Here is a 44333-nt window from a genome sequence, read left to right as displayed (position 1 = left end):
CCAAAAGTCCGGTTTTGAACCTTAAATAGTCCGGTTTTCAACTTTCCCTAACAGATTTTTTTGCCCCCTCGCATTGCCCGAAGAGAATGCTCCTGAGGTGGGCCCCTACTCTCTCTATATCGTGTCCGTCAGCATTTCTCTTGAGTGTTTTTAGATTCACCCCTCCCTTCATGTTTTCCTCTTTCCATTCCTTGACGAAACTGCCAGATTCTATTTCTTCGAGCATTTTTCTCATCGTCTTCTTTACGGAACCGTCGATCAGTCTCGGTCCCCTTGTCAGGTCTCCATAAAGAGCCACATTGCTTGTCTTGTTCCTCATCCCGGCGATTCCTTCCCGGTGAATGAGGTCAACTGTGAGTTTCAACTGATGGAGACATTCGATATAAGCAGCTTCCGGGGAATACCCGCTTTCCACAAGTGTCTCAAATGCCGTTGTTATGAGGGCTGAAACTCCTCCGCACACAACCGCCTGCTCGCCAAACAGGTCAATCGTCGTTTCTTCCTCAAAGGTCGTCTCTAAGAGGCATGCCCTTCCGCACCCTATTCCCTTCCCGTATGCCAGCGCAAGTTCCTTCGCTCCGCCTGTTGCATTCCTGTGGACTGCAAAGAGAGCCGGTACTCCTTTCCCATGAACAAAATTCTCTCTCAAAATAGTCCCGGGTGCACTTGGGGCAACAAGGAAAACGTCAACCCCGTCCGGAGGAACGACATCTTTTGAGGTCACACTCATGCCATGAGCGAATCCGAGCGCCTTGCCCGGCTTCAGGACCGGGGCAATCTCACTCTCGAAGATTTGACCGTGAAATTCGTCGGGGAGAAGGAGCATCCAGATGTCCGACTCAAGAAGACAGTACCGGATCTCCTTGACCTCGAGCCCATCCTCTGCGGCAGTTCTTCTCGAGGCGCTTCCTTTTCTCAAGCCGACGACAACGGCAATCCCGCTGTCCCTGAGATTCTGAGCTTGAGCCCGTCCCTGATTTCCGTATCCGATGATTCCGACGGTCCTCTTACGCAGCGGTTCGAGGGAAATGTCATTGCCAAGATAGATGGATGAAACTGGAGACATGTACCTGCCAGCCAACTTCGACTCAAATCACTGCGCAGTCCGGCATCCGCAGAAGGTGACTCCTGAAAACACACCAATCAGTGAGTGACGGCGCCCTTGTCAGTATGAAGGGCGAAAAAAGCAAGAAAGCTCTATTGCCACACCAGAGGTGCAAAACTGGTCGAGACCCCCGGTCTTCCGGCAAGAAACGGCTGGGCCGTACCTTTGGTCCAGTAGAACCACACTTCCACTTTCACTGAAGTTTGTGGGTCAACATATCCATAGATCTCTTCGGGAACGCCATACTTCTTTGCCGCGTCCAATATCGACGATCCCTTGGGGTAGTCATTTTTCAATCTTTTGATCCTTTCCTGCACATCTGGAATCATCTGACCCTCGGTCAATGCCGTTGCAATCACAAAATGCATTGCCCCCAGGTCCTTGTCGCCCTTCACTATATAAGCACTCGCCAGATACCTATGGCTTTTGGTGTCACGCGGATCAACATTAAGGAGTCTCTTCAGCACCACAATCGATGAATCGATTTCTCCGCATTCCCGTGTTCCCCTTCCCAGGATGCTGAGAGCTTCTTTGCTCTTGGGGGTCAATTCTGCGAGCTTGCGTAAGTAAGGGAGGCTTCTTCCGCAATCCTTCATCTGCAAAAAAGATACACCTGCGTTGAAGAGGGCTGAAGTGTCTGCAGGGAACATCTCAAGTATGCCGGCGTACGTCTCCCCGGCGCGGTCGTAGTAGTCATTCCGCACATCCGGATCCGTTTCCGCCGTCGCCTTGCTGAAATAACTCGACCCTGCCAGGTCAAGGGCCTGGTTTTTCAGGTTCGGAGTCGGATTCAGTTTGACGGCTTCTTCAGCGTACACTATCGCATCATCGTAGTTTTTCCCGTCAAGCTGCCTCCTTGAGAGATCGATATAGGCAGCAACCAGGTTTCCTTTTGTCTTCTCGTCGTTTGGCGCAAGCTTAAATGCGTTCTTGAACGACTTGATCGCATCGTCCATGCGATTCAGCTTGGAAAGGACAACGCCGCGATTGACATATGCGGCCGGCTCCATCGGGTCGATGTCGAGCGCCTTCTGGAATTCGGCAGCAGATTCATCAAATCTGTCATCCTGCTGCAACTCAAGACCTTTGTTGAAGTGCTCAGCCCAGTAGTGCCTCTGGTTGTCTTTGCAGTCTTTGTAGCCCTTCGATCCCCTCACCATGAGTTTCAGCGCGATGGCGAATTCTTTACCGGAATCAGCAGTTCTCCCAACCTCGGCGTATGACATCGCGAGATTCATGTGAACATCGGCGTTCTTGGGCAATTGCTGAGCGGCAAGCTCGAGTTCCCGTATTGCCTTCTCATAGTTCTTCTGGGCGAAGTACAGCCGTCCTCCGCTCAGGTGAGGATTGCCGCATCCGGACAGAAGAAAGACCATGAGAGATATAAGACAACCCGCAAAGGCAAACCGAGCGATCTTCATTGGGACCCCCCATTCTTCGGTACTTTCGCAAATCTTCGGGACCGGCCAAGTACCCTGCCCGGCCCCAAACAGGCATGTTTGTACGTATCGGGATTCTCGTCTGGCCTCAAGCAGCAGTAAGAAATGACGCTCCCGCCTTCACTCTGCCCTCTACATCAATTTATTGCCGTTGATCACAAGCTCAAAAGCGCAGGAGAGAAAAGCCGCAGCTCTGCGCGAAATTATCATCCTGGAAAGGAAGATTTCAAAGTACTCCATGACCTGGGAAATTTCCGTATCGATTGTCACCTCAAGGGAAATCACTTTCTTTTCCGGGATTACCCTGAGGAAGGAGGCCGTGGAAGCATAATTCACCCTGTCGTGTATGTCAAATTTTATCATCGCCGGATTTCGCACTCTAGACCGGTGGACGTCCGACTTGTCGCCAAGGATCACAGCAGCGGCAATGTTGCTTATGGGATCGCCGTCAGTCTCATGATGGTTGCCGATGGCCGCGATTATGTCTGCAACGTCTTCATCCGGAAGCCCCATCCTGGTGAGAATAAAGTGTGAGAGGAGAGCCGCCGACTGAGCATGAAAATCCCTGTTTATGACATTCCCTATGTCATGAAGATAGGCCGCAATGCCGGCAAGCTCTGTCTCTCTCTCGCTTATTTCAAGCCTTTTCAGAAGGTTGATGGCGATATTCGAAACTAGTGTGGCATGCCGCGGGCCATGCTCCGTGTAACCGAGAACTCCAAGGAAGTCATCTGCCTTCTTCATGTACATCTTCACCACAGCGTCAGACTTCACTTTTTCAAGCGTAACCATGTTGGCCTGAGCCATCGTTTTCTTTTCCAATGATGTAGAGTCTGCCGCGCGGATTGTCCGTTTGTCAATGCGGCAACCGGAAGCGCATGAGTGCTGCGTGGACGGCACGACTATGGAGCTGATGCATGCCGGCTGGCAATTTACCGCGGAAGCAGGACTCTTTTCACATTCTCCGTGTATTCAGGAAGCTAACCTATCCCCCGAGTTCTGGCAACAAGAATCTGACAGCGCCTCAATCACACCGGTTCAAACCGCGGCTCTTCGCCCATCAATTCAGAAGATATTCTTTCATGAAAAGCACGCTCGTATAGAGGAGAAAATCCACGTTCTTCTTCCTGACAAAACCGTGTCCCTCGTCTTTTGCCATCAAGTACCAGACCGGCACACCGTTCTTCCTGACCGCGTCCACAATCTGATCCGATTCGGTCACCGGGACGCGGGGATCATTCTTTCCAGCGACGACCATTAGCGGCTTCTTTATCATCTGGAGGTTGTTCATGGGCGCGATGCGCTCCATGAATTTGCGCATCTTGGGGTCCCGCTCGTCACCGTACTCTACGCGGCGCAAGTCTCTTCTATAGCCCTGCGTGTTTTCCAAAAAGGTGACAAGATTGGACATCCCGACCACGTCCAGCGCGCAGCGAATGCGATCGCTATAGAAAGTTGCAATCGCAAGCGTCATGTGGCCGCCGTAGCTTGCACCGGTGACCATGATGCGGCCGGCATCCAGACCCGGATCTGTTTTGATCCAGTCGAGCAGGGCGCTTATGTCCTTGTAGCTATCTTCACGCAGGAATCCATTGTCGAGCTTCAGAAATGTTTTGCCGTAACCTGAGGACCCGCGGATATTGGGCATGAGCACCGCGACGCCCAGGTCGTTAAGCACATAGTTGTCGCCTCTCAAGAACGTTGGGAGAGCTTGTCCTTCCGGGCCGCCGTGCATGTCAATGACAACAGGACGCTTGCCGGCAAACTTTGACGGCGGCCTGTACAGAAACCCCGATATCATTCTTCCGTCAAAGCTTTTCCATCTGATCAACTCCGGCTCGACGAAATTCTCGGTGTTCACTCCGCCTGTTTCGCTGTAAGTCCAGCGGTCTATCTTGCCGGTATCCACATTGACGGAATAGATATCAGGAACGGACCGCGCGGACTGGAAGTTGAACGCCAGATCGCTGCCGTTATTGTGCCACCTGAGTCTGTAAATGACACCAACCGGCAGTTTAGGCGCAGTCTTCTCCTTGCCCATTACAGTATCAAGTAAATGAAGGACACTAATGCCGTCCTCATTCGCAACAAAAGCAATTGTCTTTCCATCATGGGAGAGATCAAACAAGTCAATGTCCCACTTGATATGGGCCGTCAGGTAAATGTGCTGCTTCGATGCGAGATCGATGTAGGTAAGGCGCTGGAACTCCGAATCCCGGTCGGTCGTGACGTAAATCCCCTTCCCGTCTTTGCTGAAAAGCCCGGAACTGTATGCGATCTTGTCCTTCCCCTTGGGAGTGAGCAGGGTCTTGTTCCCTGTCCCTGCATCGACAAGCCACAGATAGCTTTCATTCGCAGAGATCCATTCTGCGGCCAGAAGGGTACGCTCATCAGGCGACCAGTCCAGAACGTCCCAGCCGCCGCCCTCGAGCTGAACCAGCAGATGGTCGGTCTTCGGATCCGACGGAGCCACGACGTACAGGTCAACATCTTTTCCGTTGCGGCGCGTTGAACAGTAGGCCAGAAAGTTACCGACATTTGACCACTCGGCCGACGTGTTCCTTGATTTCCCGTCCGTGAGGAGAGTGACATCACCGGTCGCAAAGTCGTAGCGATAAAACTGGTAGAATTCGTCTCCGTTTGTATCTTTGCCGAAAATGAAACAATCTCCCCCGGTTGGATGATACATCGCGCCTTCAGCGGAATCTTTGAAAAATGTCAACTGCGTCCGCGCGCCGCCGGGGAATTTCACCTGATGCACCTGCCTCGTATCGGCAAAGCGCGTGCCAATCAGCATCTCCCGCTTGGTTGGATTCCAACTCCAGAATGCCGCCGTCCTGAATTCAGTGTAGCGGCCGACTCCTGCGACAATAGAGTCCGGGATACTCTGAATTCCCTGAAGCACCAGATTGTCCGGAGGAAGAAGTGCGAATGCCTGACCCGTGATTGAGATCGGGGTGATAATAAGCAGAAACAATGCAAGGACAATAAGCCTTCGAATCATTGGACCTCCTCCTTGCGGCTTAGCCGCCGTTAGAGCAAAACATACGACAAACCAACCGCATATCCGTTCAAGGACATCTCCAGACCTACATGCCACATAGCACTCCTCACCGACCCTGCGCGAGCGCGCTGAAGGTCACCCTTACTTACCTCTCCCCTGGGGGAGAGGTAAGGGTGAGGGGCCGGTATTCCTCCTCTCCCCTGGGGGGAGAGGGTAGGGTGATGGCCGGCATTCCTCCTCTCCCTTTGGGGAGAGGGTAGGGTGAGGGGAATCAGACAGTTCTCTACCCTACATGTTTCCGCAACCACTCCGCGATCTGTCTCTTGGCCTCTGGATTCTCCACAAAGTTTCTGGTTTTGTAGTTGGTATGGCTTTCCTTTTTCGTCTTTGCGAAAGAATAAGTGTGGTCCGCATCGGCGATCGTTACCAGTGTCACATCATCATTTCCATTCGCTCTGACAATCTCCTGCATTTTTCTGTGGCATTCAAGTTGGGTGATGAAATCTGAGGTTGCATAGACAACCAGGGTTGGTTTTCGTATTTTGCCATATGTCTCAGCCAAGTTCAAGTTCAGTTGCTGCTCCCAGTACTTCGCGGTCCTGTCATCCATGATTCTCCCGCTCTTATTGACGAACCTGGAGAATTCCGGGAATTTTTGAACGATATCCGAAAGAGGAAATCCTTTTGCCAGCAAGCCGGCAAAGCACAGGTAGTCCTTCACGTTTTTTTCCGTCTCCGCGTATGAAGTGCCTTCGAATTCATCCTGCATTCGCAGGGTTTCAGCCATGCGTTCAAAATAGGACCGCCCTATTGAGCACGATATGATTGCTCCGGCGATCTCATCGTTATCGCTTGCCAGGAGGCCTGCAATCATGCCGCCCGTACTGTGACCAAACACGAAGACTATTTCCTTATCAACATCATCCCTCTTGCGAAGATAATCCAAGGCCGCCCTATTGTCTTCAACCTCTGCGTAGAAATCGGTCGTACGATAATCATCCCCCTTTGAATCTCCGGACCCGCGAAGTTCAAATCGCATGACCCTGAAACCCGATTTTGCGACTTCATATGCCAACTCGCGTGTCATCGTGTAGGCAGGAAGTTCGCGCAACCTTGGGCTTCCCAGGGCGCTGACGATGAGCAATGCAGGAAGCTTTTCCCCAGGATTCCCTGAAGGAGAAGCGATCACCGTTCTGAGACGGACATCCTTGCTCAGGAATGATGTGTATTCGATGTCGAGACCCTGATGTTTCTCCTTCGGATATTCCGCAAGCGCAAGTTCGGTCTTCCCCTGTACTCCATTCCGCAGGTATGTGACGTGAATCACATCACCTGCAAAATATTTGTTCAGGAGATTCACCAGAACGGACGTGTCAAGAAGCCCGGTGTCATCGTATTTTTTCAGAATGTCTCCAGCCCGAAGCTTCGCACGAGATGCCGGAGTATTCTCGAACACTCTGACCACGAATACGCCCTTGTCGTCAGGCAACTTCAACGAATCAACATCTTTTTGCGTTACTGCGCGGTAACTGAACCCCGCAAACCCGCGTTCCCGCAGCACGTCCTGCCCGCAGAAGGCGGCAACGGCGAAACCCGCGATCGAAAGCGTGACAAGAGAGATGATTACGTTACTGATTCTCATTATGTGCTCCCTCCTGCTCCATCTGAGTGCTCTGGATGGCGATGAGCCGTGAGCCGGCTTTCGCGGGAGGGATGGGGAACCCATCTCGGCGAGCAAGGTGGGGATACCCAGCCCTTTAGAGGCTGGGAGGGGCAAGGATTCCCCGCCTGGCGAGCCTGTAGATGGGTCATCCCGGAGCGGAGCCGGCGATCGCCCATCGCCATCGGTTGCTCTCACAACGGATCGACATCGATCGTGAGACGGAGCGAGCTGGGGAACTTCTTCTTCTCAATCTTCGCAAGGCCTTTCTGGAGAAGCGCCTTCAGTTTCTCGTGACTGCTGCCTCTCAGCGTGATTCGCCAGCGAAATCTTCCCTTGAGTCTTGAGATTGGGTGCGGAGCGGGGCCCAAAACTTCCACGCCGGTTCCGTGAGCTTCCTCTTTCAGAGCAGCACCCAGCATCTTACTTCTCTCGACAACAAGTTCTTCCTTCTTTCCGCTGAGTTCGACTTCGATCAACTTTGAAAACGGCGGGTAACCAAGTTCTTTTCTTTCTGAAATCTCGGCTTCGAAGAATTCTGCATAGTCTTGCTTCTGGGCAGCGACGAGGCTCGGAGTCTCGGGAAGATAGGTTTGAACTACGACCTTACCGGGCTTGTCTCCCCTCCCAGCCCTTCCGGCAACCTGAGTAAGAAGCTGGAATGTCCTTTCCGACGACCTGAAATCAGGAAGATTGAGCTGGGTGTCGGCGGATATCACTCCGACAAGGGTCACCTCGGGAAAATCAAAGCCCTTCGTCACCATCTGAGTGCCCAGGAGAATGTTTTTCTCGCGGGCTTCGAAAGCCCGAAACAGCTCCCTGTGCGCGCCTCTTTTTCTTGTGGTGTCAAGGTCCATCCTCGCAAGCCTGGCATTCTCAAAAAGCTTTTCTATTTCCTTTTCGACTTTCTGAATTGCTACGCCGCCATACCTGAAGATTGACCCCTTGCAGTTCGAGCAATTCTCGACTATCTTCATCCTGTAGCCGCAGTAGTGGCACTGGAGTGTTAGCGAATCGATGTGATAGGTGAGCGGAACATCGCAGTGAGGGCATTCCACCACGAAGCCACACCCGAGACATTGAACGAATGGCGAAAATCCTCTCCTGTTTATGAAAAGGATGACCTGTTCGTCCCTTGCAAGCGCCTCCTTCACTTCCGTCTCCATGAGCTCCGAAAATATCTTTTGCTTCTTTCGTTCTTTCTCACGCATGTCAACAATTTCAACCGAAGCAAGGCTTCTCGATTCAACTCTTTCGGGGAGCTCAATCAGCGTGTATTTCCCTTTTTTTACATTTGCATATGTCTCAAGACTCGGCGTTGCCGAGCCAAGAAGACACGTAATCCCGAGAAGCTTGGCGCGCATTACAGCCACATCTCTTGCGTTGTACCGCGGGGAATCTCCCTGTTTGTAGGTGGTCTCGTGCTCTTCATCAACAACAATGAGCTTGAGATCCTTAAGCGGAGCAAAAACTGCCGACCTTGCGCCTATGATGACCCTGAGTTTCCCCGTTCGCGCATCGAGCCAGTTCTTCTTACGTTCTGAATCCAATAGATAGCTGTGAAGCACTCCGACTTCGTCACCGAATGAATCCCGAAACACCCTTTCTATCTGGGTGGAAAGCGAAACCTCCGGTAGAAGAATTAGAGCAGAGCCGCCACTATCCAACGCTTTTCTCACTGCCCGTATGTAGATTTCAGTTTTTCCTGAGCCAGTGACGCCGTGTATCAGAAAAACCTTGAAACCTCCGCTTTCGAGCGAGCTTTCTATGAGCTCTAGCCCTTCTCTTTGAGGCTTTGTAAGCTCCATCCTCTCTTTTTGACCCGCGGCAGCTATCCACGACGGGGGCGCCTCCGAAAGAGATGCATCGATTCCTTTTCTCTCCTTCCTGGCAAGACTCCCGGGAACCGCAGCTCTCAGAACTTCGCCAAGCGGCGCCATGTAGTAATCAGAGACCCACTTTGTGAGCTTGAATAGTTGAGCGTCAAAGAGCGAACCTTGGGGAGAAACCGAGATTATTTCTTTTATTCCCTTGAGACCCTCGGGGTAATCAGAAGAGGTTCGAACAACATACCCTTCAAGCTTTCTTCCCCCAAATGGAACCCTCACGGACGAGCCAACGAAGAGATTCTCCTTGAAAGAAGAAGGAACTGAGTAAATGAAAGTCTGTGAAATCGGAAGCGGTAACGCAACCTCTGCAAAAAGGGTTTCCGGCAATCTAGTTTTTCCTCCGTCGCCTAATACTAGAGAACGAAGGAAAACCTAGCAAGAAGAAATGGGCCGGGTGTGAAATAATTCTAACTTCTTTGCAAGAAAACAGCTTGCATCTCAGTCACATTATGCTTAATATGCTTAAGAGGTGAGGTGACGCTCGGCAAACTTGTCGCGCCGTTGTTGTGATGCATTGCAGGTTTGAGTGGCCGAGGGTGCCTTATCCCTATTTACGTGATTGTCGTTGTGCTCGAAGGCTCATGCACCGGAACATGAAACGAAATCTCCCCCTGCTGTGTCTTGCCGTCTTCACGCTTACCACATGCAACCAGCTGGTCCAGCCAGGACCTGATCCTCTTTATGCACCCCGGCTGGATAGCCGCAGGGGCGACGGCATGGTCACTCTAGCATGGTGCTGGGGTGATGAGATGCCGAGGATTGAACCGTCAACACGCTCCGGCCCAAGATCCTTTGAGGTCTATTTCTCCGACAAGGATCAATCTTCGCTTCGATTGCTCAAGACCGTTAGCAATGACAGCGGCCAAACAGCCGTCAGGGAATGCACAGTGAACGGCTTGACGAACGATACCATCTACTACTTTGCAGTCAGGACAATTGGCGAGAAGGGGACATCAAGCGACCTCTCGAATTTAGTTATGGTCATGCCATCAAAAGCAGAAAAGGTGACGCGTATATTTGCGGACAAATACCTCTACCCTTCCTCATGCACCTGGTCCCGGGATGGAAACTCTATCGCTTATGTCACAGCGGAACCTAGAGATGGGCCGTGGTTGTACAGCATTGTTGTGTGCTCTCCGGTAAACGGGGAATCTCACCGTCTGGCTCTCAGTGGCGATGCTTGTTTCCCAACCTTTTCCCCAGACGGTTCGCATATCGCATACAATACCAACGTCTACTCCACTCATGCTAATTCCAATCTTGGAACCGACGTAAGCCATATCTGCACATTCGACGTCGGCTCTCAAACCTCACAACAGCTAACCAAGGACGACAAGATCCAATGGTATCCCAGATGGTCTCCTGATGGCAGCTGGGTCGCATACACATCCGGGACCGTCGGCAGTGCACACCAGATCTGTAAGATTTCTGTCAAAGAGAGAAGTTCAGTTCAACTTACCTGGGACAGTGGTTCCAAGTTTCATCCCGAGTGGTCGCCCGACAGCAAACGCATCATCTACGCGAAATCCGACGGAAACTCAAGGAACATCTATTCTATCTCTGCAGACGGCGGGGAGCCGGTGGCAATTACTCAATCCCAATGGGACAATTTCTTCCCGACATGGTCACCTGACGGATCAAAGATTGCATTCACCAGCACCAGATCCGGCCATAACGAGTTGTGGATCTATGAAATTGCAGGTGGCAGGTTCCGTCAGGTCACTGGGACTTCTGTACATAATGTTGGCTATGGAAAGTGGTCACCCGCGGATAATCGCATGATGATTCAGCTCAGTGCAGCCACGAGACCAAACTGGGACATTCTTGTTTTGAACGTTGACTAGTGTCCCTCCGGAATCGTATCTGAAGCGGAAGCTGCTCTCTCTAGAGCCCAGGCACAATACGAGGCGGGCGTGGTGACAAACCTGGATCTCCTTGATGTCCAGACCGCATTGTCGCAGGCGAAGCTCATCCATTTGAGATCCATATATGATTGCATGGTCAGCATGAATGCCCTCGACAAAGCCACTGGAAAGAAGATGTGGTGATTCGGCTGGGCGTCTGACCTCTCCCCATTGGATAGACCCCCAAGAACCGTAACCCCCAAGACGTCTGTCATGCTATACTTCAAGCTCGATTCTGATTTGCTCTGCGGAGACACGTTGAGCGGGGGCAAACGTTATGACAAGGTGCGGATGGGCCGGGAGCGATCCTCTTTACGTCTTGTACCATGATGTCGAGTGGGGCACACCTGTACATGACGACCGGCGCTTGTTCGAAATGTTGATCCTTGAGGGAGCGCAGGCGGGTCTGAGTTGGTCAACCATCCTCAAGAAGCGACAGAACTACCGTAAGGCATTTCACGGCTTCGATATCAAGAAAATTGCGTCGTACTCCCGAGCTGACGTCAAGCGCCTGCTCTCAGATCCCGGCATCGTGCGCAATCGCCTCAAGATAGAATCTGCAATCAAGAATGCACACGGAGTGCTGGACATCAGGAAAGAGTACGGTTCGTTCGACTCGTTCATCTGGCGTTACGTCAATCACGCGCCCAGGCAGAACGCGTGGAAGTCTCTTTCTGAACTGCCGGCCCGGACGCAACAATCCGATGCGATGAGCAGGGATTTGAAGAAACTAGGGTTCAGTTTCGTCGGCTCGACAATTTGCTACGCATTCATGCAAGCGGTCGGAATGGTGAATGACCACGTAGTCAACTGCTTCCGCCACAGGGAGCTAGTCAAGATAGCTCGACAGGACAAACGTACCGCACACCATAAATCGCGACGTTGAGCGCCAAACGGAGGGGTAATGGACGATAAATTGCAGCTGCTCGAATACCTCATGGACAGTCTGAGAGACCCGTTTGTATTTGTGGACACAAAGCACGTCATACGATACATGAACAAGACCGCCTTCGAGCGCTACAAGGGCAAGCCCGCCGAGATTGGAAGATCAATCTTTGATTGCCACAACGAAAATTCCAACAAGATAATCCTGGATGTATTTGAACATCTCAAGAACGGCGAAGATGAACGGATGATCGTCGATGACAACGAGCATCGCGTTTTCACGAGGGCCGTTCGGGACACTAAAGGAAACCTCCTTGGATATTACGAGAGGTATGAGCCTCCAAAGAAATCCGCTTAGCACGGCGCTGTACCAAGACTCATAGGAAGTCACGATGCACTATCTTCTATTTTATGATGCTGCCCCGGACTATTTGGCGCGGAGAGCTGAATTTCGTAACGAACACTTGACACTGGCGTGGAACGCCCACGCCAAGGGCGAGCTTGTTCTCGGCGGCACATTTGCGGATCCGGTTGACGGCGCAGTGCTCATTTTTCAGGGGGAATCTCCCGAAGTCGCCGAGCGATTCGCAAAGGCAGACCCCTACGTTCGAAACGGTCTGGTGAAGCGCTGGTGGGTGCGAACTTGGACCACGGCCGTGGGCGAAGGTGCCGCATCTCCGGTGAAGCCCGGAGCATAGCGTGCGCGCGGCATCTATTTTCTACTTGGCATTTCAACAGGAAGTCAACGTGGAGAAATGAAGACCCGCCGTTCTTTCAAAGTCATCGTCTTCGTGACCATCTGGCTTTTTGCCACAGCCATAAATCTGAATAAGGCGTATCACATAGACGATGCGGCTTACTTAGAGATGGCAGAATGGATTCTTCAGAATCCGCTGCACCCGATGAGCGGTTTGGTAAACTGGGAGCAGAATGCCGAGCCGATTTCTGTGTTGAACCAACCTCATTTGTACCCCTATTTGCTTGCGGGTTGGAGCAAGTTCCTGGGCTTTGGTGAAGTGTGGATGCACACTCTGCAATCATTCTTCACACTTGCATGCATCATACTCATCTACCTCATTTGTAACGTTGTCATCCCGTCCCGTGCGCTCTTTCTTACGGCTCTCCTGACCCTGAGCCCTGCGTTTGTAGTAGGGCAAAACCTGATGGTCGATATTCCTCTTCTGTCTTTCTGGCTGGCTTTTTACTATGTGCTGATAAGACCTGGGACCAAATCCGAAACACGGCGGTTTGCATTGGCCGGCTTCCTAGCGGGATGCGCGTGCCTGATCAAGTACTCGAGCCTGTGTCTAATCGCAACGATGCTGATCTACATGATCGTCAGAAAACAATTCCGCCTAGTTTGGACGATGGGCATCCCGGTGGGGATTCTGGTTCTGTGGTCCTGTTTCAACTATTGGGATTACGGCTCGATCCATATTCTCGATCGCCCATCCCGGCTTTTCGGAGGCAAGGGATTTACGGACATGGGTCTGGCCTGGTTAGCGTGTCTTGGCGCAATTCTGACTTTTTCCCCAATCTATCTCAGAAATCTCTGGCATACCATGAAGCTCCTGAACGCCGGAGTCAGGACAGCCCTGATTCTTGCACTTATCTCTCTGGCCGTCATGATTGTTGGAGTGTATCTTGGCGCGGCAAACGAATACATAATCAGAAGACTTTTGTGCATGTTGTTTCTTGTAAACGGGATCGGCATCGTTCTGTTGGCATGTGGAAGTTTCCTGCGTAATCTGAAAACGATATTCACTGAAACTCGAGAGATTACTTTGCTTCTTTATCTCTGGTTGGTTTCCGGCGCACTGTTCACCGTTTTTCTCGCTCCTTTCATAGCAACACGGCACGTCCTACTGGTGATTGTGCCTCTCTGCCTGGTGCTGGCTCGCTTCCTGGAAGTGCGTCCATCCTTTTCTTGGAATGCAGGAATGCTTCTTTTGACTATTCTGATTACTTCGGCTTTGGGTCTCTCTGATCGAATTTGGGCCGACTTCTATAAGGAAAAGGCTGCGCTGATTCGCAGTGAGCTGCCCGGCGGAGCTAATATATATTTCAGCGGTCACTGGGGATGGCAATGGTATGCCGGACAGAACGGCATGAAGCAGCTCGAAGCTCTCAATCCACAACTTGAGCAGGGAGATTACCTTGCATACCCGGAAGGCATTCATCAGCAATCGCTGACAAAGATTTCTCAGAATCTTCAGCTAAAGGTAGTGAAGAAGTACACTGAACCTGCGAGTCCGTTTACCGTGTTCTCCACAAGAGATGGTGGAGGATTCTACATCTCTACCTTCTCCAACCCGCCCTGGGCATTGAGCCGGAAACCTATTGCCCCGATTGTACTGTATCGAGCTGAAGCCGCTGTGGAAGAACAGGACTAGTCTGCAGTGCGTATCGGTTCCTTGAGGATGTAGATCCACTTACCGGCTGTGACCGCCATCGAGTCGGCCTGCACAGGACGGTCGAGGAGAATAGATGGCGGACTTGTAAGCACAACCGGTCTCTCTCCTAGGCCATAAGTCTTCTGCCATCCGGCAAGTCTCGTCAGGTGCTCCCTATAGAACGAGTCCAGAGTGAGATCCGGACGGACACCTTCGGCATAATGCAGGTAAAACAGAATCATGATGTCATCCCACGCTCCGGCGACAAGAGCATTCTTGGGAACAATCGACATGACCCGGTTACCGTATTCCCTCGGTTCCCAGTAGTGCCGCAGTCGAGGGATAACGTTGTCGATTGTTGGTTGCCCTTCTTCCCGGACGTACCAATCCAGCGGTCCAAGATATGAATAGTACGTGGACACACGGAGAATGTGGGGAGTCAGCATACCTGCGACCAGGAACAAACTACCGAAGGCTATCGCCAGTGACTTCGGCGCATGAAGATGGCGGCGTGCGGCGGCGACCAAGACGGCGATGCCGTGAGCGAGCACGATCCCGACGACGAATGTGGCAGCCATCAGGAAGACAGGCAGCATGCGGCCATAGGCAAAAGCGATGCCAAGTCCTACGGTGGATAAGGCAATGGCGAGGAGCAGCAAGGCTGCAGTTTTCTTGAATGCCTTGTACTTCACAATCCCCAATATGAATGGAATGAATGCAGGCAGGCCGAACTCGAAGAGAAACTCCACTGCGCCTGCACTAAGGAGATTTCTCGCCAGCATCCTGGGACTAAATAGGAAGACGTTTGGATGCGATTCCTTACCAAACACCAGCCAAGGGATGCGCTCCCAGAAATCATCAAACGCGGCGGTGCTGAGGCCGTATTGCCGGGCATCCAGGTTGATCGTGTAATTCAGGTAATTCATGGGCAGGTGTCTGGCGTCTGCCCAGAAAAGATAGAGGTACGGCGACACACCGATAACAAAGGGAAGAAAGAGCAGCAAGAGATAGCCGATGAAAGACATATGTCCGGGTCTGAGGATGATGAGCGTTGCCGCGATCACGAGCACGGCTGGACAGAACGCAAGGTGACCGGCAAGGGTGAGCCCCAAGGCAAAAGCGGTCATGGCAGCATCCCGCGGATTTCGCGTGCGCAGGTAGGTCAGTGACTTCAACATGGCAATTGCGAAGCACAAAAGGGCAAGCGTGTACACCTCTGTGCGGATGGATGACCACCAGAACGTGTACGTGGTTCCATACCAGGCAGCGCCTAGCAGGCACGACCAGAATGGAAGACCGACCTGGCGAAGAACGAGCACGTAAACTGCAATTGTGAGGGCGCCGAAGAAGGCACACATTGCAGTTATCCGGTGAGCAAGGTCGCCGCTCAAGGTGTGACGAAAGAGATTACCCGCCATGATGAAGAGCGGATAGCCGCTGGGATGGGCGATCCCTCCCACGAGCGCCACAGTTTGCAGCTCTGCGCTGTCCCCTTCCATTACACTGGGCGCGCTTCCCCAGAGGTAAAGAGCGAGGAACGCCGCTGTGAGAATCAGAATCGCCACGCCGGCTTTGGGGGTTAGCGGCGGGAGCTCAACCGACACTCTTCGGCTCCACGGATTCGGGTGCCTTTGACAATCTGTAGGCAGGCATCACATACCGTTGCATGCGGAGCAGTGACCCCAGGCGGAACGAAAGAATCATGAAGATCATTCGCATGCCCAGGATAAATGCCTTAAATGGGTCCCCTGTCACTGAAGACACGCCAACCCGGCGACGGTAGTTCACCGGGATCTGGACGACGCGGCATGAAGCGAGGACTGAGCGAAGCATCATCTCCGGTCCGAAGTCCGAACCTGAGACTCGATAGTGCGGAAGCAGAAAATCCGAAACCTCTCTTCTCAGGACTCTGAAAGTGCAGCCGACGTCCGAGAGTGATCGGCAATTGAACAGGACCTCAATCATCTTTGCAACGACTATGTTGCCGAGCCGAAGGAACCATCCCATGTTCGCACGCTCCCAGATCATCCAGCCCAGCGTCCTGCTCCCATAGACAATATCGAAGTCCTTTGTGTATGCGAGAAGCTTCTCAAGATCATCAGGGACAAAAGTCCCGTCGGGTTCGCAGATCACGACCAGGTCGCCATCGGTCTTCTCCATTCCTTGCCGGATAGCCCATCCATAGCCCTGCCTGGGTTCATGCACGATCCGGGCGTACGTGCGGACAACCTCCTCCACTGTCCCGGGAGCGGCATTGTTGTCCACGACCAGAATGTCGTCCACGTAAGGGAGATGGAAGAATTCCTCAATGCAATCCGCTATGGAGTCCTTCTCGTTGAAGGTTGGAAAGATGATTGATACTCGTTTTCCTGACCACACGACTGAACCTCGCCGGCGGAACAAGCACTAAGAAGGTCTGATCAGCGTCGCCTCTCGCCGGAAGCGACGAGCAATCCCGGACCTCACGCCGCCATTGGACAGCACGACGCAGATGAAGTCAAGAATATTTCCAGGATTTGTGCCGGCCGCAGCCAGGCGCCTCTCATGTTTTCCATCTCTTCTTCATACATTCTATCCACCAGATTTGTCGTTTCGTCGCAATTAAGACACGCTGCCCGAAGGTCTGTCGTACCATTCAAGTGTGAAGCATTTGAATGCGAGTGATTTCAGCTTTCGAAATGGAGGACCGGTATGAGAAAAACACTCCTTATTCATTTCACCGCCGCGGCGCTGCTGTTTTCCGGTTACGCCCATGCAATCACACTCCATGAAGTGCACGGGGAGTACTCCGGACCTGAAGAACAGGTTTTAGCGGACAGTCTTTTGGCAAATGGCATGCGGCATCATGACGTGGCGGCCCGGGGCAGGGCGCCAGACGATATTATTAAGGCCGAACAATGCCTTTCACGAGTACTCGAGATCGAGCCGGATAACGCCATTGCGATGGTCTATTTCGGATCGCTGCACACCATCATAGCGAGAGATCGGGCTCCATTCTGGAAGAAGATGGGCTATATGAAGAAGGGCTTCAAGTACATGGACAAGGCGGTGAGACTGGATCCGGATAATTATCATGTCAGGATGGTGAGAGCCATAAACAGCGCCACTGTCCCCAAGATGTTCAAGAGACGTCGTATCGCCGAACAGGATTTCAAACACATCGATAAGTTAACCAGGAAGGAGGGCTTTGATGCGCCCATCAGTTTCTGGCTCTCCTACCTTTACCACTACGGTCTGCTGCTTGAAGACGCCGGAGATATTTCTGAGGCAAGGCTCAGGTATGCGCGCGTAATAGCAACTGATCCAGGTTCTGACTATGCGGCAAAGGCACGCCTGCGTCTCAAGGGAGGCAAGGCCGACAATGAATATCCGGTCAGCAGTCAGAATCGATAACGTGTGCAAGCAATACTGTCTCGGGACGGTGCGGCTCGAAGCTCTGAAGGATATCAATCTTGAGATCAGCGAAGGTGATTTCGTCGTGTTGGCCGGCCCTTCCGGAAGCGGAAAGACCACACTGCTCAACATAGCAGGCTTGATAGACAAGCCCACAGCCGGGCGGGTCCGGCTTGACGGAGAGGATGTGACAGACAAGAGCCTTAACTCTCTGCACCGGCTGAGAAGGGACAAGATTGGCTACATCTTCCAGAGTTTCAACCTGATCCCCGTGCTCAATGTTTACGAGAATGTCGAATACCCGCTGCTTCTATGCGGCACGACGAGGGCGGAGCGTCACAAGGCAGTTACCAGCATTCTTGAACGCGTCGGTCTCTCCCACAGAATAAAACACAGGCCGGATGAGCTATCCGGCGGAGAGCGCCAGAGGGTTTCCATAGCTCGCGCCGTTGTCAAGGACCCATGGTTAGTGCTCGCAGATGAGCCAACCGGCAATCTCGATTCCGCAACAGGCATCGCAGTCGTTGGCCTTATGCAGGAGCTCAACAAGGAACTCGGTATCACTTTTCTGATTTCTTCTCACGACTCGATGATCATCTCCAGGGGACGGAGAGTGATAAGGCTCAGAGACGGGCGAATCGAAGAGAACGGAGAAAAGTAACATGTACGCCCCGAAGCTCGGCCTCAGGAACATCTTCCGGCAGAAACGGCGCACAGCCACCACGCTTCTGGTCATGACTTTCGGCATCGGATGCCTGCTCATGGCCGAAGGGCATTCCAGATATGTGGAATGGGGCCTGAGAGAGCTTACGACGCACACAGAGACCGGCCACCTGCAGATTTTCAGTGAAGACTATTTCTCCCGGGAAGAAGATACAGTCCTTAAACATGGTTTGGAGAACTACGAGCGCATCCGGGGCGAGCTCAATCGTATTCGCGATGTCGAGGTCGTGGCCGCGCGAATCAGTTTCATGGGGCTCATTTCCAACGGGGACAAGTCGGTTGCCTTCGTTGGCGAAGGTATCGAACCGGAGGCAGAGCAGGAAATGCGAAATCTTTTTGGCGTCGGCGACCCGGCGTACGATTCCTTGATGAAGTATGACGGTAGAGCCGACATCGTGGTCCTTGGGAGCGGTCTCGCGAAGTCCATCAACGCCAGGACAGGTGACTGCTTCACTCTGCTCGCAACAACTGCAAATGGAGCATTGAATGCCATTGACGTTGAGTTCGCCGGATCATTTCAGGCATCTTCGCCGGAATACGACAAGAGAGCGCTCATCGTGCCCCTGCACACCGCACAACTTCTGCTCAACACAAACAAGGTGAAGAATCTGGTTGTTGCTCTTGATGAAACCGAGAAAACCGGGCACCTGCGGGATGAGATCGCAAGCCGTCTCAAGGAGAAGGGCTTCCGGGTAACAGTGAAGAAATGGTCCGACCTGTCAATGTACTATGACAGAGTCCGCTCCTTCTATCACCAGATGGTAGGTTTTCTCTCACTCGTGCTCTTCATAATCGTTTTCTTCAGCACCGCCAACACCGTGATGATGGCAGTAGTGGAACGAACTCGCGAAATAGGTACGATGCTCTCGCTCGGCACGTCCCGATGGCAAACACTGAGAATATTCTTCTTTGAGGGTCTCTTCATCGGAATTATCGGCGGTGCCCTGAGTGCGGTTTTTGCCCTCGCTCTTTCTCGCATCATAAACGACGCGGGTATCATGCTATCTCCACCGCCGGGCCTGACATTCGGGTATCCGTTGAGCATCCGGAACGCGATTGGATTCCACATCCAGACGTTCATCGCCACAGTTGTTGTCGTGACAGTAGCCTCCATACTTCCTGCACTGAAGGTGACCACTATGAAGATTGTGGATGCTCTGGGCCACATTTGAAAGAGGTGGAGCCGCATGTCCAGGTCACTGATGTTGAAATGTGTTCATCCAGGCTGGTGCTTTCTGGGTGCCACTCTAGCACTCGCAGCATGTGCAGGGGCGGAAACCGGTCCTGCGTTTCGGCAGATTCTGAAGAAAGTTGACGCATACCGCGGCCCATCACAACAGTTCACCGTGCACCTCAAGCTCACAAGTGTCGAAGGCGGCACTGTTGTCGAGACGGCTCTCTTTGATGTGTACGTCGGCGGCAAAGACAGAAGTCTTGCGATTGCCAGGAAATACAGAACCCGGGATATGAAGATTCTTTATGTCGGAGAAAACATGTGGGTTCATCTGCCGAACTCGCGGCGGCCGATAAGGATCACGCCGATCCAGCGTCTCATGGGCGAGGCGTCCAATGGGGACGTGCTCGAAGTAAGCTATTCGCAGAACTACATGGTACGGCGTGCTGACAAGGACACCATTTTAGGGATGCCTTGTTTGAAGCTCGACCTTGACGCCAGGAGTACATCGGCATCGTACAAGAGAATTGTGCTTTGGGTACGACAGGATGACTGCCGCCCGGTTTGTGGCGAATTCTATCTCGTCTCAGGAAAGCGATTGAAGACCGTCCGGTTTGAAGAGTTTGCTGAGATCGACGGGAAGCAAATTCTTACCAGGATGACGATTCACGATGAAGTCAAGAAGCAGTCAAGAACGACCTTTGAATACTTGAATGTCACACCCAGATTCCTCCCCGCCAAATATTTCAACAAGGATTACCTGATGCACGTGCGGGGTCTCTAGAGTCGTGTCCCTGAGATGAAACTCCTTGCCTGGGCCCTCCCTGCGATTATCGCTGCTTCCTTCCCGCGGTATGCCCACGGATTTGCGTGGAAGGCAGATGGCCTCTACAGGGCAGTCCGGCCCTGCTACCGCGCCGGACTCTTCAACCCCTGCAATACTACGGTCAATCTCACTGGTCTCACCGAAGATGTGACTCATCGAGTCACACAGTTTCTCGAGATGGAACAGGAAATCCTCACTCTGCATTGGCACAGTGATCTCACGGGCGAAATGCGAGGTGCCAGCAAGTGGCACGGGAAAGTCCACGTGAAGCAGCTCTATTTCGAGCGGGATTTCCTGGCTAGCTGTAATTTGACGGCCGGCAGGCGCATCCTGAGATGGGGAACGGGCTATGCATTCAACCCTACGGATTTCGTCGCACCCGAGAAGGACCTTGCCGATCCAGAGAACAAGGACAGAGAAGTTGACGGCAATGACATGATCAAGGTTGAGTACTTCGGCGAAGACTGGTCAATCGCAGCGTGCCTGTCGACTCGCTTTCATGCGGACATTGAGCCGGATCAAACCGGGGGCGCCTTCCGTCTGAACAGACGTCTTCATAATGTGGATGTTTCGGCGGCCATCCTTTCCAATGAGCATGAAACGCCGGTATGGGGATTCAACTTTGCGACGGCAGCCGGCAAGAGAACCGAAATTCATGGTGAGGCAAGCTTCCAGAAAGGTGACTACGGTTCTTATCACAAGGTGCTCGACAACAATTATCAGCTCTTTTATGAACGCCCCTTTGAGCAGCTTAGAGAAGACAGCGATAAGTGCTTTGCTCAGTATCTTGTCGGAGTTCAGTACACACTGTCCCGCGACAATCTCTGCGTGCTCGAGTACTTCCACCGGGACCAAGGATATTCGAAAGCGGAGTGGCGCCGCGTTACCGGCTACGCCGGGTATCTCAGGGGGTGGCTTCAGACCGGCCAGGCCTCGCTGGCGGCCATCAACCTTGCGTGGAGTCTCGATGTATTTTCTGCACGTGGAGCCATGCATGATTATGTTGTCGCGTATGCCAGGAGTCCGTCCGAAAGGACAGCCGGACTTGAGCTGGCGCTGCTGTTGAACGCAGCCGATATGAGCAGAGTGTGGCTTCCTCAAGTGACAATATCTGCCGGAAAAGGCGTGACACTCTTTGTACGAGGAGCTATCCTCTCCGGTGCTGCGGATTCTGAGTTCGGGAGTGCAATTCAATCCCGGTTAGTGGATGCGGGCATAAGGTTTAGGCCATGATCGAGAATCCATTCAAGAACCTTCCGTACAGAAACCTCGCTATTCTGATTGCTCTAATCACGCTATTCGTAGGGACCCTGATTTCGCTCTTCACCGGGGAATCGACTTATGCCGTTTACATCTACACATTTGTTTACACTACAGCGTGCACTTTTTTCATCAGCATGCTCTTGGGATCATTCTACCGATTCATCTATGCTTTGCCGCGCACCTATTTCTTCACCTCCTTCGTTGTGCTTGTTTTGGCCGGCGCCCTGCTTGGCACCCAGACCGCGAGCCTTGTTCTCTACCGGAGACTGCACGTGGGGAGCAGGATCATCATCTTCAGCTTTGCCGTCTCCCTTGTGACCAGCATAATCATGGTTGCCCACGAACATCTCAAGTCCACCCTGGCAGAGAAGATTACGCGCATCAGGGAAATCGAGTTCGAAAACGAGATGCTCAAGAGACTTGAGCTCGAAGCCCGGCTTATGAGCCTGCAAGCCAAACTCAATCCGCATTTCCTGTTTAACACGCTCAATGCACTGGCCGCCTTGGTCTATGATGACCCGAAGCGTGCAGACAAGAACATAGTTCGCCTGTCCAGCCTTTACCGCAGAGTACTTTTGATGACGGAGAGAGGCATGATTCCCTTGGGTGATGAGATCGCGCTGGTCAGAGATTATCTGGAACTTGAGAAGGAGCTGCTGGACGAGAAACTTTCCTACAGGATCGAATGCCCGGAGAGCGTGATGAAAATGCGGGTGCCGGGACTTTTGATTGAGCCTCTCGTCGAGAACGCAGTCAAACACCGCGGGTCAACAGATGGATTGAATGTCACAGTATCCGCGGCCGACGCTGATGGGAAGGTCATAATCAAGGTCACCGATAACGGGCCCGGCTTCGATGTGGCCACAGCTTCTTACGGATACGGACTCTTTGGCGTGCAGAAGCGGCTTCAGCTTCAGTACCGGGACGAATACAGGTTCGACATAGCTTCCGAGCCAGGTAAGGGCACGACAGTCTCGATTACCATTCCAGCGGAGCGTGCCGAGAGTGGAGTGATACGCCAACCCCAGGTCAGAAATGCAGATAAGAGCAATCATAGTTGATGACGAGAAGCTTGCGCGTTCTCGTCTCAAGCATCTACTCCAACGGCACAAGCAGATAGAGGTCATTGGCGAGGCTGTCAATGGGAAAGAAGGCGTGGATCTGGTCAGGAAAACCTCTCCGGATGTCATTTTCCTGGACATCAAGATGCCGGTCACTTCCGGATTTGAGATGCTCAGGGGATTGGACAAATCGCCTTATGTCATATTCACGACTGCCTATGATGAGTTTGCGCTCCGGGCATTTGAGGAGAATACTATCGACTATCTTCTTAAGCCGGTTTCAGAGGAAGCCATGGACAGAGCTATCTCGAAACTCACCGATTTCCTGAAGCGGGGCAAATCGGTCACAATAGATCTCGAGCGGCTTGCTCGCAGCATGGAGGAGCAAAGAAGAGTTATCAGGCGATTCTCTGTCACCGCCGGCAACAAGATTGTGCTTATCCCGGAGGATGAGATTTACTTTTTCAACGCAGAAGACAAATACACTTTTCTCAACACCCGCGATCACGATTTCATTGTCTCATTCCCGATCAAGGATCTCGAGAACCGCCTTGATCCCGCCAAATTCGTCCGTGTGCACCGATCGTATGTTGTTAATCTGAACTTCATTGAGTCGGTCAACCGGTGGTTCGGAGGCAAACTCCTAGTCAAGATGAAAAACGGCAAGGAGATCACTGTCAGTAGGGGGTACATGGCCTCATTCAAACGCAAAATCAGTCTGTGAGGCTTCTGCTAGTGTCGTGTCCCGGAAATTCCTTGTCTATGTCTTTGTCCCCGGACACGACACTTTCATAGGGGCTTCTCGCCCCTCTGACGCTTCAGGATGCTCCTACTCGTCGCATCCCTCCGCTGTCACCCCTTAAGGGGGTCGGCCGCGACCCCCTCATACCCCCCGGCAGTGTGCCTCATGAAACGCCCTGCATTCCATAAAGTTATTTCTGGGACGGCACACTAGATCAACGCCGGCGGCAAGGAGCCTCGTGAGGGAAAAGCTGAAGCTTTCTTGAGTGAGGCCTATTCCACCCGGCCGACGACCTTCATTGCAGCTTGTCTCAGAGTGGTGTTTATTCTTTCGACCAACTTTTTGGGACTGAAGGGCTTCGTCACATAGTCATCCGCGCCCACTTCGAATCCCATCTTTTGGTCAACACTTCTTCCTTTTGCCGACAGAAGAATTACGGGAATTTCTTTGGTTTCCGGATCGTCCTTCAGTTTTCTGCAGGCCTCGTAGCCGTCCATCTTGGGCATCATGATGTCGAGGACTATCAAGTCGGGCCTTTCCGTCCTTGCCTTCTCAACCGCCTGCTGGCCGTCGAGGGCAGTCACGACTTCGTAGCCTTCCATTCCGAGACTGAAATCTAGTATATGGACTATGTATATCTCGTCATCAACGACAAGAATCTTGCCTTTGGACACTGTTCTCAACCTCCCGCTTGTTTTCCTTACGCCGTCTCTCCTTGAGAACAACGCTTCCAGGAATGCCCTTACCGTGTCTCTTCAGTTCTGTGACGATGTCACTCACCTTCCCGTAGTGATCGATTTCCACTGAAGCGCTCGAAACATAGACCAGGGTTATTGTCATAAGCGGATATCGTTCAAGGCCGTGCTGTCTTGTTTCAACTTCTATGTAACCCTTCCTTCTGTCCTGCGGGTCATAGAACTTCTTGATCCCTTCTTCGAACCTTCTCACGACATCGTGAGCAAGTTCCTCAACTACTGAAGGGTGCGTCACCACTACAAAATCATCCCCGCCTATATGACCAAGGAAACCGTCTTCCCTGTTGATTGACTCCAGTGCATCTATGAAGACGCTGGCAGAGAACTTTATTGCCTCATCGCCCCTTCCGTATCCGTAGTGGTCATTGAAGGCCTTGAAGTTGTCCAGGTCACCGTAGAGGAACGCGAACGTTTCCTTTTCCGCGATTCTCCTGGTTACTTCTCTCTCTATCGCGATGTTCCCGGGCAGCCCGGTGAGAGGACTCGCTTCCCTCTGGCTTCTGCTCCATTCGAGCACGCTCTTCACGCGCACAAGGAGCTCGTCCCTTTCATACGGCTTGGTCAGATAGTCATTTGCTCCACCGCCAAGCCCCATCAGCAAGTCCTTGATGCCGGTTTTAGCAGTGAGTATAACGACCGGGATGTAGCTGGTCCGGTAGTTCTTTTTCAACCGCCTGCAGACTTCGTGGCCGTCCATGTCCGGCATCATGAGATCGAGCAGAATCAAATCCGGGGTCTCCTTCCTGGCTATGTCCAATCCGGAGGGCCCATCGTGTGCTGCGAGGACCTCGTAGCCCGCATCCTCGAGTTGAAGCCTGATCAGTCTCCTTATGCTTGGCTCATCATCGATGATGAGTATCTTGAATGCACTCATGGTTGGATGCCTTTCTGTTGTTGGAGTTTTCCGTGAAATCAGTCGATTTCTCTTCTTTTTCAGTCTTGTGTCCGCAATTCCTGTGCCACCCATCCGCTATCTCGACAGGATGCCGCCCACTTAGCACAAAGGTCGGACAAATCACAAGAAACTGTAATCTGTCAAACGTCCGGCACTTTGGACGGTCACGTGGGAGGTGTTGCAGTTTGCAAGCCACACATTTCCTGCTTGGCAATCTGCACTTCAAGAACCCCGGGATCAGGGAACCGCTTTTCCAACAGTGGATTTCAGGTGGCTGGGCACATCATAGGGTAGGAAGAGCATCAAGAAAGAGGTTTGCACGCTCGCCCCGCTCGAGTCTCAGAGCTCCGGCGATTGCAACCATTACAGCGTTATCCATGCAGAGAGAAGGTGAGGGTATTACAACTTTGATACCTTTTCTTTTTCCCTCGCGAAGAGCTTCTTCTCTCAGTCTTGAATTCGAGGCAACTCCGCCTGCAACGACCACCTCAGTGACATTGAACTTCTCCGCTGCAAGAAACAGTTTTGTTACGAGCACATCAACAATTGCTTCCTGAAAACTTGCCGCAATGTTCTTCTTTTCCTTCTCAATCTTCTCTGCCGGCATCGAAGCAAGCAAGTATCTGAGTGCCGTCTTGAGACCGCTGAAACTAACGTCGAAACTGTCTTTGCCGAGCCATGCTCTGGGGAATGAGTAGCTTTCTCTGTTTCCCTCTCTTGACAGCTTGTCTATCTCCGGTCCCCCTGGATAGCCCAGCGCAAGAAGCTTTGCGGCCTTGTCGAAAGCCTCCCCTGCAGCATCGTCTCTTGTTGAACCGATCGTAATAAGATCATCCAGTGCTTTCACAAAGATGAACTCCGTATGTCCGCCGGAGACCGCCAGTCCAACAAATGGCGGAGAAAGCTCAATTCCTTCAGCAAGCGGTGTAAGAAGGTGAGCTTCGATGTGATTCACGCCGACAATTGGAATCGAGCGGGCGAACGCAATGCCTTTGGCAACCGAGAGACCGACGAGAAGCGATCCAATGAGCCCCGGACCGCTCGTAACTGCTATGGCATCTACATCCGGGAGTTCAAGATCCGCTCTCTTCAATGATTCTTCGAGAACTGGGAGTATGAGGCGGAGATGGGCTCTAGATGCAAGCTCCGGAACAACACCTCCAAACTGCTTGTGGACTTCCTGGGAGGAAACAACCGAGGAAAGGACCTCTCTTCCCCGTACAATAGCGCAGGCAACGTCATCGCATGATGTTTCAATTCCAAGAATTGTCAGGCGCGAAATCCTCCTATTCTCTCACCGCTTCAGCTATTCGTATCCTGTTTAGCGCTCTGGCCATCGATGCTTGTGCTCTTTCCACATCGGTGCCGGGCGACCGCGATGAAAGCCGTTCTCTCGCCCTTTCCAGGGATTTCCTTGCTCTCTCGATATCAATGTCAGATACAGCCTCGATTGAATCTGCAAGCAAAACAGCCCTGTTAAGCGAGACTTCAACGAATCCCCCGCCCACGCTGAAGTGCTGGACTCTGGAATCCACGTCCTTGACTGTTACTTTCCCGGGGACTATTCCCGAGATGAGCGGCGCGTGATGAGCAAGGATGCCGAGATAGCCCTCGGTTCCAGGGACTATGGCTGAGGAGATTTCCTTCTCAAAGACAACCGACTCCGGTGTGAGAATTTGAAACTGGAAAAGAGTGGCCACGATTTCAGGTGAGCTGGGCCTTCATGGCCTCAGCCTTCTCCAACACCTCCTCAATAGGTCCGACCATGTAGAACGCTGCTTCCGGAACATCATCGTGCAGTCCTTCAGCAATCTCTTTGAAACCTTTGACCGTATCTTTTATCTTCACGTATCTTCCGTGTGTACCCGTGAAAGCTTCGGCAACAAAGAAGGGCTGCGACAGAAATTTTTGTATCTTTCTTGCCCTCTGGACAATCGTCTTGTCTTCCTCGGAAAGCTCATCCATACCGAGAATCGCAATTATGTCCTGAAGGTCCTTGTACCTCTGGAGGATCTTCTGGACGCTTCTCGCGACCTGATAGTGCTCCTCGCCAACGACTCTCGGATCCAGAATTCTTGATGTTGAATCCAGCGGATCCACGGCAGGGTAAATCCCGAGCTCGGAGATCTTCCTCGACAGCACTACGGTGGCGTCGAGATGAGAAAAAGTCGTAGCCGGCGCGGGGTCGGTGAGGTCGTCGGCCGGAACATAAATCGCCTGAACGGAAGTGATTGAGCCGGATTTTGTGGACGTAATTCTTTCCTGAAGGGCGCCCATTTCGGTTCCAAGCGTCGGCTGGTACCCGACTGCCGAAGGCATTCTTCCGAGAAGGGCAGAAACTTCCGACCCGGCCTGGACAAATCTGAAGATATTGTCTATGAAGAGAAGAACATCCTGTCTCTCCTCATCCCTGAAGTATTCGGCCATGGTCACGCCGGTAAGTCCGACCCTTAGCCTTGCGCCCGGGGGTTCATTCATCTGCCCGAAAACCATGACGGTGCTCTTCAGCACTCCGGATGTTTTCATCTCAAGCCACAGGTCATTACCTTCTCTCGTCCTCTCGCCAACACCGCTGAAGACCGAGAACCCGCCGTGCTCGGTCGCAATGTTTCTGATGAGCTCAATCAGAATTACCGTCTTACCCAGTCCTGCCCCGCCAAAGAGTCCTATTTTCCCGCCTCTGGCATATGGCGCGAGAAGATCAATGACCTTGATGCCAGTTTCATAGACTGAAGTCTTTGTTTCCTGCTCATCGAAAGGCGGAGCGGGTTTGTGAATCGGCGCACGTTTACAGCCATCACTGACTGGACCGAGTTTATCTATTGGCTCGCCGAGCAGATTGAAGATTCTTCCAAGGGCTTCCTTTCCCACAGGGACCGTAATAGGTCCTCCTGTGTCGATCACATCCATGCCTCTCACAAGTCCATCAGTGGACGACATTGCTACACATCTGACGACGTTGTCCCCAAGGTGCATTGCGACTTCAACCGTGAGGTTTATTCCCCTTTCAGGGGCTTCAATCTTCAAGGCATTGAGGATCGCAGGAAGTTTGTCGCTTTCGAATTCGGCATCAACCGTCGGACCTATTACCTGTACCACCTTTCCGATGGCCGGTTTTCTTTTTTCGTCTTCAGCCACATCTTCTCCTTTCTTACCACGCCTTACCGGACGCCGCTTGTCCTCGCGCTATCTGAGATTTTCTCCTCCGCCAACAATTTCAGAAATCTCTTTGGTTATTGCCGCCTGCCTCAGCCTGTTCATAATAAGTGTGAGGTAATCTATCATCTCTTGCGCATTCTTGGTGGCAGCGCTCATAGCAATCATTCTTGCAGAATTCTCCGATGCAAACGATTCAGCAAGGCCGATGAAGATGCGGGTCATCGCATACCTTGGAAGAAGAGACTCGAATATGGCTTCCGGCGACGGTTCAAGGATGTAGTCCAGAACTTCCCTGGATTCTTCAGATTTTCCCGGCCCCGGCCCAGCCGTCGTAAGATGCGGTTCACGAGGTGACTCTTTGTTTCCATCAATGCTTCTGCCACGTTGCTCACTTCCCACTGGAGAAATCGGCAGGAATTTTTCGAGAGTCACCTTTCTTGAGAGCAAACTGATAAAGCTCGTATAAAGAAGACGGATTTCGTTGACCTCTCCGGAAAGATAGAGATGAAGCAACTCGTCAGTCACCTTCTTTACCGTCCTCAAGTCAAGCCGTCCGCGCATTTCAGTGTGCTTTCCGGCGATTTTCCATCTCCGCTTCCTGAAGTAGTCAAAGCCCTTTCTGCCAATCAGAAACAGCACCGTATTCTCGAGCTCGCATTCTTCGAGGAACTCCTCTGCCTTCTTCAACACATTCGTATTGTATGCGCCGCAGAGCCCCTTATCGGAAGTCACGACAACAAGGCAAGTCTTCCCGCCTTCCCTCGCCTCGAAGAACGGATGGGAAAACTCTCTTGCTGCCAGAGAAACCCTTTCAAGGATTCCTTTCATGCCAGTCGAGTACGGCCTTGCGTTAAGCACCTTCTGCTGAGAGCGCCTGAGCTTGGCAGCAGAGACCAGCTCCATGGCCTTTGTGACCTGCATCGTGTTCTTAACGCTTCTTATTCTTCTTCTGAACTCTCTGGCGGGCGGCATATTCCCCTTACTGTTTTACGAACTGCTCTTTGAATGTCTTGATTCCCTCATTCAGTTTTGCCTCGGTTGCCTTGCTCAAGTCCCTGGTCCTGGCGATATCATGCCCGACATCCGGGTATTCCTTTTCCATGAACTGAAGGAACTCCCCTTCAAACTTCCGGACGGCTTCCACTGCCAGGTCGTCAAGGAATCCGTTAGTCCCCGCGTAAATTATCATCACCTGCTTTTCAACCGGCATTGGCACATATTGATTCTGCTTCAGGATTTCCGTAAGCCTTTCACCTCTTGTGAGCTGAGCAAGTGTTAATTTATCGAGGTCTGAGCCGAACTGCGCAAATGCCGCAAGCTCTCCGTACTGTGCAAGCTCCAGCCTCAACCGTCCCGCAACCTTTCTCATCGCGCTGACCTGAGCCTTCCCTCCTACTCGTGATACGGATATTCCAACATTTATTCCGGGCCTGATTCCCGAGTAGAAAAGGTCAGATTCAAGAAATATCTGTCCGTCAGTTATGGAAATAACATTTGTGGGAATGTAGGCGGAGATGTCGCCTGCCTGTGTTTCGACCAGCGGGATCGCAGTCAATGAACCGCCTCCGAGCTCGTTGTTCAACTTGGCTGACCGCTCAAGAAGCCGCGAGTGGAGATAGAAGATATCACCGGGAAAAGCTTCGCGGCCGGGCGGCCTTCTCAGGAGAAGGGAGAGTTGCCGGTATGACTGAGCGTGCTTCGAAAGGTCATCGTAGAAAACCACTACATGTTTTCCGTTGTAGAGATACTCCTCCCCAATCGCACACCCTGCATAGGGAGCGATATACTGAAGCGGCGCCGGCTCGCTGGCTGTCGCTGACACCACAGTCGTGTACTCCATCGCATTGTGCTCTTCAAGAATCTGAACGACCCTTGCCACTGTGGATTCTTTCTGACCTATCGCAACGTATATGCAGTGAAGGTCAGTCCCCTTCTGATTTAGAATCGTGTCAACCACAATGGCAGTCTTTCCTGTCTGCCTGTCCCCGATTATGAGTTCTCTTTGACCTCTGCCGATTGGAATCATGGAGTCAATTGCCTTGAGGCCAGTCTGGACCGGTTCCTTGACCGGCTGTCTTTCGACCACCCCCGGCGCTCTTCCCTCTATTGGGCGGAACTTATCCGTGGCAATCGGACCCTTCCCGTCCACCGGCATGCCCAGAGCATTCACCACTCTTCCCTTGAGATGCGGTCCGACAGGAACAGAGGCAATCTTCCCTGTTCTGGTCACCATGTCGCCTTCCTTTATCTTCTCGTCAGAACCGAAGAGGACTGCGCCGACATTGTCTTCCTCGAGGTTCAATACCATTCCCATTACGTCGCCTGGAAACTTGAGAAGTTCGCCGGCCATCGCATCTTCAAGTCCCCACACCCTTGCAATGCCGTCTCCAACCTGAAGAACAAGACCGACGCTCTTCATCTCGAGGGTCGTTTCGTACTTCTCGATTTCCTTCCTGATTATTGAACTGACCTCTTCGGGTCTAAGCTTCATTCTCGCACCTCCAAGAGCCGCCTTTTTTCGCTAATGAACCCGTAATTCAATCGGGAAAGCTATGTAGCAATCGCATGTATGCAATCAATCAGCCCCTCACCCTCCCCTCTCCCCAATGGGGAGAGGGGAGAGCCCCTTACCAACCTCTCCCCACCGGGGAGAGGATCGAGGTGAGGGGGCACTAATGAACCCGTGTACTTATCAGGGAATCTCTCAGTTTCTCCAGTTTTGTTCTTACACTGTCATCGATCACTTTGTTGTGAACAATGATTACGGCGCCTCCGATGAGCTCGGGATTGACCTCTTCCTGAAGAACGATTTTCTTGCGAGTCACGGACTCCAAGGCGCTCCCAAGAGAATCTCTCAGGTCATCTCTAAGCTTGAAAGCGGTAATCACTTTGGCCCTCTGCACGCCTCTCGCTTCCAGTGCAAGAGATTCGAAATCGTCACAGATATTCTCAAGCAGGCGCATTCGTTTTTTTCTAAAGAGAAGGAGAAGAAACTCAAGCACGCTCCTCGATACTCTCTGACCGAAGACATCCTTAAGAAGCGTTTCTTTGTGGCTGTCGAGAACATCGGGGGATTCAAGAAAAGTGATGAGAGTTGCATCCCTCTTCAGGAACTCCCTAAGCGCATTCAGATCATTCTCGACGGTTTCAACCTCGCCTTTCTTTCGCGCGAATCCGAAAAGGGCGACCGCATACTTTTTTGAAAGCAAGCCAGTGTTCATTTGAGTGTTTCAAGCCCTTCTATGAAATCCGATATGAGTTTCTTCTGATTTTCCTCGGTGAGAGTCTGCTTTATGATGCGTTCGGTTGCCCGGACAACGGCATCAACAATCTCATCTCTAAGCTCAATCCTTGCTTTTGCTCTCTCCCTGCCGATTTCCATCTTTGCTTTTTCGATGACTTCTTTCGCTTCGTCCCTGGCAGATTCTCTGATCTCCCGTGCAATCTTTTGTCCTTCCGAGATTGCTTCCTGGATCTTTGCTCTTTCGAGTGCCTCAATCCCCTTGAGCGCAGTCGTCAGCTTCAGCTCGATCGCCTTTATCTCACCCTTCAGTTTCTCAATTTCTTCAAACTCGCCCGTAATCTTTCCCCTTCTTTCGTCAAGAATGTGAAGAAGAGGCTTCCAGGCAAGCCGCTTGAGAAGATAGAGCGCCAGGAGAAATCCGATAATCTGTGTTACGACCTGACTCAAGTCAATTAATCCCATTTCGGCTCCTGCACAAGTCCAATCTCATCCAGGTGTCCCACGCCCTCTCCTCTCCCCCTAAAGGGGAGAGGAACAAGGATAAGGGCTAATCCAGAAATTCTTCATCCCGAGGTGCTCAGAAGCGCGGCCGACTTTGTCAGGGCCGCACTCAAGAGGCACAATCGGACTCCCGATCCCGGATTCTTTTCTAGATTTTTCCCGAGAGGAAGAACATGGTCACGAATGCGTAGATCGTAAGAGCCTCGATGAATCCAAATCCAATGATCATCGCAATCTGAATCTTTCCTGCCGCCTCAGGCTGCCGTCCCATGGCTTCCATCGCGGACGAACCCATCTTTCCAAGACCCAGCCCGGAGCCCAACGCTGCAATCGCAAGCGAGACAGGCAAAGCAAAACCTAGCGCTATCTGAAGACTCACCTGTTTCACCTCCTCTCAATGACTCTCCTCGTGAGGAAACATCAGCAAGAAATAAATTGTGCTAAGAAGAGTAAAAATCAGTGCCTGGACTGCACTGGTCAACAAAGCAAGAAAAATGAATGGAAGCTGGAGAGGAATTCCGACGGGAAGATGAAGAAAGCTCAGGATAGTAACACCAAGCCCTACAAAAACTGCTATCAAGACATCCTCACCAAAAATGTTTCCAAAGAGACGGCAAGAGAGACTCACCGGCTTTATGAGCTCTCCGAGGATATGGACCGGAAGCATTATCGGGACCATTGCCCAGCCAATCACGTCACGCGGACTTCCTGCAAGGTGGTGAAAATATCCGAGGAAGCCAAGATTCCTTATTCCACTGTACTGAACATAGAAAAAGACTGTTATGCCGAGGGCTGCCGTCGTGCTCAGGCTCGACGAAGGAGATTTCATCCCGGGGATCAGGCCGAAGAGGTTCATGGAGAAAATATAGATGAACAGAGTGCCCAGGAACGGAACCAATTCTCTTCCTCTCTCGCCAAGGATTCCGACGATGAGATTCTCAATCTGTTCGACGACGAGTTCGACGCCGTTCTGAAATTTCCCGGGCACCATCGCGGGCCTTCTTGATGCAAGATAGCCGAGAATGCTGAGCCCGATGATAATGAGCCAGGAGAAAAAGATGTTCTGGTATCTTTCCAGGAACTCTGCCCAGCCGACATTTCCTATTCCTTCCGCAAGAAGGATGATGATATTGGGAAGCTCGGGTGCTCCGCCTTCTTTCTTTGCTTCGGAAGAAAAAGTCAAAGATGGAAGGGCGTAGAGAAAGAAGGGAACAACGAACGGAACGAGAAAGAGGAGCTTTTTCGGGGCACCCGCAGGAGTATTCTCCTCATTCCTCTCCCCTTTGGGGAGAGGGCAGGGTGAGGGGGTTGGACGAGATGAGCTTGACGTGAGCGCGCTTCCGACCGCTTTCAGGAAGATCACAGCAAACGGAAGCGTGTAGCCCGCAAGAAGGAAGTAGATTGGGAGACGGTCCGATGCCAGGAGAACCCAGCCCAAGCCGTAGAGAACCGGAAACTTGATTGCGACGATAACGACAAGCTTGATTCGACGATGACCTTCAAGCATTCTCTGAAGCTTTTTTCCGGTATTGCGCCAGACAGTGCGGAAAAGAGCGAGGACGCTCGGAATCGGACCCCAACCAGACACGCCGGATTTCGCGCCGCCAAAAGGTTCAGGAACAACGGCCAAATGGCGCTCGCTCAGAAATGAGACAAGGGAGCGAATCAGCTCGAAATTAAGAATGCTCCACAGAGTGCCGGCGAGAAATCCAAGAGCGGCCGAGGGCGAATGGTAGGTTGCGCCAAACAGTGAAGCCAGGATGGAGAGAAAAAGTGTTAGATTTCTTCCTCTTAGGTAGAATTCGAGACCCAATAGCCTATTTCCTTTCTTCCTCTCTTTTCCTTTCCTCTCTCATCGCCAGACTTATTACCTTGTAGACTTCTCTTATTCCTGCAACAAATCCCAGCACGACAAAGACTATGGAGAGGTAAGGTGAAGTCCCCAGTCTCTTGTCGAGAAAACTCCCAACGAAAAAACCAATTACCGGCCCACCGGCAAGGAGAAACGGAATTGTCGATAAGAGTCCTGCTTCCCTTAGGGACGAATATCCATCCTTACGTTTTTTCCCCATGTGAGGACCGCCTTTGCTCACATCTTTGCGACCTGCCCGCCCAACGACAAACGTATGAGAATGCGCGGCGATTCTACCAAAACAGGGATGTTTGATACAGTTAAAAGTGCGGGCTTAGAATCTTATTGATGCCTGCAAGGTATGGTCTTCTGAGGCTCGGCCCGGTCATTATGTTGAACTTTACAAACGGTAGTCCCTTTTGCCAAGTAATACTTTCGTTGTGCCGCCTGAGCTGGTTGACTCTTTCGGCGTTGATTGCGTCCTCTTGAGCGGCCCCTGCCCCGGCAACAGTAATTGAAACTGGTTGCTTCCAGGGAATGGTGGTAGTATTAGTACTAGACGGTCAGGGCCGGTGTGAAGACTGACAGGAGACGAGTATTCATGGAATCCCCGGAATTCATTCAGGTAACAATCGACAAGAGCCACATAACGACCCTAGGAGAGAGACTCTATGCTGAGAGCATCGAGTTTGTGAGGGAACTCGTCAACAACGCTTATGATGCTGATGCCACTCTGGTCAGTGTCCTGGTCTCGGAGAACTCAATAGAGATAAGCGACAATGGAAGCGGCATGGACAGAGAAGGGCTCAAGCAGTATTTCAACATCGGCTCTCAGCAGAAGCTCTATTCTCCAAAATCTCCCGTGTACCGGAGAGACAGGATAGGGCAGTTCGGCATCGGCAAGTTCGCGAGTCTTGGGGCCTGCAAGAGGTTTGAAGTCATTACCAGGAAAGAGGACTTTGTAGCAAGAGTCGTTTTCGACAAGGATCGGTGGGAAAAGGAAGTAGATGAATGGAAGCTTCCGCTTGAGATACTTCCTCCTCACTTCAGAAGAGAAAACGGTACGACCGTCATCTTGTCCGCGTTGGAAAAGGAATTTGAGCCAGCGGACATAGAGGCAAAGATAATAGAAGGAACACCAATCAAGGCCCCTCACTTCCGGGTGAGAATAAACGCCCATACTGTAACTCCAAGGAGCCTTTCGGGACACAGAATTCCTCTTCTTGAGGGAACAGCTTTCGGGCCCATAACGGGAGAGATAATAGTCCTGGCCGAGACTGCGTCTGCTGAGACACAGCCAGGCATCGAGATAAAGGTGAAACAGGTGACGATTCGAAGAGAGCTCCTTGGAATGGAAACATGGGGGAAGGTGATGGCAAGGGTGAGAGGAGAGGTTAATGCCGACTTCCTTCCCATAACCAGCGACAGGACCGGGTTCCTAAAAGACTCAGGCGAGTACAAGAGCTTTCTTGAGGTGATGGAACGAGTAATGGAAAATGTGAGGGAATATCTTCAGAGGCTGACTGCCAAGAAGGAAGGAAGAAGGGTTAGCCATGCGCTCAAGGAAGCCCTGCAAAGAATCTACAGGGCACTTGCCGCGAATCCTGACCTTTCACCGTTTGGAGCTCTTCCCGTAGGCGGTGGGGAAGGGGGCATTGGGCATGCTGCTCCGGTCGCCAAGAAGCGCGAAGGAGCGGATGAGGAGGTGAAGTCCGAAGAAAAGCGTCCTGAACCCCCAAAGAAAAGAAAGAAACGTCCGAAAGTAAAGGCACTCACGCCTAATGCAATCATCAAGAGAATGAAATTCGGCGAAACGGGCGTCTCATGTGTAGTTGACAGTTATGGGGAAGATAGCGCTGAGGTCTTCTCAGAGGAGACGACTATATACATAAACCGTGACCATCCGCTTTACAGGAGAGAAGCCGCGAGAGCCGACACGCACACGTTGAATCTTGCCCGGCTTATCACTCAGGAGATTGCTCTTATGAAGGACCCTAAGAACCCGAGGCAGGCATTCAACCGTCAGAGCAAGCTTCTTAGGGACGCGTTTATTGAGAGGGTCGATTAGCTCTCTGCATGAATAGTTTCTTCACGATCAAACTCAGATGGGCGTTTGGGATCTTCGCAATCGTCGATACAATCTGCGCCGGAGTTGGAATGGGAGTCCCAGTTTTCTGCATTTTTCTCGGTTTTCTGACCGGCTGGTATATCGCCAGGGTTGTCGCTCCCACCACTCACGAGATCAGACAACTTCTGCAGAAGTTCTTCCTCTATGCGGTTGTTACCTCGGCCTTCACTTTCGTTCTGATGGCAATAATTTGGGGAAGATGCATTGTCATGCTGTTCAATCCCAGTACAGACTATGCTAACTTGGGGGTTCCGCTGATCTTATATGATCCGAGGGCAAGCTTCATCGGCTGGTTGGTTCTGATGATTGTGATATCGCCAATTCTGCAATTCCTGACGACGATCGCTGGCTCACATCTGACGCTGATGTTACGGTCACGAGATGGGAGACAGGGCGCTCAGAGCTAACCGGGAAATCTGCATCTTACGCAATCATGGAAAAATGCCGCGTTCTCTGTAGACCGTCTCCAGGCGTTTGAGAGCAACGATATAGGCGGCCGTACGCCAATCAGTCTCGTACTTCTTCGCAGTGCTGCTCACACGTTCATAGCCGCCCAATATCTTCTTCTGGAGTTTACTATCGACCTCTTCAAGTTCCCAGTTCTCGCTGCGTTTATTCTGAAGCCACTCAAAGTAGCTGACGATTACTCCGCCCGAGTTGCAGAGAATATCCGGAATGACCTCTATTCCTTTTTTCCGGAGGATCACATCGCCGTCCGGGTCGGTAGGTCCATTGGCAGCCTCGACGACAAGTTTGACGTCCACAAGATGGGCTGTATCGGCTGTGATTAGGTTTTCCATTGCCGCCGGGATGAAAATGTCAACTTTAGCACTCATGAACGCAACATGGTCAATTGGGGTCGCCTTACGGTAGTCCTTGATTTGCCTGTGCTCTTTCATGTGACTGCACAGTTCGTCGGGGTCGATACCGTCAGGGTTGCTGACGGCTCCGGTAATATCCTCGACTGCGACAAGCCTTGCACCATGTGGCTTCAAGAGACGAGCCGTCCAGGAACCGACGTTCCCGAAACCCTGAAGCTTGTAAGTGGCGCCATTCAGATTGAAGCCGTGATCCTTTGCCCAGCGTTCCATCACGAAGACAACACCTTGCCCTGTCGCCTTGTCGCGTCCCAAACTGCCGCCGGACTCCACCGGCTTTCCGGTCACGATATGAGTGCAGCGATTCCGCTCATCCGGAGGCATCGTGGAAAGGTAAGTGTCCAGAATCCACGCCATGATTTGCGCATTGGTATTCACATCCGGGGCCACGATGTCGTACTCAGGCCCTATGTTGTTGCCCAGGGCAAACGTGAACCGGCGCGTGATGCGCTCCAATTCACCGGGCGTGTACTCTGATGGGTCCAGGTGGATTCCGCCCTTGGCTCCGCCAAACGGGATGCCGGAGATTGCTGTCTTCCATGTCATCCATGTCGCGAGCGCTCGCACTTCATCAATGTCTACCGCGGGGTGATAGCGCAGTCCGCCTTTGAATGGGCCGAGCACGTTGTTGTGCTGGACGCGATAGCCGGATAACATTTCAATCCGGCCATCATCCATCTTCACCGGGAAATGGACAACGATTTCGTTCATCGTCTTTCCCAAGATACTCCGTATGTCCGGATTAAGCTTCATGAGGTCCGCCGCATCGTCGAACTGTTTGGTTACGTTATCATACAGACTCGCTTTTTTTGTGCCTGATCCCGCTGCTCGCTTTGGCTCGTGGGTAATGGCCATAACGATTTCTCCCTTCTAAGTTCCTCTGATTACCTCATATCCCGGTGGACGTCAGGGTTCAACTGGAATATCCACTCGCCTTCAGGAAGGTTCACTGAAACCGTACCATTGCGTGCCACGTTTTGTCTTCCCGGCACAATCTCACCGCTCCGTGGGCTCACGAGTGAAAACCTGACTTTCTGTCCTGTCGCAGCGATCGGCATGATTCTCACATGTTTCTTGACCGCATGACCTGTGTAGTTTCGGAGCAGCAAATCCGGATTCAGAGAGCGGTCGCCCCTTCCAAACGGGAGTATTGATGTCCCCGTCCGCGTAAGTTGATGAAGCTCAGTATCGGTCAGGAAGATTACGTCGTTCGATTTGGTCAGCCGCGCAAGAAGCACTCTGAGCTGCCTGAACCCGGCTTCGCGAAACATGAAATCCAGTGAGACATAGTTGTACCGGTGAGTTCCGACGACTGCGGGCTCCCCTTTGTCCCAGCAATTCCTTATGAGGTTTTCGGCTTGATTCACTCCTTGAATGCTTCCAGCTTCAAATGAACCAGCTGGTTCAAAATTCACATTTCTCTTTGGGTAGAACCGGTCTCTGAACACCCATTTCTGTATATTCCTCTTCAAGAGTTTTTTGATTCTCAAGGGCAACGTGTATGCAGGAATTGGCTCTTCCCACTTCGACTGAATAACCCGGATTCCATTCCTGCAAAGGTAATTCTCCGCAAAACTGTCCCACACGAGGTCGGGGGCAACTGTTGAATGCGCCATCATCCTGAATACTTCTTCGAATCTCAAGAGCCCTTCTTTGATATAGCGGGCTCTTGTCGAGTCGGGAACGAGTGGAGAGTATTCCGGAGGAACAGAATGCTCGCCCGAGACGAAACTCTGTTCCGTGAAAGCAGCAAGTGCGTTCTCATTTCCTTCCCTGAGGAGTGAAAGCCAATGCGGAATGCTGATATGCGAGAACCCGTGATACTCGGGCCACCACACTGCGCGGTCTATGCCCTCGAGTGTTTTTTCGCGAAGTCCGGGCCTCTTCCATCTTTCAGGAAAATCCCAGAAGCTGGTGTAGAAAAATTCTCTGAATCCATTCCTCTCGATGAGCGGATAGTCGGGCGTGGCGAGGACATAATTGGCCTGGAACATAGGATGCCTTCCATCGGCACCCTTGAAACTCTCAAGGAGGGAAAAGAGACGGTCCAGATCCCGCGCATTTTCCAGAGTTGACAGGGCGTAGTCCTTTCCCTCCGGCCCTGCATAGACTCCAAGCGGAAGGAGTCTCTTGTAGGCGGCGCTGTCCGGAGTCCACGCAGCCATTCCCCAATCATCGCTCTCGAAGATGATCGCCCGATGCTTCTTCCAATTCACCTTGTTCTGCGGCCAGAAAAAGGCCACGATGCCAACCCCAAGGATCAGAACAATAAGTAGACTTTCAACTAGTTTCCTCACCCGGAACAATCTCCAATCTTCGACTTGAGCATCGTGAAAGAGCTGTCCTTTCACTTCATCCGAAAATGTCGATCCTTCTCGGACTCGCTCACTCGAATTTGCGAACTCGGGCTTCGCCCTCAGACAGCGCAAATTCGCCCCCCAGCTGGGTCGCTCGCTCGTCCAAGAAGGGAGTCTAGAGATTTTCGAAATGTCCGTTCAAGGACATCTCTCTCCATTGTTTGACACGCTGCAAGAGAGAGTATAGTCTTTCGAAACCGTTCATTTGTCCAGATATTTCAAGGCAATTGGCCGTTTTGCTGAAATTGGGAATTCAACCGATGCATCTGTTCTCGTATCGCGAAGGATCACTTTTCTGTGAAGGCGTCTCCCTAACTGAGATAGCATCCCAGGCGGGAACGCCCTCCTATGTTTACAGTCTCAACACAATCCTCAACCACTTCAGACGATACGTCCATGCCTGGGCTCCGCTTGAGCCGCTCGTGGCTTACTCCGTGAAGGCGTGCTCAAACCTCGCAATTCTCCGGGCAATCGCGAAACGGGGTGCAGGCGCAGATATTGTTTCGGGCGGCGAGCTTCACAGAGCTCTCAAGGCGGGCTTTCCACCCGGAAGAATCATCTTCGGCGGAGTCGGGAAAACCGATGACGAGATTGATTTCGCCCTTGATTCCGGGATTCTGTTTTTCAACGTGGATTCACTTGAAGAACTCGCAGTGCTCAATGAATTGGCCAAGAGGAAGCACAAAAGGGCGAAAGTCGCGCTCCGGATAAATCCGCACGTCGAATCCATCACTCATCCTTACGTGAGGACCGGCGGGGCAACCAACAAGTTCGGAATAGACATTGGACGAGCATTGGAATCATGCCAGAAAGCAGCGGCATTGCCGGGAATTGAACTGGTGGGAATTCATGAACATATCGGATCTCAAATCGTTGATGTCGGTCCTTTCAAAGAATCTCTCCTGAGACTCCTTTCACTTCTCGATGAACTCAAGACCGCCGGCATCGATTTGAAATTCCTCGACCTCGGCGGAGGCCTGGGAATAACGTACAAGGACGAAAAGCCGCCCGAGCTCGAAAAATTCGCAAGAGAAATCACATCGCTGATCAATGAGAGAAAGCTAAACCTGGTCCTTGAGCCTGGAAGAGTGATTGCCGGAAATGCAGGAATCCTTCTGACCAGAGTGATCCAGATCAAGCGGACACAGGCAAAGAAATTCATCATTGTGGATGCCGCCATGAACGATTTGATGAGGCCTGCTCTTTACGATGCCTACCACGAAATCCTGCCTGTCAGGGAAACCAAAGAACGTGAAACCGCCGATGTAGTCGGAGCAATTTGCGAGACAGGCGATTTCTTTGCGAAAGACAGGAGAATCGCAAATGTAGAGAGGGAAGAACTCCTTGCGGTGATGAGTGCGGGAGCTTACGGGTTCTCCATGTCATCAAACTATAATTCCCGACCGAGATGCGCCGAGGTTCTTGTGAAAGGCGACAGATTTGCCGTTATCAGGGAAAGAGAAACTTATGAGGATCTCGAAAGGGGAGAGAGCATTCCCTCATTCGTTGAGGAAGACTTGTAGTGGGGGATGCGAAAGTAATTCAGATTTTCCCTGCAATTGACCTCCTTGATGGAAAAGTTGTCAGGATGAGAAGGGGAGAAAAGAAGGAAGTGATAACTTACAGCTCTGATCCGGCAGCCATTGCCCGGCGATGGGAGAAAGACGGAGCCGATTGCCTTCACATCGTTGACCTGGGTGGCCGCTTCTCAGAAAAGGGTAACAATGTCAAGGCGCTCAGGAGCATTGCTGATGCGGTGAAAATTCCGTGGCAGTTGAGCGCAAGCATCGAAGATGAGAATGCCATCGAGACCATTCTTGACTTGGGGGGCGTGCAAGTTGTTCTTGGCCCAGGATCCACGGCCAGAAGTGTTTTTGTGAAGAAGGCCCTGGCGAGATTCGGCGGAAGCTTGAGCGCAGCCATTGACTTCAGGGAAGAGGGTCTTCTATTTGAAGAATCGCCCGGGAGGACGCAAGAAAATCTGCAAGGCAGAATCCTCAATCTTCACAACGCGGGCTTCAGAGATTTCGTGCTTACCGATGTGACAAGGGACGGCACGATGAAAGGGCCCAACGTTGAGCTGCTGAGAAACATAGATTTTCCGCAAGACTCTTCTTTCTCTCTCGCGGGCGGCGTTTCGACTCTCGGTCACGTCGCTGAGTTGCAGAAACTAGGATCGCATTCCCTGCGTGCGATTATCGTCGGGAGAGCACTCTACGAAGGGAAACTCCGAATTTCCGCGGTCCAATCAGTTCTCAACAATCCTTGCTGAAGTCGAAAATCCTCACTGAATTTCCGGCCACTCTGGCCCACGCAGCCACGGAGAAAAAGGCAGCGGGATTGCACAATCCTGCCGGGCTGCGCAATCCCACCCATAGCTCACAGACGCACTTTTCGGGACTACTTTTCCACAATCAGATCGGGCGGAACCATGTAAACAGGACGCCCCTTCGCTTCGAGAAGTTTCCTGATGTACTGCAGCTCGTAGCTATCCGCCTGAGCCTTGATCGGACTGAAATCGAACGCCTGCGGATTGATGAACCCTCTTCCGGGAAGCTCTCTTATGAAGACTGTCCTCTCCTTGGAAATGCCGGCAGCCTCACGAGCAATCACCATGGCCCTCTCAAGCCCGCCTATCTCGTCAACAAGACCTTTCTCCTTGCCCGCCGTTCCAGTCCAGACCCGGCCCTGACCGACCTTGTCCACATCCGCCTTTGCCATGCCCCTGCCGCTCCCCACCCGCTCGAGGAATTCATCGTATGCTGTAAGAATGAGATCCTTCATTTTCGCGTACTCGTCGGAAGTCAGATTCCTGTCCGGGAGCGCCATGCCGACAAACGGCAGCACGATTCCCAGGGGCAGATCGGCATGGTCGCCTTTCTGCACATGGTCAGACGTGAGTCCTATCTTGCCGCCGAATCCGTCATTCCATGCCCAGAACCCAATGACTCCGATCGAACCGGTGATTGTCATGGGCGTTGCGACAATCGTGTCTCCATACATCGAAATCCAGTAACCCCCTGACGCGGAGACCATACCCTGCGTGACGATCACCGGCTTTTTCTTTGAAGCTTCCAGTAATTCACGCGCGACCACCTCGGATGCCAGAGCATCCCCGCCGGGTGAATCGGCCCTGAACACGATCGCTTTTATTCTCTTACTTTTCCCTGCGCCTTTGACGACGTTCCCGAGTTTCCGGGCGGTTATGCCCTCATCCATGGCGCAGAGCCCGAGCCCATATATGAGCGCTACCTCCGGCGGCCGTCCCCACTCGTCTTTGTGGTACTTCTGTGCCTCGAACCGCTTTGGTCCGACGAGGCGCTTTCCTTTTTCACCCTCGAGACCCTTCACGATCTTCTCGGCATCAAGCCAGTGCCCCAGGCTATCAACCAATCCCAGCTCCATGGCCCGCTTGGGCAGCATCACCATTTCCTTGTTCACAATATTGTCAAACTGAGCAGGGGAGATCTTGCGTGCCTCACAGACATCCTTCCGCATCTGTGCGTACCAACCATCCACAAGAGCCTGTCGCTGCTCCCTGTCCGCCTCACTCATGTTCTCCCTTGCGAAGGTTTCAGCAGCAGACTTGTACGTAAAGAACCGCCATTCCTGCATGCCGACACCAAGCTTCTGAAACATTTGCCGGTAGTAGGTGCGGTTTAGTGCCAAGCCTCCCATCTCGAGTATGCCGATTGGATCCATGACAACACGGTCGGCTGCCGAGGCGACGTAGTAGTTGACCATTCCAATATTGTCGACAAATGTGACGACCTTCTTGCCCGAAGAGCGGATCTCTTTCAGCTTCTCTCTCAGTTCCCACGCAAGAGCGTAGTTTATCTGCATGTCGGAGAGGTTGAGGGCAACGCCTGCATAGCGATCATCCTGCCGGACATCCTCGAGTTGTGCGAGAAGGCGTTTGAGATCGTGGCTCACCGGATCCATGAACTGGAAGCGCTGGTAACCAACTTGCCCTTTCATCGCGCGCTTGTAATAGAGCTTCCGTTTCTGGGTCATATCGGTGACAACATTTCTCTGAAGATAGCCGGATCTTAGGCCGTACGTGTTGAAAGTCCGGTTATTGTCCTTATCGTAGTGCGGCTGAACAGAACCTTCCACCGAACCAAATGAAACCGACACTCCAAGCTGGTATGTGCCGCCCTTTCTCACCTTGCCCGCCACGAGAATCCCCGGGAGAATCTCAGAACCAAGGCCCGCCCCCCACTCAAGATCATCAATCGACTGATGATCCATAAACTCGGCATCACCAAGGAGCGTAAGGAATGTCGTTCCGAGCGGCCGTATTCCAATGTCTGCAACAAGGCGAGTGTCTCCCTTCTGGTATGCGGAGGTGCCCACAGCGCTCAGCGAAGCGAACCTGCAAGGCCGCGCCAGGAGACCGAGACTTACAGTGTTCGCACGGTTCATCTGAGCTGCGTCTCCGGTCGTCCACGAGTGACCAAATCCAACTGCGAATCCCTCGTCGCCAAACCCTGTCGCGAGGGAATACTGAGTCAGGGTCCTGTCTTCAAGCACGCTCCCGATCTGGACGCGCGTTTTGAATCGCTCAACGCCCAACCCGAGATGCGGAACCGCGCTTAGAAGCGCCCAGCGGCTTACGCCGTCGGTCTTGAGATTCTGATCCGTCCAGAAGAACTGCAGGTCCCGCCCGGGCAAGACCCCAAGGACCGCAGGGTTGACGTACGCGCCGGCTGCACCTCCGGCCGTACCGGGCGACTCCGTAAGGAAGTCCGCCTGCCCGTAGTAGGACGGAACCCATTGTGTCCCGCCGGCAGAGACCCGGCTCGAAACCGCCACAACTGACACCAGACACAGCAAGAAAAACGAAAATCGAGATAGACTCATCTGCTCCTCCTCCGTCAGGTTGACGACGCCTGGAAGCTCCTACGTGAACTTTGTTTTCCTATTACACGAAAAAACGTACGTTTTTGTTTCATCGAATCCATGCAAATGCAGCTACCGAGAAACCCCAGACTCCAATCCCTGTTCCGAGGAGCCCAAGATACAACATCTTCACTTGATCCTCAAGCGGCATAATAACGATCTAATTCCAGTCTTGACAGTGGAGACAAGTTCATACAGGAT

Annotated in this window: 40 protein-coding genes; 17 read left to right on the top strand and 23 right to left on the bottom strand. The window is 52.2% G+C overall.

Features of this window, described 5'->3' with window-relative positions:
* Positions 1-37: 37 nt before the first annotated feature.
* The 6 genes from ilvC to priA form a co-directional block, all read right to left on the bottom strand.
* On the bottom strand, positions 38-1066 hold the full coding sequence (ilvC, locus tag QME66_03660; GenBank protein ID MDI6808064.1) for a ketol-acid reductoisomerase: 1029 nt from the start codon (positions 1064-1066) through the stop codon (positions 38-40).
* 131 nt (positions 1067-1197) lie between these two features.
* Positions 1198-2526: a tetratricopeptide repeat protein gene (locus QME66_03655; GenBank protein MDI6808063.1), complete on the bottom strand. Its 1329-nt coding sequence runs from the start codon at positions 2524-2526 to the stop codon at positions 1198-1200.
* Between the two features lie 150 nt (positions 2527-2676).
* On the bottom strand, positions 2677-3336 hold the full coding sequence (locus QME66_03650) for an HD domain-containing protein (GenBank protein MDI6808062.1): 660 nt from the start codon (positions 3334-3336) through the stop codon (positions 2677-2679).
* 268 nt (positions 3337-3604) lie between these two features.
* Positions 3605-5548: a prolyl oligopeptidase family serine peptidase gene (locus QME66_03645; GenBank protein MDI6808061.1), complete on the bottom strand. Its 1944-nt coding sequence runs from the start codon at positions 5546-5548 to the stop codon at positions 3605-3607.
* A gap of 283 nt (positions 5549-5831) precedes the next feature.
* Entirely contained in the window at positions 5832-7190 is a 1359-nt protein-coding gene (locus QME66_03640; GenBank protein ID MDI6808060.1) for an alpha/beta fold hydrolase, read from the bottom strand.
* A 212-nt stretch (positions 7191-7402) separates the two neighbouring features.
* Positions 7403-9424, bottom strand: coding sequence for a primosomal protein N' (gene priA, locus QME66_03635; GenBank protein MDI6808059.1), 2022 nt, complete (start codon positions 9422-9424; stop codon positions 7403-7405).
* Between the two features lie 389 nt (positions 9425-9813).
* Here priA and QME66_03630 point away from each other — a divergent pair, with 389 nt between their 5' ends.
* The 6 genes from QME66_03630 to QME66_03605 all read left to right on the top strand — a co-directional run bounded on the left by QME66_03630 (position 9814) and on the right by QME66_03605 (position 14279).
* The gene (locus QME66_03630) at positions 9814-10941 is read left to right on the top strand and encodes a hypothetical protein (protein ID MDI6808058.1); all 1128 of its coding nucleotides are present in this window, start codon (positions 9814-9816) and stop codon (positions 10939-10941) included.
* 12 nt (positions 10942-10953) lie between these two features.
* Positions 10954-11145: a TolC family protein gene (locus tag QME66_03625; GenBank protein MDI6808057.1), complete on the top strand. Its 192-nt coding sequence runs from the start codon at positions 10954-10956 to the stop codon at positions 11143-11145.
* A 133-nt stretch (positions 11146-11278) separates the two neighbouring features.
* Complete coding sequence (locus tag QME66_03620; GenBank protein ID MDI6808056.1) at positions 11279-11887, top strand: DNA-3-methyladenine glycosylase I; 609 nt, start codon at positions 11279-11281, stop codon at positions 11885-11887.
* A gap of 18 nt (positions 11888-11905) precedes the next feature.
* A complete protein-coding gene (locus tag QME66_03615) occupies positions 11906-12244 on the top strand; it encodes a PAS domain-containing protein (protein ID MDI6808055.1) in 339 nt (112 codons plus the stop codon).
* A gap of 34 nt (positions 12245-12278) precedes the next feature.
* Positions 12279-12584 (top strand): YciI-like protein, encoded by a 306-nt coding sequence (locus QME66_03610; GenBank protein ID MDI6808054.1) that lies wholly within the window; start codon positions 12279-12281, stop codon positions 12582-12584.
* A 57-nt stretch (positions 12585-12641) separates the two neighbouring features.
* Positions 12642-14279 (top strand): glycosyltransferase family 39 protein, encoded by a 1638-nt coding sequence (locus QME66_03605; protein MDI6808053.1) that lies wholly within the window; start codon positions 12642-12644, stop codon positions 14277-14279.
* Here the strand turns inward: QME66_03605 and QME66_03600 are convergent.
* Positions 14276-15883, bottom strand: coding sequence for a DUF2723 domain-containing protein (locus tag QME66_03600; GenBank protein MDI6808052.1), 1608 nt, complete (start codon positions 15881-15883; stop codon positions 14276-14278). The genes QME66_03605 and QME66_03600 overlap by 4 nt on opposite strands.
* Entirely contained in the window at positions 15873-16658 is a 786-nt protein-coding gene (locus QME66_03595; protein ID MDI6808051.1) for a glycosyltransferase family 2 protein, read from the bottom strand. The genes QME66_03600 and QME66_03595 overlap by 11 nt, the downstream gene beginning before the upstream one ends.
* Positions 16659-16970: 312 nt before the next feature.
* Between QME66_03595 and QME66_03590 the strand changes: the two genes are divergently transcribed.
* Genes QME66_03590 through QME66_03560 form a run of 7 tightly spaced genes read left to right on the top strand, consistent with a single transcriptional unit; the run spans position 16971 to position 23443 of the window.
* On the top strand, positions 16971-17672 hold the full coding sequence (locus QME66_03590; protein MDI6808050.1) for a hypothetical protein: 702 nt from the start codon (positions 16971-16973) through the stop codon (positions 17670-17672).
* Entirely contained in the window at positions 17641-18333 is a 693-nt protein-coding gene (locus QME66_03585; protein MDI6808049.1) for an ABC transporter ATP-binding protein, read from the top strand. Before QME66_03590 ends, QME66_03585 begins: the two co-directional genes overlap by 32 nt.
* Position 18334: 1 nt before the next feature.
* Entirely contained in the window at positions 18335-19567 is a 1233-nt protein-coding gene (locus QME66_03580; GenBank protein MDI6808048.1) for an FtsX-like permease family protein, read from the top strand.
* A gap of 15 nt (positions 19568-19582) precedes the next feature.
* Positions 19583-20353, top strand: coding sequence for an outer membrane lipoprotein-sorting protein (locus tag QME66_03575; GenBank protein ID MDI6808047.1), 771 nt, complete (start codon positions 19583-19585; stop codon positions 20351-20353).
* Between the two features lie 15 nt (positions 20354-20368).
* Positions 20369-21628, top strand: a complete 1260-nt coding sequence (locus QME66_03570) for a hypothetical protein (protein MDI6808046.1) — start codon at positions 20369-20371, stop codon at positions 21626-21628.
* A complete protein-coding gene (locus QME66_03565; GenBank protein ID MDI6808045.1) occupies positions 21625-22719 on the top strand; it encodes a histidine kinase in 1095 nt (364 codons plus the stop codon). The genes QME66_03570 and QME66_03565 overlap by 4 nt, the downstream gene beginning before the upstream one ends.
* Positions 22694-23443: a LytTR family DNA-binding domain-containing protein gene (locus QME66_03560; GenBank protein MDI6808044.1), complete on the top strand. Its 750-nt coding sequence runs from the start codon at positions 22694-22696 to the stop codon at positions 23441-23443. The genes QME66_03565 and QME66_03560 overlap by 26 nt, the downstream gene beginning before the upstream one ends.
* 290 nt (positions 23444-23733) lie before the next feature.
* On the opposite strand, the gene QME66_03555 is transcribed toward QME66_03560, so the two are convergent.
* The 12 genes from QME66_03555 to QME66_03500 form a co-directional block, all read right to left on the bottom strand.
* Positions 23734-24135 (bottom strand): response regulator, encoded by a 402-nt coding sequence (locus QME66_03555; GenBank protein MDI6808043.1) that lies wholly within the window; start codon positions 24133-24135, stop codon positions 23734-23736.
* Entirely contained in the window at positions 24107-25090 is a 984-nt protein-coding gene (locus tag QME66_03550) for a response regulator (GenBank protein ID MDI6808042.1), read from the bottom strand. The genes QME66_03555 and QME66_03550 overlap by 29 nt, the downstream gene beginning before the upstream one ends.
* A 304-nt stretch (positions 25091-25394) precedes the next feature.
* On the bottom strand, positions 25395-26393 hold the full coding sequence (gene tsaD / locus QME66_03545; protein MDI6808041.1) for a tRNA (adenosine(37)-N6)-threonylcarbamoyltransferase complex transferase subunit TsaD: 999 nt from the start codon (positions 26391-26393) through the stop codon (positions 25395-25397).
* A 4-nt stretch (positions 26394-26397) separates the two neighbouring features.
* A complete protein-coding gene (gene atpC / locus QME66_03540) occupies positions 26398-26811 on the bottom strand; it encodes an ATP synthase F1 subunit epsilon (GenBank protein ID MDI6808040.1) in 414 nt (137 codons plus the stop codon).
* 4 nt (positions 26812-26815) lie between these two features.
* The gene (gene atpD / locus QME66_03535) at positions 26816-28249 is read right to left on the bottom strand and encodes a F0F1 ATP synthase subunit beta (GenBank protein ID MDI6808039.1); all 1434 of its coding nucleotides are present in this window, start codon (positions 28247-28249) and stop codon (positions 26816-26818) included.
* 48 nt (positions 28250-28297) lie between these two features.
* Entirely contained in the window at positions 28298-29242 is a 945-nt protein-coding gene (gene atpG, locus QME66_03530; protein MDI6808038.1) for an ATP synthase F1 subunit gamma, read from the bottom strand.
* 7 nt (positions 29243-29249) lie between these two features.
* Positions 29250-30761: a F0F1 ATP synthase subunit alpha gene (gene atpA, locus QME66_03525; protein ID MDI6808037.1), complete on the bottom strand. Its 1512-nt coding sequence runs from the start codon at positions 30759-30761 to the stop codon at positions 29250-29252.
* 181 nt (positions 30762-30942) lie between these two features.
* The gene (locus tag QME66_03520) at positions 30943-31491 is read right to left on the bottom strand and encodes a F0F1 ATP synthase subunit delta (GenBank protein MDI6808036.1); all 549 of its coding nucleotides are present in this window, start codon (positions 31489-31491) and stop codon (positions 30943-30945) included.
* Positions 31488-31976 carry a F0F1 ATP synthase subunit B gene (gene atpF / locus QME66_03515; protein ID MDI6808035.1) on the bottom strand — a complete coding sequence of 163 codons (489 nt, stop codon included), beginning with the start codon at positions 31974-31976 and terminating at the stop codon, positions 31488-31490. The genes QME66_03520 and atpF overlap by 4 nt, the downstream gene beginning before the upstream one ends.
* A 187-nt stretch (positions 31977-32163) precedes the next feature.
* Positions 32164-32394 carry an ATP synthase F0 subunit C gene (atpE, locus tag QME66_03510; protein ID MDI6808034.1) on the bottom strand — a complete coding sequence of 77 codons (231 nt, stop codon included), beginning with the start codon at positions 32392-32394 and terminating at the stop codon, positions 32164-32166.
* Between the two features lie 15 nt (positions 32395-32409).
* Positions 32410-33828 (bottom strand): F0F1 ATP synthase subunit A, encoded by a 1419-nt coding sequence (gene atpB / locus QME66_03505; GenBank protein ID MDI6808033.1) that lies wholly within the window; start codon positions 33826-33828, stop codon positions 32410-32412.
* A 4-nt stretch (positions 33829-33832) separates the two neighbouring features.
* Positions 33833-34087, bottom strand: a complete 255-nt coding sequence (locus QME66_03500) for an AtpZ/AtpI family protein (GenBank protein MDI6808032.1) — start codon at positions 34085-34087, stop codon at positions 33833-33835.
* Positions 34088-34468: 381 nt separating this feature from the next.
* On the opposite strand from QME66_03500, the gene QME66_03495 reads away from it, so the two are divergent.
* Both QME66_03495 and QME66_03490 read left to right on the top strand, forming a co-directional pair.
* Entirely contained in the window at positions 34469-35935 is a 1467-nt protein-coding gene (locus QME66_03495) for an ATP-binding protein (GenBank protein MDI6808031.1), read from the top strand.
* An 8-nt stretch (positions 35936-35943) separates the two neighbouring features.
* Positions 35944-36402 carry a hypothetical protein gene (locus QME66_03490; GenBank protein ID MDI6808030.1) on the top strand — a complete coding sequence of 153 codons (459 nt, stop codon included), beginning with the start codon at positions 35944-35946 and terminating at the stop codon, positions 36400-36402.
* Between the two features lie 24 nt (positions 36403-36426).
* On the opposite strand, the gene QME66_03485 is transcribed toward QME66_03490, so the two are convergent.
* On the bottom strand, positions 36427-37728 hold the full coding sequence (locus QME66_03485) for a Glu/Leu/Phe/Val dehydrogenase (protein MDI6808029.1): 1302 nt from the start codon (positions 37726-37728) through the stop codon (positions 36427-36429).
* 29 nt (positions 37729-37757) lie between these two features.
* On the bottom strand, positions 37758-39170 hold the full coding sequence (locus QME66_03480) for a hypothetical protein (protein ID MDI6808028.1): 1413 nt from the start codon (positions 39168-39170) through the stop codon (positions 37758-37760).
* A 320-nt stretch (positions 39171-39490) separates the two neighbouring features.
* On the opposite strand from QME66_03480, the gene lysA reads away from it, so the two are divergent.
* Both lysA and QME66_03470 read left to right on the top strand, forming a co-directional pair.
* Positions 39491-40753, top strand: a complete 1263-nt coding sequence (gene lysA, locus QME66_03475) for a diaminopimelate decarboxylase (GenBank protein MDI6808027.1) — start codon at positions 39491-39493, stop codon at positions 40751-40753.
* Positions 40753-41502, top strand: coding sequence for a HisA/HisF-related TIM barrel protein (locus tag QME66_03470; GenBank protein ID MDI6808026.1), 750 nt, complete (start codon positions 40753-40755; stop codon positions 41500-41502). Before lysA ends, QME66_03470 begins: the two co-directional genes overlap by 1 nt.
* 128 nt (positions 41503-41630) lie before the next feature.
* On the opposite strand, the gene QME66_03465 is transcribed toward QME66_03470, so the two are convergent.
* Positions 41631-44093 carry a S49 family peptidase gene (locus tag QME66_03465; protein ID MDI6808025.1) on the bottom strand — a complete coding sequence of 821 codons (2463 nt, stop codon included), beginning with the start codon at positions 44091-44093 and terminating at the stop codon, positions 41631-41633.
* Positions 44094-44333 lie beyond the last annotated feature (240 nt).

The sequence above is a fragment of the Candidatus Eisenbacteria bacterium genome (assembly GCA_030017955.1).
Lineage (GTDB): Bacteria > Eisenbacteria > RBG-16-71-46 > JASEGR01 > JASEGR01 > JASEGR01.
Note: the sequence above shows the minus strand (reverse complement) of the source record. Positions and strands in the feature narration are given on the sequence as shown.

Coding starts and splice junctions, on each gene's coding strand:
- ilvC (MDI6808064.1), bottom strand. CDS start 1,066: ATGTCTCCAGTTTCATCCATCTATCTTGGCAATGACATTTCCCTCGAA.
- atpF (MDI6808035.1), bottom strand. CDS start 31,976: ATGGGATTAATTGACTTGAGTCAGGTCGTAACACAGATTATCGGATTT.
- QME66_03570 (MDI6808046.1), top strand. CDS start 20,369: ATGAAACTCCTTGCCTGGGCCCTCCCTGCGATTATCGCTGCTTCCTTC.
- QME66_03610 (MDI6808054.1), top strand. CDS start 12,279: ATGCACTATCTTCTATTTTATGATGCTGCCCCGGACTATTTGGCGCGG.
- QME66_03620 (MDI6808056.1), top strand. CDS start 11,279: ATGACAAGGTGCGGATGGGCCGGGAGCGATCCTCTTTACGTCTTGTAC.
- QME66_03500 (MDI6808032.1), bottom strand. CDS start 34,087: ATGGGGAAAAAACGTAAGGATGGATATTCGTCCCTAAGGGAAGCAGGA.
- atpG (MDI6808038.1), bottom strand. CDS start 29,242: ATGCCGCCCGCCAGAGAGTTCAGAAGAAGAATAAGAAGCGTTAAGAAC.
- QME66_03575 (MDI6808047.1), top strand. CDS start 19,583: ATGTCCAGGTCACTGATGTTGAAATGTGTTCATCCAGGCTGGTGCTTT.
- QME66_03560 (MDI6808044.1), top strand. CDS start 22,694: ATGCAGATAAGAGCAATCATAGTTGATGACGAGAAGCTTGCGCGTTCT.
- QME66_03550 (MDI6808042.1), bottom strand. CDS start 25,090: ATGAGTGCATTCAAGATACTCATCATCGATGATGAGCCAAGCATAAGG.
- QME66_03640 (MDI6808060.1), bottom strand. CDS start 7,190: ATGAGAATCAGTAACGTAATCATCTCTCTTGTCACGCTTTCGATCGCG.
- QME66_03630 (MDI6808058.1), top strand. CDS start 9,814: ATGGTCACTCTAGCATGGTGCTGGGGTGATGAGATGCCGAGGATTGAA.
- QME66_03650 (MDI6808062.1), bottom strand. CDS start 3,336: ATGGTTACGCTTGAAAAAGTGAAGTCTGACGCTGTGGTGAAGATGTAC.
- QME66_03645 (MDI6808061.1), bottom strand. CDS start 5,548: ATGATTCGAAGGCTTATTGTCCTTGCATTGTTTCTGCTTATTATCACC.
- QME66_03615 (MDI6808055.1), top strand. CDS start 11,906: ATGGACGATAAATTGCAGCTGCTCGAATACCTCATGGACAGTCTGAGA.
- atpA (MDI6808037.1), bottom strand. CDS start 30,761: ATGAAGCTTAGACCCGAAGAGGTCAGTTCAATAATCAGGAAGGAAATC.
- QME66_03485 (MDI6808029.1), bottom strand. CDS start 37,728: ATGGCCATTACCCACGAGCCAAAGCGAGCAGCGGGATCAGGCACAAAA.
- QME66_03495 (MDI6808031.1), top strand. CDS start 34,469: ATGGAATCCCCGGAATTCATTCAGGTAACAATCGACAAGAGCCACATA.
- QME66_03565 (MDI6808045.1), top strand. CDS start 21,625: ATGATCGAGAATCCATTCAAGAACCTTCCGTACAGAAACCTCGCTATT.
- lysA (MDI6808027.1), top strand. CDS start 39,491: ATGCATCTGTTCTCGTATCGCGAAGGATCACTTTTCTGTGAAGGCGTC.
- QME66_03490 (MDI6808030.1), top strand. CDS start 35,944: ATGAATAGTTTCTTCACGATCAAACTCAGATGGGCGTTTGGGATCTTC.
- QME66_03520 (MDI6808036.1), bottom strand. CDS start 31,491: ATGAACACTGGCTTGCTTTCAAAAAAGTATGCGGTCGCCCTTTTCGGA.
- QME66_03655 (MDI6808063.1), bottom strand. CDS start 2,526: ATGAAGATCGCTCGGTTTGCCTTTGCGGGTTGTCTTATATCTCTCATG.
- QME66_03580 (MDI6808048.1), top strand. CDS start 18,335: ATGTACGCCCCGAAGCTCGGCCTCAGGAACATCTTCCGGCAGAAACGG.
- QME66_03465 (MDI6808025.1), bottom strand. CDS start 44,093: ATGAGTCTATCTCGATTTTCGTTTTTCTTGCTGTGTCTGGTGTCAGTT.
- QME66_03605 (MDI6808053.1), top strand. CDS start 12,642: ATGAAGACCCGCCGTTCTTTCAAAGTCATCGTCTTCGTGACCATCTGG.
- QME66_03590 (MDI6808050.1), top strand. CDS start 16,971: ATGAGAAAAACACTCCTTATTCATTTCACCGCCGCGGCGCTGCTGTTT.
- QME66_03585 (MDI6808049.1), top strand. CDS start 17,641: ATGAATATCCGGTCAGCAGTCAGAATCGATAACGTGTGCAAGCAATAC.